44 protein-coding genes, 1 tRNA gene, 1 rRNA gene and 2 pseudogenes are annotated in these 51,174 nt (G+C 70.1%); 20 read left to right on the top strand and 28 right to left on the bottom strand.

All coding sequences use genetic code 11. From position 1 onward, the window contains the following. From D5S19_RS21420 to dnaE, 3 genes are all read right to left on the bottom strand, one after another. Window positions 1-104 (bottom strand): 16S ribosomal RNA (locus tag D5S19_RS21420); the annotation flags it as partial. Window positions 105-538: 434 nt separating this feature from the next. Beyond that, window positions 539-1,729 (bottom strand): low temperature requirement protein A, encoded by a 1,191-nt coding sequence (locus tag D5S19_RS21415; RefSeq protein WP_120025144.1) that lies wholly within the window; start codon window positions 1,727-1,729, stop codon window positions 539-541. Between the two features lie 477 nt (window positions 1,730-2,206). Then, on the bottom strand, window positions 2,207-5,794 hold the full coding sequence (gene dnaE, locus D5S19_RS21410; RefSeq protein WP_120025143.1) for a DNA polymerase III subunit alpha: 3,588 nt from the start codon (window positions 5,792-5,794) through the stop codon (window positions 2,207-2,209). A 312-nt stretch (window positions 5,795-6,106) separates the two neighbouring features. Between dnaE and D5S19_RS21405 the strand changes: the two genes are divergently transcribed. Genes D5S19_RS21405 through D5S19_RS21395 form a run of 4 tightly spaced genes read left to right on the top strand, consistent with a single transcriptional unit; the run spans window position 6,107 to window position 9,567 of the window. Next, a complete protein-coding gene (locus D5S19_RS21405; RefSeq protein ID WP_120025150.1) occupies window positions 6,107-6,784 on the top strand; it encodes a FadR/GntR family transcriptional regulator in 678 nt (225 codons plus the stop codon). Beyond that, window positions 6,781-6,936 carry a hypothetical protein gene (locus D5S19_RS32070; RefSeq protein WP_158605583.1) on the top strand — a complete coding sequence of 52 codons (156 nt, stop codon included), beginning with the start codon at window positions 6,781-6,783 and terminating at the stop codon, window positions 6,934-6,936. Before D5S19_RS21405 ends, D5S19_RS32070 begins: the two co-directional genes overlap by 4 nt. After that, on the top strand, window positions 6,933-7,895 hold the full coding sequence (locus D5S19_RS21400; RefSeq protein ID WP_120025142.1) for an asparaginase: 963 nt from the start codon (window positions 6,933-6,935) through the stop codon (window positions 7,893-7,895). Before D5S19_RS32070 ends, D5S19_RS21400 begins: the two co-directional genes overlap by 4 nt. 46 nt (window positions 7,896-7,941) lie before the next feature. Continuing rightward, complete coding sequence (locus tag D5S19_RS21395) at window positions 7,942-9,567, top strand: CocE/NonD family hydrolase (RefSeq protein WP_120025149.1); 1,626 nt, start codon at window positions 7,942-7,944, stop codon at window positions 9,565-9,567. A gap of 75 nt (window positions 9,568-9,642) precedes the next feature. Here D5S19_RS21395 and D5S19_RS34330 read toward each other — a convergent pair whose 3' ends face one another. Both D5S19_RS34330 and D5S19_RS21385 read right to left on the bottom strand, forming a co-directional pair. Beyond that, window positions 9,643-10,029, bottom strand: coding sequence for a metallophosphoesterase family protein (locus D5S19_RS34330; protein WP_120025141.1), 387 nt, complete (start codon window positions 10,027-10,029; stop codon window positions 9,643-9,645). Between the two features lie 267 nt (window positions 10,030-10,296). Further along, the gene (locus D5S19_RS21385) at window positions 10,297-10,914 is read right to left on the bottom strand and encodes a GntR family transcriptional regulator (RefSeq protein ID WP_120025140.1); all 618 of its coding nucleotides are present in this window, start codon (window positions 10,912-10,914) and stop codon (window positions 10,297-10,299) included. Window positions 10,915-10,958: 44 nt separating this feature from the next. Here D5S19_RS21385 and D5S19_RS21380 point away from each other — a divergent pair, with 44 nt between their 5' ends. Further along, window positions 10,959-12,146, top strand: coding sequence for an aminotransferase class V-fold PLP-dependent enzyme (locus D5S19_RS21380; RefSeq protein WP_120025139.1), 1,188 nt, complete (start codon window positions 10,959-10,961; stop codon window positions 12,144-12,146). A gap of 510 nt (window positions 12,147-12,656) precedes the next feature. On the opposite strand, the gene D5S19_RS21375 is transcribed toward D5S19_RS21380, so the two are convergent. The 3 genes from D5S19_RS21375 to D5S19_RS21365 all read right to left on the bottom strand — a co-directional run bounded on the left by D5S19_RS21375 (window position 12,657) and on the right by D5S19_RS21365 (window position 13,736). Further along, a tRNA-Val gene (locus tag D5S19_RS21375) sits at window positions 12,657-12,728 on the bottom strand. A 38-nt stretch (window positions 12,729-12,766) separates the two neighbouring features. Then, a complete protein-coding gene (locus D5S19_RS21370; RefSeq protein WP_120025138.1) occupies window positions 12,767-13,228 on the bottom strand; it encodes a peroxiredoxin in 462 nt (153 codons plus the stop codon). A 76-nt stretch (window positions 13,229-13,304) separates the two neighbouring features. Further along, window positions 13,305-13,736 carry a DUF3052 domain-containing protein gene (locus D5S19_RS21365; RefSeq protein ID WP_120025137.1) on the bottom strand — a complete coding sequence of 144 codons (432 nt, stop codon included), beginning with the start codon at window positions 13,734-13,736 and terminating at the stop codon, window positions 13,305-13,307. A 352-nt stretch (window positions 13,737-14,088) separates the two neighbouring features. Here D5S19_RS21365 and aceE point away from each other — a divergent pair, with 352 nt between their 5' ends. From aceE to D5S19_RS21350, 3 genes are all read left to right on the top strand, one after another. Beyond that, on the top strand, window positions 14,089-16,884 hold the full coding sequence (gene aceE, locus D5S19_RS21360; RefSeq protein ID WP_120025136.1) for a pyruvate dehydrogenase (acetyl-transferring), homodimeric type: 2,796 nt from the start codon (window positions 14,089-14,091) through the stop codon (window positions 16,882-16,884). A gap of 103 nt (window positions 16,885-16,987) precedes the next feature. Then, entirely contained in the window at window positions 16,988-18,199 is a 1,212-nt protein-coding gene (locus D5S19_RS21355; protein WP_120025135.1) for an alpha-hydroxy acid oxidase, read from the top strand. Between the two features lie 101 nt (window positions 18,200-18,300). Continuing rightward, window positions 18,301-18,552 (top strand): hypothetical protein, encoded by a 252-nt coding sequence (locus D5S19_RS21350; RefSeq protein ID WP_098510645.1) that lies wholly within the window; start codon window positions 18,301-18,303, stop codon window positions 18,550-18,552. Between the two features lie 45 nt (window positions 18,553-18,597). On the opposite strand, the gene D5S19_RS21345 is transcribed toward D5S19_RS21350, so the two are convergent. The 4 genes and pseudogenes from D5S19_RS21345 to D5S19_RS21330 all read right to left on the bottom strand — a co-directional run bounded on the left by D5S19_RS21345 (window position 18,598) and on the right by D5S19_RS21330 (window position 23,344). After that, window positions 18,598-19,248 carry a nicotinamide mononucleotide transporter family protein gene (locus D5S19_RS21345; protein WP_120025134.1) on the bottom strand — a complete coding sequence of 217 codons (651 nt, stop codon included), beginning with the start codon at window positions 19,246-19,248 and terminating at the stop codon, window positions 18,598-18,600. Window positions 19,249-19,547: 299 nt separating this feature from the next. Beyond that, a pseudogene (locus D5S19_RS33260) lies at window positions 19,548-20,224 on the bottom strand (mechanosensitive ion channel family protein); the annotation flags it as partial. A gap of 872 nt (window positions 20,225-21,096) precedes the next feature. Continuing rightward, complete coding sequence (locus D5S19_RS21335; protein ID WP_120025133.1) at window positions 21,097-22,311, bottom strand: ABC transporter permease; 1,215 nt, start codon at window positions 22,309-22,311, stop codon at window positions 21,097-21,099. A gap of 112 nt (window positions 22,312-22,423) precedes the next feature. Beyond that, window positions 22,424-23,344: an ABC transporter ATP-binding protein gene (locus tag D5S19_RS21330; protein ID WP_120025132.1), complete on the bottom strand. Its 921-nt coding sequence runs from the start codon at window positions 23,342-23,344 to the stop codon at window positions 22,424-22,426. Window positions 23,345-23,481: 137 nt separating this feature from the next. Between D5S19_RS21330 and D5S19_RS21325 the strand changes: the two genes are divergently transcribed. The 5 genes from D5S19_RS21325 (at window position 23,482) to D5S19_RS21305 (ending at window position 28,376) form a co-directional block, all read left to right on the top strand. Next, a complete protein-coding gene (locus tag D5S19_RS21325; RefSeq protein WP_120025131.1) occupies window positions 23,482-24,696 on the top strand; it encodes a PucR family transcriptional regulator in 1,215 nt (404 codons plus the stop codon). 158 nt (window positions 24,697-24,854) lie between these two features. Next, on the top strand, window positions 24,855-25,766 hold the full coding sequence (locus tag D5S19_RS21320; RefSeq protein ID WP_120025130.1) for an ACP S-malonyltransferase: 912 nt from the start codon (window positions 24,855-24,857) through the stop codon (window positions 25,764-25,766). Beyond that, window positions 25,763-26,746 (top strand): beta-ketoacyl-ACP synthase 3, encoded by a 984-nt coding sequence (locus D5S19_RS21315; RefSeq protein ID WP_120025129.1) that lies wholly within the window; start codon window positions 25,763-25,765, stop codon window positions 26,744-26,746. The genes D5S19_RS21320 and D5S19_RS21315 overlap by 4 nt, the downstream gene beginning before the upstream one ends. A 72-nt stretch (window positions 26,747-26,818) precedes the next feature. Beyond that, on the top strand, window positions 26,819-27,064 hold the full coding sequence (locus tag D5S19_RS21310; protein ID WP_120025128.1) for an acyl carrier protein: 246 nt from the start codon (window positions 26,819-26,821) through the stop codon (window positions 27,062-27,064). Between the two features lie 61 nt (window positions 27,065-27,125). After that, window positions 27,126-28,376: a beta-ketoacyl-[acyl-carrier-protein] synthase family protein gene (locus tag D5S19_RS21305; RefSeq protein WP_120025127.1), complete on the top strand. Its 1,251-nt coding sequence runs from the start codon at window positions 27,126-27,128 to the stop codon at window positions 28,374-28,376. A gap of 68 nt (window positions 28,377-28,444) precedes the next feature. Here D5S19_RS21305 and D5S19_RS21300 read toward each other — a convergent pair whose 3' ends face one another. Beyond that, on the bottom strand, window positions 28,445-29,059 hold the full coding sequence (locus D5S19_RS21300) for a hypothetical protein (RefSeq protein WP_233574070.1): 615 nt from the start codon (window positions 29,057-29,059) through the stop codon (window positions 28,445-28,447). Between the two features lie 24 nt (window positions 29,060-29,083). Then, window positions 29,084-29,587, bottom strand: coding sequence for a DUF3145 domain-containing protein (locus tag D5S19_RS21295; RefSeq protein WP_098510655.1), 504 nt, complete (start codon window positions 29,585-29,587; stop codon window positions 29,084-29,086). Window positions 29,588-29,845: 258 nt separating this feature from the next. On the opposite strand from D5S19_RS21295, the gene D5S19_RS21290 reads away from it, so the two are divergent. Beyond that, window positions 29,846-31,996, top strand: coding sequence for a hypothetical protein (locus D5S19_RS21290; RefSeq protein ID WP_120025126.1), 2,151 nt, complete (start codon window positions 29,846-29,848; stop codon window positions 31,994-31,996). Between the two features lie 5 nt (window positions 31,997-32,001). Here the strand turns inward: D5S19_RS21290 and D5S19_RS21285 are convergent, their stop codons facing one another. From D5S19_RS21285 to D5S19_RS21260, 6 genes are all read right to left on the bottom strand, one after another. Next, window positions 32,002-33,396, bottom strand: a complete 1,395-nt coding sequence (locus D5S19_RS21285; RefSeq protein WP_199730614.1) for a dihydrolipoyl dehydrogenase family protein — start codon at window positions 33,394-33,396, stop codon at window positions 32,002-32,004. 100 nt (window positions 33,397-33,496) lie between these two features. After that, entirely contained in the window at window positions 33,497-34,228 is a 732-nt protein-coding gene (locus D5S19_RS21280) for a lipoate--protein ligase family protein (protein ID WP_120025125.1), read from the bottom strand. Next, on the bottom strand, window positions 34,225-35,616 hold the full coding sequence (locus tag D5S19_RS21275; protein WP_120025124.1) for an NAD(P)(+) transhydrogenase (Re/Si-specific) subunit beta: 1,392 nt from the start codon (window positions 35,614-35,616) through the stop codon (window positions 34,225-34,227). The genes D5S19_RS21280 and D5S19_RS21275 overlap by 4 nt, the downstream gene beginning before the upstream one ends. Window positions 35,617-35,689: 73 nt before the next feature. Beyond that, window positions 35,690-35,995, bottom strand: coding sequence for an NAD(P) transhydrogenase subunit alpha (locus D5S19_RS21270; protein WP_120025146.1), 306 nt, complete (start codon window positions 35,993-35,995; stop codon window positions 35,690-35,692). A 2-nt stretch (window positions 35,996-35,997) separates the two neighbouring features. Further along, entirely contained in the window at window positions 35,998-37,104 is a 1,107-nt protein-coding gene (locus tag D5S19_RS21265) for a Re/Si-specific NAD(P)(+) transhydrogenase subunit alpha (protein WP_120025123.1), read from the bottom strand. A gap of 76 nt (window positions 37,105-37,180) precedes the next feature. Next, complete coding sequence (locus D5S19_RS21260; RefSeq protein WP_199730613.1) at window positions 37,181-37,555, bottom strand: hypothetical protein; 375 nt, start codon at window positions 37,553-37,555, stop codon at window positions 37,181-37,183. A gap of 26 nt (window positions 37,556-37,581) precedes the next feature. Here D5S19_RS21260 and D5S19_RS21255 point away from each other — a divergent pair. From D5S19_RS21255 to D5S19_RS21240, 4 genes and pseudogenes are all read left to right on the top strand, one after another. After that, window positions 37,582-37,974, top strand: a pseudogene (locus D5S19_RS21255) (response regulator transcription factor); the annotation flags it as partial. 17 nt (window positions 37,975-37,991) lie between these two features. Further along, entirely contained in the window at window positions 37,992-38,402 is a 411-nt protein-coding gene (locus D5S19_RS21250; protein WP_120025121.1) for a secondary thiamine-phosphate synthase enzyme YjbQ, read from the top strand. A 26-nt stretch (window positions 38,403-38,428) separates the two neighbouring features. Continuing rightward, entirely contained in the window at window positions 38,429-39,130 is a 702-nt protein-coding gene (locus D5S19_RS21245; RefSeq protein ID WP_233574069.1) for an HAD family hydrolase, read from the top strand. Between the two features lie 205 nt (window positions 39,131-39,335). Continuing rightward, the gene (locus D5S19_RS21240) at window positions 39,336-41,525 is read left to right on the top strand and encodes a bifunctional lysylphosphatidylglycerol flippase/synthetase MprF (RefSeq protein ID WP_120025120.1); all 2,190 of its coding nucleotides are present in this window, start codon (window positions 39,336-39,338) and stop codon (window positions 41,523-41,525) included. A 265-nt stretch (window positions 41,526-41,790) separates the two neighbouring features. Here D5S19_RS21240 and D5S19_RS21235 read toward each other — a convergent pair whose 3' ends face one another. After that, window positions 41,791-43,539, bottom strand: coding sequence for a proline--tRNA ligase (locus tag D5S19_RS21235; RefSeq protein ID WP_120025119.1), 1,749 nt, complete (start codon window positions 43,537-43,539; stop codon window positions 41,791-41,793). Window positions 43,540-43,666: 127 nt separating this feature from the next. Between D5S19_RS21235 and D5S19_RS21230 the strand changes: the two genes are divergently transcribed. Beyond that, the gene (locus D5S19_RS21230; protein ID WP_120025118.1) at window positions 43,667-44,023 is read left to right on the top strand and encodes a VOC family protein; all 357 of its coding nucleotides are present in this window, start codon (window positions 43,667-43,669) and stop codon (window positions 44,021-44,023) included. A 737-nt stretch (window positions 44,024-44,760) separates the two neighbouring features. On the opposite strand, the gene D5S19_RS21220 is transcribed toward D5S19_RS21230, so the two are convergent. The 5 genes from D5S19_RS21220 to D5S19_RS21200 all read right to left on the bottom strand — a co-directional run bounded on the left by D5S19_RS21220 (window position 44,761) and on the right by D5S19_RS21200 (window position 48,244). Continuing rightward, on the bottom strand, window positions 44,761-45,540 hold the full coding sequence (locus D5S19_RS21220; RefSeq protein WP_120025116.1) for an ESX secretion-associated protein EspG: 780 nt from the start codon (window positions 45,538-45,540) through the stop codon (window positions 44,761-44,763). 3 nt (window positions 45,541-45,543) lie between these two features. Next, window positions 45,544-46,839, bottom strand: coding sequence for a hypothetical protein (locus D5S19_RS21215; protein WP_120025115.1), 1,296 nt, complete (start codon window positions 46,837-46,839; stop codon window positions 45,544-45,546). Beyond that, the gene (locus tag D5S19_RS21210) at window positions 46,839-47,399 is read right to left on the bottom strand and encodes a DUF3558 domain-containing protein (protein WP_120025114.1); all 561 of its coding nucleotides are present in this window, start codon (window positions 47,397-47,399) and stop codon (window positions 46,839-46,841) included. The genes D5S19_RS21215 and D5S19_RS21210 overlap by 1 nt, the downstream gene beginning before the upstream one ends. A 44-nt stretch (window positions 47,400-47,443) precedes the next feature. Next, window positions 47,444-47,776, bottom strand: coding sequence for a hypothetical protein (locus tag D5S19_RS31795; RefSeq protein WP_147397479.1), 333 nt, complete (start codon window positions 47,774-47,776; stop codon window positions 47,444-47,446). 267 nt (window positions 47,777-48,043) lie between these two features. After that, window positions 48,044-48,244, bottom strand: a complete 201-nt coding sequence (locus D5S19_RS21200) for an N-acetyltransferase (protein WP_120025112.1) — start codon at window positions 48,242-48,244, stop codon at window positions 48,044-48,046. Between the two features lie 37 nt (window positions 48,245-48,281). On the opposite strand from D5S19_RS21200, the gene yaaA reads away from it, so the two are divergent. Further along, the gene (yaaA, locus tag D5S19_RS21195) at window positions 48,282-49,025 is read left to right on the top strand and encodes a peroxide stress protein YaaA (protein ID WP_120025111.1); all 744 of its coding nucleotides are present in this window, start codon (window positions 48,282-48,284) and stop codon (window positions 49,023-49,025) included. Between the two features lie 7 nt (window positions 49,026-49,032). Here the strand turns inward: yaaA and D5S19_RS21190 are convergent, their stop codons facing one another. Both D5S19_RS21190 and D5S19_RS21185 read right to left on the bottom strand, forming a co-directional pair. After that, window positions 49,033-50,121: an NAD(P)/FAD-dependent oxidoreductase gene (locus D5S19_RS21190; RefSeq protein ID WP_120025110.1), complete on the bottom strand. Its 1,089-nt coding sequence runs from the start codon at window positions 50,119-50,121 to the stop codon at window positions 49,033-49,035. Window positions 50,122-50,126: 5 nt separating this feature from the next. Continuing rightward, window positions 50,127-50,891, bottom strand: coding sequence for an NAD(P)-binding protein (locus D5S19_RS21185; RefSeq protein WP_267901139.1), 765 nt, complete (start codon window positions 50,889-50,891; stop codon window positions 50,127-50,129). Between the last annotated feature and the right edge of the window lie 283 nt (window positions 50,892-51,174).

Below are 51,174 nucleotides of genomic sequence, written 5' to 3'. Positions count from 1 at the left end.
CCGTTCGCCACTCATCCACACCCGAAGATGCTTCAGCGTTCGACTTGCATGTGTTAAGCACGCCGCCAGCGTTCGTCCTGAGCCAGGATCAAACTCTCCAACAATGAATGAGTCAATCCAGACTACATAATGTAACCTCAAAGGAAACCCCGACGAGGGGTTTCAAAACATAAAAGCTCTACTGGCTTAGTTCACTAGCACACTGTTGAGTTCTCAAGCAACACACCCACAACCAACCCGCAAGCGAGCCGATCATCAGCGTTGTTTCAAGCTATTTTCCCCCGAGCCATACCAGCTCGCACTGCGAAGCTCAAGGCTTCATCGGCGACTGGTTCAGCTCCGGAGGTTTGGGACCACCCACTCTACCACCAGTGTGGGAGCTTGGTTCGTGACCCCGGCGGCCGCCCGGTCTCCCTGGCGACGAAGAGAAGATTACATGCCCCGCAATAGCCCGCGAACAGGGGGGTCCCTTTTTTCGCGCCAAGCCCCTGACCTGCCTCGATCCGGCGCACTCAGCCAGATCGAGGCGAACAGGCCTTCAGGCGGCCCGCCGCTCCCCGTGTGTGGCCACCACCGTCACGGCCACGAGTCCCGCGGCGAGGACGGCCGTCAGGTGGATCGGGGCCGGGCCGAACGACGCGCCCAGGATCAGCAGGGCGGCGACCGGGAAGCCGACGGCGATCGGGCGGCATTCGTTCGTCGGACCGATGTGCAGGAGCCAGACGCTCAGCAGGAAAACCGCGACCGGGACGGTCACGGCCAGCGCGGTCGCGGTGCCGCCCAATTCGGTGTGGTGACCGGCGAAGTCCACGGCCAGTTCCAGGCCGCTGCCCACGGCGGCGGCCGAGCCGAAGATCAGGTAGTGGCCGTATCCCCAGCTCAACGCGGTACGGAGGGAATCACCACGGGTCAGGCGGGCGTGGCCGGGGCGGTCGAAGTACAGCCACCACATCGAGAACACGAGCACCAGCCCGGCCACGGCCAGCGAGACGAGATCGCCGGTGTGCGCGCCCGCGGCGAAGCCTTCCTTCACCGCGTTCGTCGCACTCAGCACGGTTTCGCCGAGCACGATCAGTGTGAACAGGCCATAGCGTTCGGCGATGTGGTGCGGGTGCCAGGTCGTGCCGGCGCGGCTTTCGGCCAGCAGCGGTACGGCGAACTCCAGCAGGACGAGTACGAGGAAGGTGGCCAGGGCCAGTGACTCGGGCAACGCGAGCCGGGCGATCCACAACACCTGTACGACTGTGATCCCGATGGCGTACGCGTACGCCGTCTTCGCCGTCTCAGGGGACTGACGTGCCGCGCGCAGCCACTGCACGACCGCGGCGAGCCGAAGCAGCACGTACCCGGCGACGACCACGTCGTAGTTCCCGTCGAAGGCGCGGTCGACTCCGGCGGCGACAGTGAGGCCCCCTGCGATCTGTACCAACGTCGCGAGGCGGTACGGCACGTCGTCGGTGTCGAAGGCCGAAGCAAACCAGCTGAAGCTCAGCCAGCCCCACCAGACGGCGAAGAAGACCATCGCGAAGCTGAGTACGCCGTGTCCGACGTGACCTTCGCCGAGCGCGTGGTGCAGCTGGGCCGCGGCCTGCCCGACGGCGACCACGAAACACAGGTCGAACAGCAGCTCCAGCGGTGTGGAGGCACGATGTTCCTCCTGCCGGTCCCGCGGCCGCATCGGCCGATACCACGGCCGGGTCCGCCCGGCCGGCGACGCTTCGTGGGCCATCCGTGCTCCCCGTTTCGGCTCGATTCCGGCCCATCCCAGCATGCCCGGGTCACCGAGGCGAACGGAAAACCGAAGCGAACGGAAAAGGCGGGCCCGGTTCCCCCTCTACCAGGCCCGCCCCTGCCTTCACCGCACTCGATCGCCCCCCAGGGCGCTCCCGGCGGTCGCCGTACGGTCCCCCGCGGACGCCGACGATCTCTGCCCGGGAGGTGACCTCGGGTGTCCACTCCCCGTTGTTACGGACTCCCTCGGCCTTCCCGGCCGGTCGACCCATCCCCGGTCGACCGATCGAATTGCCACTGTAGGTAGCGAAAGTGTCGTTCTGAAGGCCCCATAAGGTGTACTCGGTTGCTCTGAGTAGCGCCAGGGCTGGTTACGGGCTATCACTCGGATGGAGCATCACCTGGTGGCGGAAAGTAGTTCACCGATAGTACTCGGCGAGAGTGATCGACTCACCTGGCGTCCGGGGCCGTGACCTCAGCTGTTCGCGGTGATCCCGCGGATGCCCTTCAGCTCGCCGATGAGCATCGAACTGACCTTCACCGGGTAGTCGTATAGCGCGAAGACGGTCTGGTTCTTGCCGACGAGCTTGAGGTGCACCGGGGTCTCGCCCTTGTGGGCGAGCAGCGTGGACTTCAGCTCGCTGACCACGGACTGGTCGATCTTCTCCGCCGCGGCCAGCAGCACGAGCGGGGGGTCTTCGCCGCCGCTGCCGACAGCGGACAGGTCCAGCGGCACCAGACCGCCCCCGAACACCGACATCTTGTCCTCACGCCAGTTCACCCGGCCCTTGACCAGCACCGCGTTGTCCTCCACCAGATCCGCAGCGAACATCGAGTACGCCTTCGCGAAGAACAACACCTCCAACGCCGCATCCATGTCCTCCACCGTGCAGATCGCCCACGGCTCCCCGTTCTTGTTCACCCGCCGCTCCAGCGACGTCACCAAACCCGAGATCACGACCTCGCCCTCCCGCGGCGGATCCGCCAGCAACGCCGCGATCGACCGCGGCGCATGCTTGCGCAGAATCCGCTCCGCCCCGTCCAGCGGATGCGCCGACACATACAACCCCAGCATCTCCCGCTCATACGCCAGCAACTGCTTGCGCGGGTACTCCTCCTCACCGAACTTCAGATGCGCCAGCGGAGACGCCGACGGCGCCGCCTCCCCCGCACCGTCCTCCCCACCGAACGAACCGAACAGATCGAACTGCCCCATCGCCTCCTGCCGCTTCAGCGGCACCACCGCCTCCACCGCATCCTCATGCACCTGCACCATCGACAACCGCGTGTACCCCATCGAGTCGAACGCACCGGCCTTGATCAACGACTCCAGCACCCGCTTGTTACACGCCACCAGCTCCGACTTGTCCAGGAAATCAACGAACGACGAGTACTTTCCCTTCCCCTCCCGCGTCGCGATCACCGACTCCACCACGTTCGCCCCGACATTCCGGACCGCACCCAGCCCGAACCGGATGTCACCCCCGACTGCCGCGAACCGCAACGCCGACTCGTTCACATCCGGCGGCAACACCCGGATCCCCAACCGCCGGCACTCCGACAGATAGATCGCCGACTTGTCCTTGTTGTCCCCCACCGACGTCAGCAACGCCGCCATGTACTCCGCCGTGTAGTTCGCCTTCAGATACGCGGTCCAGTACGCGATCAGGCCGTACGCGGCCGCGTGCGACTTGTTGAACGCGTACCCGGCGAACGGCAGAATCGTGTCCCACAGCGCCTTGACCGCCTCGGACGAGAACCCGCCCGGCACCAGCGCGCTGGCCCGCATCCCCTCTTCGAAGCCCTCGTACTCCTTCTCCAGGACTTCCTTCTTCTTCTTGCCCATCGCGCGCCGCAGCGTGTCCGCTCGGCCCATCGTGTAGTCCGCGACCTTCTGCGCGATCTGCATGATCTGCTCTTGGTACACGATCAGCCCGTAGGTCTCGGCCAGGATCTCCCGCAGCGGTTCCTCCAGCTGCGGGTGGATCGGCTTGACCTCCTGCCGGTTGTTCTTCCGGTCGGCGTAGTCGTTGTGCGCGTTCATGCCCATCGGGCCGGGCCGGTACAGCGCGAGCACCGCGACGATGTCCTCGAACCCGGTGGGCTGCATCCGGCGCAGCAGATCGCGCATGGCGCCACCGTCGAGCTGGAACACGCCGAGTGTGTCCCCCCGGCCGAGCAGCCGGTACGCCTCGGGATCGTCGAAGCCGAGGCGGTCGAGGTCGATCTCCTCGCCGCGGTTGGCCTTGATGTTGGCCAGCGCGTCGCCGATGACGGTCAGGTTGCGCAGGCCCAGGAAGTCCATCTTCAGCAGGCCGATGTTCTCGCACGACGGGTAGTCCCAGCCGGTGATGATCGACCCGTCGTCGCGCTGCCACACCGGGATCGCGTCGGTGAGCGGCTCGCTGGACATGATCACCGCGCAGGCGTGCACGCCGGCGTTGCGGATCAGGCCTTCCAGGCCGCGGGCGGTGTCGAAGATCGTCTTGCACTCTTCGTCGGTCTCCACCAGCGTGCGGACCTCGGCGGCCTCGGCGTAGCGCTCGTGCTTCGAGTCGACGATGCCCGACAGCGGGATGTCCTTGGCCATGATCGGCGGCGGGAGCGCTTTCGAGATCTTGTCCGCGATCGAGTAGCCGGGCTGGCCGAAGTGGACCCGGGCGGAATCCTTGATCGCCGCCTTGGTTTTAATCGTGCCGAAGGTGATCACCTGTGCGACCCGGTCCGCGCCGTACTTCTCCGTGGCGTAACGGATCATCTCGCCGCGGCGGCGGTCGTCGAAGTCGATGTCGATGTCGGGCATGGACATCCGTTCCGGGTTCAGGAACCGCTCGAACAGCAGCTTCTGAGGAATCGGGTCCAGGTTCGTGATGCCCAGCGCGAACGCCACCAGCGCGCCGGCCGCCGACCCCCGGCCGGGACCGACCAGGATGCCGACCTCACGGGCGTGCTGGATGAGGTCGGCCACGATCAGGAAGTAGGCCGGGAAGCCCTTCTGCTCGATCACGCCGAGTTCGTAGTCGCACCGGTCCTCGTAGCCGTCCGGGACGCCCTCGGGGAACCGCCACTTCAGGCCCTCGGCGACCTGGTGGCGCAGCCAGGAGGCCTCGTCGTGCCCGTCCGGCACGTCGAACACCGGCATCCGGTCCTTGTGCGCGTACACATCCCCATACGACTGCACCCGCTCCGCGATCAGCAACGTCGAATCCGCCGCGCCCGGGACCTCCGTGTCCCAATACGCCCGCATCTCCTCCGCCGACTTCAGGAAATACCCGTCCCCGTCGAACTTGAACCGCGTCGGATCATTCAGCGTCTTCCCCGCCTGCACACACAACAACGCCGAATGCGTATCCGCCTGATCCTTCGTCACATAATGCGAATCATTCGTCGCCAACGGCCGCAAATCCAGCAACCGCCCGACCTCCAGCAAACCCTCCCGCACCGACCGCTCGATCGGCAGCCCGTGATCCATCAACTCCAGAAAGAAATTATCCGCCCCGAAAATATCCTTGTAATCCGACGCCGCCTGAATCGCGGCCTCCCGCTGCCCCAGCCGCAACCGCGTCTGCACCTCACCCGAAGGACACCCCGTCGTCGCGATGATCCCCGCCGCGTTCTCCGCGATCAGCTCCCGATCCATCCGCGGCTTCCGGTAATATCCCTGCGTCGACGCCAGCGACGACAACTTGAACAGATTCCGCAGCCCCGCCGCGTTCTCCGCGAGCATCGTCATATGCGTATACGCACCACCACCGGAGACGTCACCACCCTCACCGAACTCGTCCGACCCCCGCTGGCTCGCCTGCCCCCAGAACACCGGCTTCTTGTGAAACCGGCTCTCCGGCGCCACATACGCCTCAATACCGATAATCGGCTTCACACCATGCTTCTGCGCCGTCTGATAAAACTCATCCGACCCGTACATGTTCCCATGATCGGTCATCCCCACCGCCGACATCCCCAACCGGGACGCCTCCCCGAAGAGCGCCCCGATCTTCGCCGCACCATCCAACATCGAATACTCGGTGTGCACGTGCAAGTGGACGAAAGAATCGTTCGACACCGGCGAAAACCTCCCCTAAGCGGACGGAATCCAGGCTCCTGCGGCGGCGCGGCCCGGGGCTGCCACCCTAGTCCCGCGCATCCGCCGCGGCGGGAACGGCCCCGGGGCGATGGCCGTCGCCTGGCATCCTCCCTCGCGCACCGCTTTCCGGCGAGGTGCCCCGCCGGGCCGGGCGGCGAAAATCCTGCGTGCGGGCGGGACGTGTGGGGAAGGACACGGCGCTTGACTCCGGCCGGACGGGGACCGCACGATCGCGGGGTGAACCTGTCCGACAGCCGGATGGCCGGACCGCTCCCGCGGCGGATCAGCGCCATGGAGGCGGTGCTGACCCACCTGCGCGAGGCCATCGAGCGCGGCGACCTCACGGCCGGCGACCGGCTGCCGTCCGAGGCCCAGCTGAGCCGGGAGTACCAGGTCAGCCGGTCGGTCGTGCGGGAGGCGCTGCGCGGGCTGCAGGCGCTCGGGCTGACCGTCTCGCGGACCGGGCGAGGCACCTTCGTCACTGCGAGCGGCCCGCCGGAGAACCCCACGTTCGGAGGCTATTCGGCGCAGCACCTGCTTGAGGCGCGCCGCCACGTCGAGGTCCCGGTCGCCGGATACGCCGCGCTCCGGCGCAGCGACGAGGAGCTGGCGCGCCTGACCGGGTTGGCCGACCGGATGGACGCCGAGACCGGCGAGGCCGCGTGGGTGGCGCTGGATTCGCAGTTCCACGTCGCGATCGCGCGGGCCTCCGGCAACCCGGTGTTCGCGAAGGTGATCGAAGAGATCCGCGACGCACTCGCCCGGCAGTCTGCGTTCCTGAACCGGCTCGGCGACCGGCGGAGGGCTTCGAACGACGAGCACCGGCGGATCGTCGCCGCGATCACCGAGCGTGCCGAATCCGTTGCGGTGGCGGAGATGGCCACGCACCTCGACCATGTCGAGCAGACGTTGATCACGATCGTGCGGCCCGCCCGCGAGACCGACGCAGAAACGAGACCGACCGCGTGACCGAACAAACCCTGCCCTCCACCAGTACCGACGAAGCGGGAGGGACGGCCGGCGCGCGCGAGTTCATCAGCGAGAAAGGCGCGTACGTCGCCGGCTGGTTCTTCGTACGCAAGCGGATCGGCATGAGCGCGTTCGAGCGGGCCGAGTCATGACCCCGGCCCACCGCGCACCGCGCCACGTGCCCTTGGTCCACCTGCTACGCGACGGCATGGTCGAAGGCGTGCACCACGGTTCGGTGGTGGTACTGGCACAGGACGGTTCGACCGTGTTCGAGGCAGGCGATCCGGACGTCGCGATGTACCCGCGTTCCACCGCGAAACCGTTACAGGCCACCGCGATGGCCCGGCTGGGGCTGAGGCTCGGCGCGTCCGGGTTCGCCATCGCCGCGGCCAGCCACTCCGGCGAGCCGATGCATCTTGCCGCGGCAGCGGAGACGCTGGCCGGCCACGGGCTGGACGAGGACGCGCTGGGCAACCCCGGCGATCTCCCGTTCGACCCGGTCGAACGGGACGCCTGGGTGGCCGCGGACCGCAAGCCTTCGCGGCTCGCGCACAACTGCTCCGGCAAGCATGCGGCGATGCTCGCGACCTGTCGGGAACGGGGCTGGGACCTCGCGGGTTACCTCGACCCCGGACATCCGCTGCAGCAGGCGATCCGCGAGACCGTCGAAGACCTCACCGGGGACGCCGTGGCGCGAGTGGCCGTGGACGGGTGCGGCGCGCCGCTGTTCGCGGTGTCGCTGCGCGGCTTGGCCCGAGCGGCGGCGCGGATCGCCACCGCCCCGGCGGACAGCCCCGAAAGGCTTGTCGCGGAAGCGATTCGGCAGCAGCCCGAGCTGGTCGCCGGTACCCGCCGCGACGTCACCGGCTTGATGCGGGCAGTGCCGGGGCTGATCGCGAAGGACGGTTTCGAGGCCGTCCAGCTCGCCGCGCTGCCCGACGGCACGTCGATCGCGGTGAAGATCGCCGACGGTGGCGACCGTGCCCGCAAGGCCGTGCTGGCCGCCGCGCTGGCGTACGCGGGCGTCCGCGAAGAGGTGCTCGCGCCGTACCGGGATCCCTGCTTGCAAGTGATCACCGGACTCGCCACCCCGCACGCCGTGGAGGGGTAGCTTCGGAAAGGTCCGTGGAAGGAAAGGCTGGCGTGTGCTGAAGAGAATCATCGACCGGGTCACTGACCGTTTTCTCGGCCTGCCGGTGGCCGAAGGACCGGCGCCGGTCCTCGTCAAGGGCCTGCGCATCCCGATGCCGGACGGCGTGCACCTGATCGCCGACCGGTACGTCCCGGCCGGGATGCACTCCGGGCCGGTGGTCCTGATCCGCACGCCCTACGGCCGCGGCATGCCCATCGGCAAGCTGCTCGGCGAGACCTTCGCCCGGCACGGCCTGCAGGTGGTGGTGCAGAGCGTCCGCGGCACCTTCGGTTCCGAGGGCGAGTTCCGGCCGTTCCACACTGAGCGGGAGGACGGCCTCGCCACCGCCGAATGGCTGCGCGCGCAGCCCTGGTGCGACGGCAGGCTCGGCACGGCGGGGCCGAGTTACCTCGGGCACACGCAGTGGGCGATCGGCCCGTACCTGGACCCGCCGCTGGAGGCCATGTGCCTGGCCGTCACCAGCTCGGAGTTCGCGACCATGTTCTACCCGGGCGGCGGGTTCGCCACGGACAACCTGGTCTCCTGGACCGCGACCATCAGCCGGCAGGAGGAGCGGTTCGCCGGGCTGCCGAACCCGCGGCAGCAGCGCCGCACCCGGCAGGCGATGGCGCATCTGCCGATGAGCGGCGCGGACGTCGCCTCGGTCGGCCGCCAGGTGCAGTTCTTGCAGGACGTGGCCGCGCATGCGGAACCTGGTGACGACTACTGGGCGATCTGCGATCACACCGACCAGGTCGCCGGGCTGACCGTGCCGGTCACCATGTCCACCGGCTGGTACGACCTGTTCATCCGGCGGCAGCTGCTGGACTTCCGGCTCCTGCAGGACGCCGGACGCGGCCCGCGGATCACCGTCGGCCCGTGGGCGCACAGCGACCTGGGCGGGATCCGGGCGCTGATGCAGGATCAGATCTCGTTCCTCACCGCGCAGTTCAGCGGCAACCACACCGAATTGCAGCGCGCGCCGGTACGGATCTTCTTGCAGCAGGCCGGTTCCTGGCTCGACTTCGACCATTGGCCGCCGCCGGCCACCGCGACACCGATGCACCTGCGTCCGGTCGGCGGGCTGGGCGAGGCGGTGACCGGGACTGCTGCGCCGACCCCGTTCACCTACGACCCGGCGGATCCGACCCCGGCGGTCGGTGGCCCGCTGCTGACCGGCGACACCAAGCAGAAGGACAATTCCGCGGTCGAAGCCCGGGACGACGTACTGGTGTTCACCGGCGAGCCACTCGCCGCGGACCTCGACGTGATCGGCGACGTGTCGGCGACCGTCCACGTACGCACCGAACTCGGCGACGCCGACGTGTACGTGCGGCTGTGCGACGTCGACACCGCCGGGGTCTCGCGCAACGTCACCGACGGGATCCTGCGGCTGCGGCCAGGCGTGCCGGCGGCCGATGAGGACGGCATCGTCCGCGTCGAGGTGGAGCTGGACCCGACCGCGTACCGCTTCCGCCGCGGCCACCGTCTGCGCGTGCAGGTGGCCGGTGGCGCGTTCCCGCGGTTCGCCCGCAACCACGGCACCGGCGAGCCGGTCACTTCGGCCGTCTCGGGCAAGCCGAACCGGTTCGAGGTGTTCCACGACGAAACCCGGCCCTCACAGGTGATGCTGCCGATCTTCACCCCGTGACCGCCCGCTGATGGGTGGTGAGCCGCCCGTCGTCGTGCAGTACGTGCAGCAGCAGTTCCGGTGGGTGGCCGCGAGTCACCGGGCCGCCCTCGGCCCAGTCCCGATCGGAGCCGGGTTCGCCCGGCAGCAACGAGCCGGAGACCACGCCGGGAGCGGGATTCCGGCGAAGGTCGTGGCAGCGCCGGTATGCACGTGCCCGCACAACAACGCGGTCACCGTGGGATGCCGCCGCAGCACCTCGGCGAGCCGGTCCTCGCCGGTCTGACGGATCCGGTCGACCGGCGGCACACCCACTTCCACCGGCGGAAGGTGGCAGGCGACCAGTGCCGGTCCGTCGTGGCCGGAGAGCACGGCGTCGAGCCAGCTCAGCGTTTCGTCGGCAAGGTATCCGACGCCGCGACCGGGGATCGTCGAGTCGCAGGCGGCGATCAGTACGCCGCCTGCTTCGACCGCCGTGTTCACCGGCTTGTCCCCGGCGTGCCCGCCGAGCAGCGCCTCGCGAAACGGGCCGCGCGCGTCGTGATTGCCCCACCGGCGCCGTGTGCTGGAGCAGCTCCGCCGCGCGCCGGTATTCCGCGAGCAGCCCGTGGTCGGTGAGGTCGCCGGTGACGACCACCGCGGTCAGCGGGACCTCGCGCAGGTGTCCGAGCACGGCGGCCGCGCGGGCGTCGGCGCGTTCCCCACCGTCGAGGTGGAGGTCGGACAGATGCGCGAAAATCCGCATTGCGGTCAGCTCCTTTCCAGCAGCGCCAAGGCTTTCACCCAGTTCCGCACGAGCAGCGCGGACGCCGTGGGCAGGTCGCCCGCGCGCAAGGCCTCGGCGATCCCCCGATGTTCACCGATGCTTTCCGCGACCCGCGAAGGCCCACTGAGGTACCGCGACTCGTAGCGTTTCAGCAGCGGTTTCGTCTGCTCGATCAAGCGCAGCAGGTGTGGGTTGCCGCAGCGGGACAGCAGCAGCGCGTGCCATCGATTGTCCATTTCGGACAGTTCCGGTCCGGTGCCCGCCTCGGCCATCTCCTCGGCCAGCCGGTCCAGTGCGTCCGCCACAGTGGCCAGTTCCAGTGGCGGGCTCCAGCGCAGCGCGAGTGCTTCCAGCTCCGCGATCAGCGGGTACAGCCGGCGCGCCTCCTCCGGGTCGAGCGGCGCGACCAGGAAGCCCCGGCCCGGCGCGGCCACCAGCAGCCCGCGGTCGGCGAGCCCGATCAGCGCCTCCCGCAGCGGGGTGCGGCTGACCCCCAGCTCCCGGGCGAGATGCACCTCGTTGATCCGGTCGGCGAGCCGGCCGTCGAGCACCCGGGCGGTGATCTCGTCGAGCAGATCGCCCCGCAGTGGACGTTTCGTCATGCTCCAGTATTGCATGCAGTAATGTCGTACTGTATTCAGTTCGCATGACCCTCCCTCCGTTCGACGTCACCCGTGCCCGAGCCGACACCCCCGGCTGCGCCGGTGTCACGCACTTCGACAACGCCGGCTCCGCCCTCCCTCCGGCACAGGTCACCGACACGGTCGTGGACTATCTGCGCGATGAGGCGCTACGCGGGGGCTACGAAGCCGAAGCCGCCGCAGCCGATCGGATCGAGGCCGTCTACACGTCGGTCGCCCGGCTGCTCAACGCCGCGCCGGACGACATCGCGCTGACCGACAACGCGACCCGCTCGTGGCAGGCGGTGTTCTACGCACTGTCGTTCGGCGCAGGTGACCGGATCCTCACCTCCCGGGCCGAATACGCCAGCAACGCCATCGCCTACCTGCAGATCGCCCGCCGGACCGGCGCCGTCGTGGAAGTGGTGGACGACGACGAGACCGGCCAGCTGGACGTGGCCGATCTCCGTCGCCGGGTGGACTCGCGGGTGAAGCTGATCGCGGTGAGCCACGTGCCGACGCAGGGCGGACTGGTGAACCCGGCCGAGGAGATCGGGGCCGTGGCCCGCGAGGCGGACATCCCGTTCCTGCTCGACGCCTGCCAGTCCGCCGGGCAGCTCGACCTCGACGTGACCCGGCTCGGCTGCGACGCACTGAGCGCTACCGGCCGCAAGTACCTTCGCGGCCCGCGCGGCACCGGATTCCTGTACGTGCACCCGCGGCTACGCGACCGGCTGGAGCCGGCGACGCTCGACCTGCACTCGGCAACCTGGACTTCACCCACCGAGTACGTGGTCGACCCGACCGCGAAACGCTTCGAGGTGTGGGAACGCGATTTCGCCGCCGTACTCGGCCTGGGCGCCGCAGTGGACTACGCGCTCGACTGGGGCCTGCCCGCAATCGAACGCCGCGTCGCCGCCCTTGCCGCGACCATGCGGGAACGACTCGGCGAACTCGACGGGGTCACCGTCCACGACGCCGGTACGCGCCGATGCGGACTGGTCACCTTCAGCCTGTCCGGCATGGCGTCCTCGGCGGTCAAGCACCGGCTGGCCAAGGCGGGCATCAACACGAGCGTCTCGAACGCGACCTCCGCCCAGTTCGACTTCACCGCCCGGCACCTGCCGAGCCTCGTCCGTGCCTCGGTGCACTACTACAACTCCACCGACGAGATCGACCGGCTGATCGCGGAGGTCGCGGCCCTCGCCCGCTGACGCCACCCGATCGACGCAGTATCTGCGGCGGCCGCCGCCACCTCCTGTGCCACGTACTCCCGTGGAATGCTGCGGCCGGGCCTGTCGAGGGGGCAGGCCCGGCGGGCAGGAAGCGAAAGGCCTCCCGGGCCGGCGTGGGGAACGCAGCTCCGGGAGGCCTTTCGGGTATTCCGGGGGTTCCCGGGACACGGAGTTTCGGGCGGCTCGGCCGATCCGGAGATCACCCGTTTGCCGCACTCCGCGATGTATTCACGGCCGATCCGGGCGCCTCTTGATCATGATCACCCGCACCTGGGGGTGCGCCGGCCGGGCTTGTCGAGGGGGCAGGCCCGGCCAGCGCGCAGGTGGTCCGCTCGCCGCGGATCAACGCCGCCGAGACCGGCCGCAGGGCTCTCGCCCACATTCACCCGGCCATTCACGACGGACCGGCGCGGCAGGTCCACCAGCGGCAGGTCCACAAACACGAACCCCCATCCGGCGAGTACTTCACCGTATGGGGGTTCATCCGGGTGGGCGCAGCAGGGATCGAACCTGCGACCGCTCGGGTGTAAACCGAGTGCTCTCCCGCTGAGCTATGCGCCCGGTCCGGCCGGTCCCCGCGGGGCCCGGCCGGGAGGTCCTCAGGCCAGTGCGGCCACGGCCTTCTTCCACGCCGCCTGGTCGCGGGCCTCGCCCGGCTGGTTGACCTCGGCGAAGCGGACGACACCGGTGGTGTCGATCAGGAAGGTGCCACGCACGGCCAGGCCCGCCTGGTCGTTGAACACGCCGTACTTCCGCGCCACCTCGCCGTGCGGCCAGAAGTCCGAGAGCAGCGGGAACTGGTAGTTCTCCTGCTCGGCCCACACCTTGAGGGAGAACCCCGCGTCGCACGAGACGCCGAGCACCTGGACGCCCTTAGTGTCATAGTCGCTGAACTCGTCGCGCAACTGGCACAGCTCACCGGTGCAGATCCCGCTGAACGCGAACGGGAAGAACACCAGCAGCACCGGCTTGTCGCCCTGGAACTGCGACAGGGTGACCGGCTGCTTGTTGTAGTCGTTGAGCGTGAAGTCCGGGGCCTGCGAACCGACCTCGACGGTCATACCGGCGATTCCTCTCCGAGCGCGAACGTGCCTGCCCGGCCACCCTATCGTGCGCGGTGGGCGGCGGGGCAGGCGCTCAGCGCTGCTTGGCCTTCGAGGACTTCGGCGACACCAGCCTGCTGCCGAGCCAATCCCCCACGCTGATGTTGGCGGTCTGGGCGAGCCCCACCTGGGGGACCGCCTCGGCGATCTCACTCGGCTCGACGTGCCCGGGCTGGCCGGTCTTGGGCGTCAGCACCCAGATCACCCCGTTCTCGTCCAGCGGACCGCGGGCGTCGACCAGAGCATCGCCCAGATCACCGTCCCCGTCGCGCCACCAGAGCAGGACCACGTCGATGACCTCGTCGGCGTCCTCGTCGAGGAGCTCCGCCCCGATCGTGTCCTCGATCGCCGCGCGGATGTCGTCGTCGACATCCTCGTCCCAGCCGATCTCCTGGACCACCATGTCCGGCTTGATGCCAAGCCTCTCGGCGACGCTGGCGTTGCCTGCGTCTCCCGCGGCGACCACTGCTTCCACTCCTCCAACTACGACGGAGCGCGGCGGGGGAACCGCCGCACTCGGATACACGGTTGCCGATAGCGAACACTGGTGCGGCGCTGTGCGCAACCGTCCACACCGGATCTTTCGCAAGTCGTGTCGCAGCACAGCGCCCCGGACCCCCGCTGAACCACCCTCCGGAGTGCCCTCCTTTAGGGTGGGAGGAGAGAAACGCGCGCGTGATACACCGCACGTGGGGAGTGGGGTACCCGGGGCGACTCTTGTTACCGAACAGTAGCGGTGACGGGCGCCGGTCCGGGGACGACGATGGAAGTCGGCGAGCACTCCCGCCCACCAGCACGACCAGCTACAAGGAGACCCCTTGGCCCCGCAGAACGACGGCGCCTCCGGCAAGGAGACCCCGGCTCGCGTACGCGTCATCCGTGACGGACTCGCGGCGCACCTGCCCGACATCGATCCGGAGGAGACCGCCGAGTGGCTGGACTCCTTCGACGAAGCGCTGGCCCGGGGTGGCCGGCAGCGCGCCCGTTACCTGATGCTCCGGATCCTGGAGCGGGCCCGGGAGCGCAACGTAGGGGTCCCGGCACTGACGTCGACCGACTACGTCAACACCATCCCCACCGAGAACGAGCCCTGGTTCCCCGGCGACGAGGAGATCGAGCGCCGCTACCGCCGCTACATCCGGTGGAACGCGGCGATCATGGTGCACCGGGCGCAGCGGCCGGGCGTCGGCGTGGGCGGGCACATCTCCACCTACGCCTCCTCCGCCGCGCTGTACGAGGTGGGGTTCAACCACTTCTTCCGCGGCAAGGACCACTCCGGCGGCGGCGACCAGGTCTACTTCCAGGGCCACGCCTCCCCCGGCATGTATGCCCGCGCGTTCCTCGAAGGACGGCTGTCCGAGCAGCAGCTCGACGGGTTCCGCCAGGAGTACAGCCACGCCGGTGAGGGCGGCGGCCTGCCCTCCTACCCGCACCCGCGGCTGATGCCGGAGTTCTGGGAGAACCCGACGGTCTCCATGGGCCTGGGCCCGATGAACGCGATCTACCAAGCGCGGTTCAACCGCTACCTGCGCGACCGCGGCCTCAAGGACACCTCCGACCAGCACGTGTGGGCCTTCCTCGGCGACGGCGAGATGGACGAGCCGGAATCGCGCGGGCTGATCCACGTGGCCGCGGGCGAGGGCCTGGACAACCTGACCTTCGTGATCAACTGCAACCTGCAGCGCCTGGACGGGCCGGTGCGCGGGAACGGCAAGATCATCCAGGAGCTGGAGTCCTACTTCCGCGGCGCGGGCTGGAACGTGATCAAGGTCATCTGGGGCCGGGAGTGGGACGCGCTGCTCTCCGCCGACCGCGACGGCGCGCTGGTCAACCTGATGAACGTGACCCCGGACGGCGACTACCAGACCTACAAGGCCAACGACGGCGCTTTCGTCCGCGAGCACTTCTTCGGCCGCGACCCGCGGACGAAGGAGCTGGTCAAGGACCTCTCCGACGCCGACGTCTGGAACCTCAAGCGCGGCGGGCACGACTACCGCAAGGTGTACGCGGCGTACAAGGCGGCGATGGAGCACCACGGCCAGCCGACGGTGATCCTGGCGCACACCATCAAGGGCTACGGCCTCGGCCCGTCGTTCGAGGGCCGCAACGCCACGCACCAGATGAAGAAGCTCACACTCGACGACCTGAAGCTGTTCCGGGACGCGCAGCGGATCCCGATCAGCGACGAGGAGCTGGAGCGCGACCCGAAGCTGCCGCCGTACTACCACCCTGGCCCGGATTCGCCGGAGATCCAGTACCTGATCGGCCGCCGCCGCGCGCTCGGCGGGTACCTGCCCGAGCGCCGGCCGAAGGCGGCCAAGGCACTGGTGCTGCCCGGCGACAAGATCTACGAGGGCATCCGCAAGGGCTCGGGCAAGCAGGAGGTCGCCACCACGATGGCGTTCGTCCGGCTGGTCCGCGAGCTGGCCAAGGACTCCGAGATCGGCAAGCGCGTGGTGCCGATCATCCCGGACGAGGCACGCACCTTCGGGCTGGACTCGATGTTCCCCACAGCCAAGATCTACAACCCGCACGGCCAGACCTACACCTCGGTCGACGCGAGCCTGATGCTGGCCTACAAGGAGTCGGAGAAGGGCCAGCTGCTGCACGAGGGCATCAACGAGGCCGGCTCCACCGCGTCGTTCACCGCCGTCGGCACGTCCTACGCCACACACGGCGAGCCGATGATCCCGATCTACATCTTCTACTCGATGTTCGGGTTCCAGCGCACCGGCGACGGCCTGTACGCGGCGGCGGACCAGATGGCCCGCGGGTTCGTGCTCGGCGCCACCGCCGGGCGCACCACGCTGACCGGTGAGGGCCTGCAGCACGCGGACGGGCACTCGCTGCTGCTGGCCGCGACGAACCCGGCCGTGGTGGCCTATGACCCGGCCTACTCGTTCGAGATCGCGCACATCGTCAAGGACGGCCTGCGCCGGATGTACGGCGACACCGGGCCGGACGGCAACGGCGAGAACGTGTTCTATTACATGACCATCTACAACGAGCCGTACCAGCAGCCGGCCGAGCCGGAGAACCTCGACGTGGACGGTCTGCTCAGGGGCCTGTACCGCTACGCCGAGGCCCCCGCGGGCGACGGCCCGGAGGTGCAGATCCTGGTCTCCGGCGTGACCATGCCGGACGCGCTGAAGGCGCAGCGGCTGCTGGCCGAGGATTGGGGCGTGCGGGCCGCGGTGTGGTCGGCCACGTCGTGGGGCGAGCTGCGCCGCGAGGCGGTCGCGGCCGACCACGACAACCTGCTGTACCCGGGCGACTCGCCGCGCGTGCCGTACGTCACGCGGAAGCTGTCCGGGGCGGCCGGGCCGGTCGTGGCGGTGTCGGACTGGATGCGCGCGGTGCCGGACATGATCCGCCCGTGGGTGCCCACCGACATGCTCACGCTCGGCACGGACGGATTCGGCTTCTCCGACACCCGCCCGGCTGCGCGGCGTAAGTTCCTGGTGGACGCCGAGTCGATCACCGTCGGCGCGCTGTCCGCGCTCGCCGCGCGCGGGGAGTTCGACCGGGCTCGGGTCGCCGACGCCGCCCACCGCTACCGGATCGACGATGTCACGGCCGCCGGGCCGCAGACCTCGGACTCCGGCAGCGCGTAACACCAGCGAGAATGCTGTGAAGGGTCCCTTCACGGACGCTGAGTCCGTGAAGGGACCCTTCACAGCCATCGCGAAACGGTGACCTGAGGAAGGGTGATCGAGCGTGCCCCAGCGCCGCCTGCCCCGGCCGAGCGAGCTCAAGCAGATCCTGCGGCCGAAGCCGATCGTGCTCGACCCGACGGACCGGCGGCTGGGCGCCGCGCACACGATCGCCGACCTGCGCACGGCCGCGCGCAAACGCACCCCGCGGGCGGCGTTCGACTACGCCGACGGCGCGGCCGAGCTGGAGGACAGCCTCCTGCGGGCACGGCAGGCCTACCGGCGCGTGGAATTCCATCCGAACGTGCTGCGCGGAGTGTCCGATGTGGACACCAGCACGGAGATCCTCGGCGAGCGCGCGGAGCTGCCGTTCGCCTTCGCCCCCACCGGGTTCACGCGGATGATGCAGCACGAGGGCGAGTGCGCGGTGGGCCGGGTGGCCCAGCGCAACGGCATCCCGATGAGCCTGTCGACCATGGCCACCGCCTCGATCGAGGACCTCGCCGCGGCCGCGCCGCACGCGCGCAAGTGGTTCCAGCTCTATGTCTGGCGAGACCACGGCGCGGGCGAGGACCTGATGAACCGGGCTTGGGACAGCGGCTACGACACGCTGCTGCTGACCGTCGACACGCCCGTCGCCGGCGCCCGGATGCGCGACGTGCGCAACGGTCTCACCATTCCCCCGGCGCTGACCCTGAAGACCTTCGCCGACGGCGCGCTGCACCCCGCCTGGTGGTTCAACCTGCTCACCACCGAACCGCTCAGTTTCGCTTCGCTGAGCCATTTCGACGGCACCGTCGCGGAGCTGCTGGAGAAGCTGTTCGATCCGACGCTGGACTACGGCGACCTCGACTGGGTCCGCCGCACCTGGCCGGGAAAGCTCGTGGTCAAGGGCGTGCAGAACGTGGACGACGCCCGCGAGATGGTGCGCCACGGCGCGGACGGGATCGTGCTGTCCAACCACGGCGGCCGTCAGCTCGACCGCGCGCCGACGCCGATCGAGCTGCTGCCCGCGGTCCTCGACGCCGTCGAAGGCGCCGCCGAGGTCTGGGTGGACACCGGCATTCTCTCCGGCGGCGACATCGTGGCCGCGCTCGCCCGCGGGGCGGACGCGGTGCTGATCGGCCGCGCCTTCCTGTATGGCCTCATGGCGGGCGGCGAACGCGGCGTACAGCGTTGCGTGGACATCCTGCGTACGGAGCTGATCCGTACGATGCAGCTGCTCGGCGTCCGCCGGATTCAGGATCTGCGCCCTTCGCACGCGACGCTTCGCTGACCTGCGACGACCTAGGCCATTAGAGGGAACCCGGCAGCGTTCCCGTATCCAGTGATGTTCATCACGTCTCTTACCCGACGGTACGACGAAGGGGGAACGCGATGATCACCGAGCTGAGCGGCCGGGCACTCGCGATGCTGCGCGCGGTCGCGGCCGGGCGCGCCGAGCTGACCTGCAGCTGTGAGCCCGATCTGCGGGTGGACGGCCTGCCCTGCTGCGACCAGCCGGCGGCACACGCACTCGCGCGGGATGGCCTGATCCGCGCACACGACGCGGTCGGGGCCGGGCAGTGGACCCGGGCCGAGCTGACCGACGACGGCCTGCTGGCACTCGGCCTGCCGCGCGCCTGCTGAATTCTGCTGATCGTTGCCGGACGGAAAAGCCTTGCCCGGCAACGATCAGTGTCCAGCACGGTCGGCCGCCGTGGTGACCTGCTCCGGTGCGCGGACCCGCCGGGCCGACCGGCTCCAGCTGATCCAGCCGTGCACGACCAGCCCGGTGAAGACGAGGTAGATGGCGGCCGAGAAGTACAACCCGGAGCTGATCTGCAGGGGCACGCCGATCGCGTCGACCACCAGCCAGACACCCCAGAACTCGACCAGCCCGACGCCCTGCGCGGCGAACGCGACCAGCGTGCCGACGAAGATCGCGGCGTCCGGCCACGGCGCCCACGAGGCGTCGAGCGCCTGGAGCGCGAGCGCCAACGCGACCGTGCCCACGGCCAACGCGGCCAGCATCGCGGCCCGCTCGGTCCACCGGCCCGTGCGCACGACCACGCCGTAAACCGGATCACTGCGCCGGTGCCAGGCCCACCAGCCGTAGAGCGAGATGAGCAGGATGGCGATCTGCCGGCCGGCCAGCCCGCCGAGGTGCGCGGAAGCGTGGACCGAGAACAGCAGCACGGTCGCCGCGACCTGCACCGGCCAGGTCCAGAGCGTGCGCCGCTCGGCAAGGAACACCACGGCCAGCGCGAACAGCTGACCGGCCAGCTCCGCGATCGAGATCCACTGGCCCAGCACGGTCACCCCGTGGTGCAGCAGGAAATCCACGTCCGCCCCTTCCGTCCTGGGGACGCCAACATCCTGCCCGGCAAGACCATTCCCGCGAAACCGTGCGGTGACAGGCATTCCCGCCTCGCGGGACGGCCGGAGGTCCTGCACCCGCCCTGGCACCGGACCTCCGCCGGGTCACCGCCCGTCGGGATTGAATCCGGATGGCGATGTGGGCGGCTCCTCCGTACGCCCGCCTGCTTCGCCCAGGCCGGAACTCTGCGGGTACGCCGCGGCCGGGGCCTCATGGGCACCCGCTTTTGCCGACGCGGCAACCGGTTCACGGCCTCGCCGCGGGCACCGTCACCGGAGCCGATCTGGCCCTGCAGAGCGCCAAGCCAGCCGCCCCAGCGTTCCTGCGCGGGCTTGATCAGGCCGCCGCCGAAGCCGACGACCAGCACGCCGGCGACGGTGGCGAGCACCGCGATCATCAGCACCGGCCCGGTCACCGTGGTCGCGATGTTCACCTGGCCCAGCGCGGCGATGATGCCGAACGCCATGATCAGCCAGTAAGCGATCGTGGCGAGCAGCCGACCGGCGGGGGGCCGCCAGCGCCGAGGCGGCCATGTCCCGCACCACCTTTGGCGATCGCCGCGGCCACCACGATCGGCACCAGCGCCACCAGGATCCGCGGCAGGAACGCGATGATGTCGTTGAGCAGCGAACTGACCGGATTCGACGAACCGAACACGCCGAACGCCAGCTGCAACGCGATCAGCAGAATGAAGGAGTAGACGAGTTTGACCAGCAGCAGGCCCGGATCGGCATTCGCCTGCCGCAGCATTCCGGTCAGCCCGGTCTTCTCCACCATCCGCCCGAAACCGAGCTTTCCGAGAACGATCTCGAGCGCCTTGGACACGGCTTTCGCGATCAGCCAGCCGATCAGCAGGATGATCAGAAAACCCACGAGTCTCGGGACGAACGTGGCGACCAGATTCCAGGCCTGCCCGAGTCCGTCCTTCGGTTGCTGACCCACGTCGGCTCCCTTCGCCGTGTTTCGGCCGTGGACGCACAAGAGGTACCCAGCCGGAGGAAGTGCTGTGCGCCACGATCGAGTGAGACGACTGGCGCGAGAAGATCAATCACCGCCATACTTGTCCTACCGGTGGGGACCGGGGAGACGAGGCCGTCCGGCGCGGCGAAAACCGCAAGCGCCGGGCGGCCTCGAGCATTTCCGCACAGAAATTCGCCGGGATATCGCTTTCGCGGACCGGCGCACGGACTCGCTTTTCCGCTCCGACCGGCGCCGATGTGCCGACGGTCGGACCCGCGATCTGCGCCGAACGGAGCACGAATGTGCTCCGGCGGCGAGGACAAATGGTGGATTCGGCCGGGCACGGCCCGGTCAATCGGTCATTTCAGACATTCCCTGGTCCGGGCAGACGCGGACCGGGGAGCAGGACGGGATGCCGGGAATCGTCACGGATACCGGACATCCGGCGCCCAGATCAAACGAGCGCCGGCGCCGACCGAACGGCGGATACCGAACGTCCCGTACCCGGACCAAGTGAGCGGGCACCGGCGCCGACCGGACGGCGGATACCGAAGGTCCCGTACCCGGACCAAGTGAGCGGGCACCGGCGCCGACCGGACGGCGGATACCGAACGTCCGGTGCCCAGACCAAGCGAGCAGCCCCGGAGCCGGGCAACGCGGATACCGAACATCCGTGCCGGCCCGCATCCGGAACCGGCCACCACCGCAACCGAGCGAAACCGTGCGCGGCGGCCACCCGGACCCCCACCACCGAATCAGTCCTCCGGGACGCCGGACCGAGACACCGCACCGAAACCCCCGGACACAGGCCGGCCACCCCGCAGCAGCGAAGTGGCCGGTCCGGGTAAGGCGCGTCAGGCGGCGCGCAGGGCGTCGCGGAGTTTGACCTTCGCGCCGGTGCGCATCACCGCGTTGCGGTAAATGCGCGCGGCCAGCCAGATCAGCGCCGGGATCAGCAGCACCACCAGGCCCACCGACACCACCGCTTCCCACACCGGCACGCCGCCCATCGACAACCGCATCGGCATCAGGGTCGGGGCGAAGACCGGGATCACCGACAGCACCTCGGCGAGACGGCTCGACGGATCCGAGGGCAGCACCGAGATCCCCACCACGTAGCCGGCGATCATCAGCAGCAGCGCGGGCATCGTGGCCCCGCCGACGTCCTCCTGCCGGGACACGAGCGCGCCCAGCGCGGCGAACACGACCGCGTACATGAAGAACCCGAGCAGATACCAGACGACGAGCCACACCACCGTCCCGACGGCGGCGGACACCGAGATCGTCAACACCCCCAGGCCCAGGCCGGCGGCCAGGCCGACCACCCCGATCGCGAGCATCTGGATCAGCCCCACCACACCGATCCCGAGCACCTTCCCGGCCATCAGCTGCCACGGCTTGACGGTGGACAGCAGCAGCTCGACCACCCGGGAGGTCTTCTCCTCCACCACCCCCTGCGACACCATCTGGCCGTTGAGCATCAGCGAGAAGTAGATCAGGATGCCCGCGACGATGCCGAGGATCAACTGCTGGCTGTCGTAGTCGTAGGGCTTCTCCAGCGGCGGCAGTTCGTCGATCGCCGCACTCGCCATCGCCCGCTGCACCACGGCCGGATCCTGGTGCAGCGAACGGATCGACTGCTCCAGCGCGACCTGCCGGGCCAGCACACCGAGGGTGTTCGCCAGCTTGGCGTCCAGCGTCTTCTTGACCTGGACGTGCACCTGCCGCGCATCCTGCACCAGCAACGCGTCGAGCGAGCCGTCGCGCAGCTTCGCCACGCCGGTCGCCTGGTCGGGCACCTGCTCGGTGGCGACCTTCTGATCGAGCGACTTCGCGGTCTCGACCAGCGGCGCGGACAGCGGGGCCGCGGCGGGCACGTAGCCCACCGTCGCGTCCGCGGAGCCGCCTCCGCTGATCAGTTTGAACACCACGGCCACCGCGACCACCATCAGCAGCAGGACCAGCGTGGTGATCCGGTAGGCCTTCGACCGCACACGGGTACTGATCTCCCGCGAGGCCACCAGCCCCACCGCGGACACCGGGCTCATCCGGACATCGGGCGCACTCATGCCGCCTCCCAAACGGACTCGGCAAGCCGCGACTGTGACACCACATCGGCCAGGCATGGTGTCCATGATTCGGACCTGCAAGCAGTCCTCATGCCGCCGCTTGACAAAAACATTAGGCAGCCTCCTGGTGCCCGCTCACCACGGAGCGGAACAGATCGGTCAGCGACGGCTGTTTCCGGGTGAACTCCCGCACCGGGCCGGTGTCCAGCGCGACCCGCAACACGGCCTGGTCGTCGCCGCCCTCACCCAGTTCGAGTTCGGTCACGTCGCCTTCGCGGCCGAGCACCCGTACCCCGGGCAACGCGGTCGCCCAGTCCGGCGGCGCGGCCGGCGCGTCCACCAGCAGCCGGATCGCCCCGCCCGCGACGGAACGCAGCTCCGGCACCGAACCGCAGGCCTCCATCCGGCCATTGCGGACGATGCCGATCCGGTCACACAGCCGTTCCACGAGATCCAGCTGGTGACTGGAGAAGACCACCGGCACGCCCTCGGCCGCCTTCTCCCGCAGCACCCCGCTCATCACGTCCACCGCCACCGGGTCGAGACCGGAGAACGGTTCGTCCAGCACCAAGATCCGCGGCTCGTGCACCAGCGCCGCGGCCAGCTGCACGCGCTGCTGGTTGCCGAGGCTGAGCTTCTCCACCTCGTCGTCGCGGCGCGCGGCCACGCCGAGCCGTTCGGTCCACTTCCCGGCGGACGCCTTCGCCTCACCCGCGGCCATCCCGTGCAGCCGGGCCAGGTAGGTCAGCTGCTCCCCCACCTTCATCTTCGGGTACAGGCCGCGCTCCTCCGGCATGTACCCGATGTGCCGGCGGGTCTCGTGCGTGATCCGCTCCCCCGCATAGCGCACCTCGCCGGCGTCGGCGCTCAGCACGCCGAGGGCGATCCGCATGGTGGTCGTCTTGCCCGCGCCGTTGCTGCCCACGAAGCCGAACAGCTCGCCGGGCCGCACGTCGAACGTCATCTGCTGCAGCGCCACCACGGCGCCGTACTTCTTGGAGATCCCGTCGATCTCCAATCCGGGCTCTGCCATCGCCCTCCCCTTCACTCGGCCTGGAGCAGTGCACTCCGCCCCAGGTCGAGATCGTAGGGTTGTTCCGGCCCGCCCGCCCGCATTCCGCGATTGTGCGTCCGCCGCCGAAAGGTGCGGCCCCGTAGGATCGGGCCGACATGGCTGAGACGAACGGCGGGCGCCAGGTGCCCAAGCACCACGGGCTGTCCGCGAAGACCCTGCGCAGGCTGGAGCATGCGTCCGGACGGCTGGCGAGCGCCAGCGTCGCGGCCATGGAGCAGCGGCTGGTGTGGTTCGGCAGGCTGTCCGCCGACCAGCGCGCCAGCGTCCTGCTCATCACGCAGACCGGCGCCTCCGGGTTCGTCCGCTGGCTGCGTGATTCCAAAGAGGCCCTGAAGCTGACCACCGAGGCGTTCCGCGACGCGCCCGCCGAGCTGTCCCGCTGGATCAGCCTGCGCCAGGCGGTCGGCATGGTCCGGCTGGCGATCGAGGTGTTCGAGGAGGAACTCCCGGCCTTCGCCGCGAACGAGACCGAACGCGCCGCGCTGATCGAGGGGATCCTGCGCTACGGCCGGGAAATCGCGTTCGCCGCGGCCAATTCCTACGCCGCCGCGGCGGAAGCCCGCGGTGCCTGGGACGCCCGGCTGGAGGCACTCGTCGTGGACGGCATCGTCCGCGGGGACGACGAGGAGGCGGTGCTGTCCCGCGCCGCCGCGCTGGGCTGGGATCCGGCGGGAGTGGCGACCGTGCTGGTGGGCAATCCGCCGTCGGAGGACGCGCCCACGGTGGTGTTCGAGGTGCGCGCCCGCGCCGCCCGGGTCGGCCGTCCGGTGTTGCTGTCGGTCCAGGGTTCCCGGCTGGTGCTGGTGATCGGCGGGACCACCGAGGGCGGGCCGAAGGAGCGCGAGATCCTTACCCGGATGTCCACTGTGTTCGCCGACGGACCCGTGGTGGCCGGCCCGACCGTGCCCACCCTCGCCGAAGCGCACCACAGCGCGGCCGAAGCGCTGTCCGGGCTGCGGGCGGTGGTCGGCTGGCCCGGCGCGCCCCGTCCGGTGCGGTCCGCCGAGCTGCTGCCCGAACGCGCCCTCTCCGGCGACCCCGGCGCGGAACGCCTGCTCGTGGACCAGATCGCCCGGCCCTTGGAGGAGGCGGGCGCGGCGCTGCAGCGCACCGTGGAGACCTATCTGGACAACGGCGGTGTCCTGGAACGCTGCGCGCAGGCGTTGTTCGTGCACCCCAACACCGTCCGCTACCGGCTCCGCAAGGCCGCCGACGTGACCGGCCGCAACCCCACCGACCCGCGCGACGCGCTGGTCCTGCGGATCGCGCTGACGGTCGGGCGATTGGCCCGCAGCCGCGGGCTGTGGTGACCGACTTCACGGCGAGCGCTGGTTGAATCCCACAAGGCAAATGAGCTAAGGACCAGGATCCCTCCCGGGTCTTTGGAGGTATCCTCCAATAACCTCGCACGGACTTGGTGACCGCCCGCATCTGAAGGCCCGGCCACTCCCGTGGTCTCATAGACACCGTGACAGCTGCAGTCCTCTCACCCGGCCAGGGTTCCCAGGCCCCCGGCATGCTCACTCCGTGGCTCGAACTCGACGACGCCCGCGCGCGCGTCGGGCAGTGGTCCGACCGCGCCGGGCTCGACCTGCTCCGGCTCGGCACGGAAGCCGGCGCCGAGGAGATCCAGGACACCGCGGTCGCGCAGCCGCTGATCGTCGCGCTTTCCCTGCTCACCGCGCAGTACCTGCCACTGCCCGACGGCGCGCCGGTGGCCGGGCACTCCGTGGGCGAACTGGCCGCCGCCGCGATCGCCGGGGTGCTCTCCCCGGCCGACGCGGTCGCGCTGGCCGCGGTCCGCGGCGCCGAGATGGCCAAGGCCTGCGCGCTCGAACCGACCTCGATGGCCGCGGTGATGCTCGGCGATCCGGACGAGGTCACCGCCTGGCTCGAAGGACAGGACCTGATCGCGGCCAACCGCAACGGCGCGGGCCAGATCGTGGCCTCCGGCGCGGCCGCGGCGATCGAGCGGATCGTCGCCGAACCCCTTGCCGGCACGAAGATCCGTGCCCTCAAGGTGGCGGGAGCCTTCCACACGCCGTACATGGCGCCCGCGGAAGACGCCCTGCGCGAGCACGCCGCCGGCCTCACCCCGGCCGACCCGGTGCGCCCGCTGCTGTCCAATGCCGACGGTGAGGTCGTCACCAGTGGCGCGGAGTACCTGCGGCGGCTGGTCGCCCAGGTGACCCGCCCGGTCCGCTGGGACCTGACCATGGCCGGGCTCGCCGCGCTCGGCGTGACCCGCACCGTCGAACTCGCGCCCGCAGGCACCCTGACCGGACTGGTCAAGCGGCAGCTCAAGGGCGTGGTCACCACTACCACCGCGCTGAAGTCGCCGGCCGAGTTGGCCGCGCTGCGCGAGGAGGACGCCCTGTGACCGACCGTCCCCGCCTGCGCCAGACCACCGGCCCGGCCGCCACCCGGATCCTCGGCTTCGGCAGCCACCAGCCGGACCGGGTCGTCACCAACGACGACCTGTCGCAGTTCATGGACACCAACGACCAGTGGATCCGCGAACGGGTCGGCATCATCGAGCGCCGGTTCGGGGAGAAGGACGAGACGCTGGTCGACTACGCGGTCGCCGCGGGTGCCGCCGCGCTCGCCGACGCCGGGGTCGAGCCGTCCGAAGTGGACACGGTGATCGTGCCCAACTGCACCATGCCCTCGCCGATCCCGAACGGCGCGGGCCAGATCGCCGCGCGGCTGGGCATCCCGGAGCCCGGCGCGTTCGACCTGAACGCGGCCTGCGCCGGATTCTGCTACGGCCTCGGCCTCGCCTCGGACCTGGTGCGCGGCGGGTCCGCGCGCAAGGTGCTGGTGATCGGCTCGGAGAAGCTCACCGATTCGATCGACCCGACCGACCGCGCGAACGCGATCATCTTCGCCGACGGCGCGGGCGCGGCGGTGGTCGGCGCGGCCGACGAACCCGCCATCGGACCGGTGGTGTGGGGCAGCGCGGGCGATCTCGCCGACCTGATCTACATGCGCGAGCACCGCTACATCTACCAGGAGGGCCAGTCGGTCTTCCGCTGGGCGACCACGCAGATCGCGCCGATCGCGATGCGCGCGCTGGAAGCCGCCGGGCTGCGGCCCGCCGATGTGGACGTGCTCGTGCCGCATCAGGCGAACCTGCGCATCGTCGAATCGATCGCGAAGAAGCTGCGGGCCAAGGGCGCCCGCGAGGACCTGGTGGTCGCCGACGACATCAGGTACTCGGGCAACACCTCGTCCGCCTCGATCCCGATGGCACTGGACCACATGCGCAAGGCGGGCACCGTGCACCCCGGCGACGTGGTGCTGGCGGTCGGCTTCGGGGCCGGGCTGTCCTATGCCGGGCAGGTCTTCGTCCTGCCCTGAGTGGATACTTCCCCCGCGGGCGCCGTGCCCGCGGGGTGGACCTCTGGAAGAACCGAGAAGGGAACAACACCGATGGCTGAGAACGCTGCGATCCTCGAGGGCCTCGCCGAGATCGTCGAAGAGGTCGCCGGGGTCGCTCAGGACGACGTCACCGCCGAGAAGTCCTTCGTGGACGATCTCGACATCGACTCGCTGTCCATGGTCGAGATCGCCGTGCAGGCCGAGGACCGCTTCGGCGTCAAGATCCCGGACGACGAGCTGGCCAACCTCAAGACCGTGGGCGACGCGGTGAACTACGTGGCCGCCAACGCGAAGTAAGACCCTCTTCGCACCCGGGCCGGGACGTCCCGGCCCGGTGCCGACTTCGGGGAGATTCTCCATGAGCAACATCGACGTCGTGATCACCGGTATGGGGGCCACCACCCCGCTGGGCGGGGACGTCGCGTCCACCTGGGACGGCCTGCTGGCCGGCCGCAGCGGGATCCGCACCCTTCAGGCCGACTGGGTCGAGGAGCTGGATCTGCCGGTGCGGATCGGGGCCACGCTCGCGGTCGAGCCCACCGAGATCCTGCCGCGCGTGCAGGCCCGCAGGCTCGACCGCTGCGAGCAGGTCGCCCTGATCGCGGCCCGGCAGGCCTGGTCGGACGCCGGATTCGCGCCGCAGACCGACGAGCACACCGACGTCGAGCCGGAGCGCCTCGGCGTGTCCCTCGGCACCGGTGTCGGCGGCCCGGTCACCCTGCTGAACCAGAACGATCTGCTGCGCAAGCACGGTCTGCGCAAGGTATCGCCGCTGACCGTGCCGATGCTGATGCCCAATGGGCCGGCCGCGCACGTCAGCATCGACGTCAAGGCCCGCGCCGGCGTGCATTCGCCCGCTTCGGCCTGTGCCTCCGGTGCCGAGGGCATCGCGACCGGCTTCGAGATGATCCGGTCCGGGCGGGCCGACGTGGTCGTGGCCGGCGGCGCCGAGGCGTGCATCCACCCGATCACCCTCGGTGGCTTCGCACAGGCGCGCACGGTGTCCACCCGCAACGACGACCCGGCGGCCGCGTCCCGGCCGTTCGACGTCAGCCGGGACGGCTTCGTGCTCGGCGAGGGCTCGGGCGTCGTGGTGCTCGAACGCGCCGACCGGGCACGGGCCCGTGGCGCGCGGATCTACGCCAGGCTGGCCGGCTACGGGATCACCTCGGACGCCTACCACATCACCGGCAACCACCCGGACGGCATCGGGCAGATCGCGGCGATGCGCGCGGCGATGACGATGGCCGGGCTCTCCCCCGCCGACATCGGCCACGTGAACGCGCACGCGACGTCCACTGTGGTCGGTGACATCGGCGAGGCGGCCGCGATCCGGACCGCGATCGGCGACCACCCGGTGGTCACCGCCCCGAAGGGCGCGCTCGGCCACCTGGTCGGCGGGGCCGGTGCGGTCGAGGGCATCACCACGGTGCTGGCCCTGGCCGAGGGCGTGGTGCCGGCCACCCTGAACCTGACGGAACTCGATCCGAAGGTGCAGCTCGACGTGGTCGCCGGCGAGAACCGCAAGGTCGAGCTGACCGCGGCGATCAGCAACTCGTTCGGATTCGGCGGGCACAACACCGCGCTGCTGTTCACCCCGGCGTCCTGAAGCCGGCCCGGTACCACGAAAAAGGGGCGGCCCTTCCACGATGGGAGGGTCGCCCTTTTTCGCGTGGGTCAGCAGCGTTCGCGCTCGACGCCGGAGCCGGAGCCGGAGCCGGAGCCGGACTGCACGATGTCGATCCGGTATCCCCCGCCTTCGATCCGCATCGGCAGCTCGAGCCGCCAGCGGATGCACGGGTACTGGAAGTTCGCGGGCGCTTCGTCGATCGACTGGGTACTGGTGAATCCGACGAGCACGCTCAGCGAGTTGTCCGCCGCCTCTTCGATCCGGTAGACCAGGATGCTGCCGTCCTTGGTGGACCGGAACTCGGTGTGCCACGCGCTCTGCGAGGTGTTCTGGATCCGGGCCGTGGTGACCGTCTGGCGCCACATCGCGTAGTTCTTCGCGTTCAGCGCGTCGAAGTAGGTCTGCAGCACCGCGAGCACGGCCTGGCCGGCCGGATGGCCCGCCACGTCCGGGGTGATCTCGACCCGCCCCGAGCCGGGCTCGCTGCGCGAATCGTGCGAAGTGGACGATGGCACGGTGATCGGCATGACGCCGGACTGCACGTCGTCCGCGCTGGTGTGGTACAGCTCCCGGGCGACCAGCCCGCCGGCGACGGTCACCGACAGCACCACGACGAGCACGGGGATCAGCCATCGCTGGCGGGACGGCGATTGGGCGCTCACCCGCGTGAGGGTACCGCGCCCGGATCACCCCACCTGGTGCAGCCAGGTGACCGGGGCGCCGTCGCCCGCGTGCCGGTAGGGCTCGAGCGCCTCGTCCCAGGCCGCGGCGAGCAGCTCGTCCAGCTTGTGCGCCAGCGATTCACCCCCGCGGGTCATGGTGACGAGCGCGCGCAGCTGGTCCTCGCCGACCACGATGTCGCCGTTCGCGCTGGTCCGCCCGTGCCACAGGCCGAGTCCGGGCGCGAAGCAGAAGCGCTCGCCGTCGACGCCGGCGCTGGGTTCCTCGGTGACTTCAAAGCGCAGCATGGGCCAGGCCTTGAGCGCGGCGACCAGCTTGCCGCCGGTGCCCGCGGGCGCGCGCCAGCTGCATTCGGCACGCAGCTGGCCGGGACTGGCCGGCTGTGCCGTCCACTTCAGCTCGGCGCGGGCCCCCAGGGTGCCCGAAATAGCCCACTCGACGTGCGGACATACCGCAGACGGCGACGAGTGGACGTACACCACGCCTCGGGTGTTGCCACGGGTGCTCACTGCTGACCTCCGCTTGTTCGACGAGGGACGTCTTCCCCTACGACCTCTCGAACTGCGCAGGCGCCCGGCCACCGCGGTTACCCCGACTGTGTAGCACATTCTGCACCCCGGCAGTGGCGTTTGGCCACACGAACCCCACAAGTCGCAGGGGAACCCCCATTGAGGTGAGGCACGCCGACGCGCGCTCGCGTACCACGTTCCAGGCGGCCCGCCGCGCTAGCGTGAGGCACCGAAATGGACTGGTGAGGAGGGGATCCGGTGCGACTGGTCCGACTGGGACAGCAGCCCTCACGGGTCGCCGAGGACGTCCGGGCCGCGCTCGCCTCCCTCGGCCGGGGGAGCACCGTGATCGGCGGCGTCGCGTTGATCGGCGCCCGACCGGCGGACGAGCGTGCGGTCGAGGCGGTGGTACTGCTGCCCACCGGCGTGCTGATCGTGATCGGGGTCGACCTGCCCGATCCCGCGCTGCGCCTGGAAGCACCGCTCAGCGGCCCGTGGAAGGCCGACGGCTGGCCACTGGTGCACGGCGACGACGCGATCAACCCGGCCACCGAGGCACTCGACCTCTCCCAGGACTGCGAACGCCGGATCGCGGAACTGGGCGGCGGCCCGGTCGGCACGATCCTCGCGGTCGGCCCGTACGTGGAGACCGTCGAGCAGCCCCCCGGCGATCTGGCCGGCCCGGTCCGCGTCCTGCACCCGAGCCCGACGACCATGCTCGCCGCGACGGTCTCGCTGGCCACCGCCCGCCACCCGCGCTCGGTGGACCAGGTACGGGCGCTGCTCGCCGCGCTCGCCCCCGGCCTCCCGGACCTGTCCGACGAAGCCCTGCTGGGCGAGGGTTTCGTCCGTTTCTCCGACGACACTCCGGCTCCCGCGGAGATGCTCGGCACGGTGCCGGGACCTGCTGCCTCGCCGGAGTCCGGACGGGGTGCGAACGGCGCTGTCCTTGCCGCTGCCGGCGGAGCTGCCGTTGCCGGTGCCGTCGGAGGAGCTGCTGCGTCGGGTGCCGTTTCCGGGGCTGTCGGGCGGGATTCCGCCGAGGGGTCCGGCCGAGCTGCGACCGCGTGGACTTCCCGGCGGATCGTCACCGAGGAGGAGGGCACGGCTGCCGGAACTACGGTCGGTGTGCCCGCGGTGACGGGGAATGCTGCTCCGGAGGCGGCGGTCGTACCCGGCCAGGGTGGCGCCGGGATGTCGGAGACGGCTGCTGCGGCGGAAACCTCCGTTGGGGAAACGTCTGTGGCGGAAGCCTCCGGCCAAGCGGCGGTTGCGGAGCCGGCGGTTTCTCCGGTCGCGGATGATCCGGTTTCCCCGGCGGAGCCTGGCGGAGAAGCTCGGGGGACGGTCGCTTCCCCGGCCGAGACCGTCGTTCCGAAGGGTGTGGGCGGCTCTGCTGGTCCGGGCGCTCTCGCGAACCCCGGCAGCCCAGCAGGACCCGCCACTTCCGGCGACTCTGGGGCCGGACCGTGGCCCGGCCAGTCCGGCGACTCCGGGGATTCCAGCCGCCCCAGCGATTCCCGTGGCTCCGACGATCCCGGCGACGCCGAGGCGCACAAGCCCCGCGTGGCCCCGGCGCCGCCGGTGGCTCCGGCGACCTGGCCGGAGCCGGGCGAGGAAGACGACCTGGCCGTGGCGTCCGAGACTCCGGTCGAGCCGGGGGGACGGATCAACGGGAAGACGCCGTTCCCGGCCATCCAGCATGGGGATGACGAGAGTGCCCGGCCGACGTCGTCGGTCGCGCTGGAGGAAGCGGAGGCAATGCCGCCGCCGGACGAGCCCAGGACGACCAAGACGAGCCGGTGGGTGCCGCTTGGGGCGATCGCGCTGCTGGTAGTGCTCGCGGTGGCCGCGGTGGTCGTCGCGACCAGCGGGGGCAGCAGCGGGGAGACGGCCGCGCCGCCGCCCGTCAGTAGTGCGCAGCCGGTGCGCACCGCTGCTCCGGTCACCAGTGCGCCGCCGAGCAGTGTGGTGCCCAGCCTGAGTTTCGACGCGCGGGCGAACAGCGCCGATCAGCGCTGTGCCTCGCACGCGTTCGGGGACGTGCAGGGCAGTCTCCAGCAGACGAGTTGCTCAGGCGTTCGCCGTGCCAGTTTCACCGCCGAGGTGGACGGCCGGGCCGCCGCGGTCACCGTCGCCGTGGTCGAGTTCCCGAGTGCCGCGCAGGCCGCGCACTTCAAGGAGATCGCGGACAACCCGGGCGGCGGCGGGATCCTCGACGTGGCCGCCGAGACCGGCACATGGCGCGGCGACGTCCCGCGGTTCGAGAACGCCGCCTACGTCAGCCGGATCGAGGGCACGGGGGTTCGCCTGGTGCAGGCGGTCTGGATGCCGGGGCCGTCCACTTCGGACGATCCCGGCCTGGTCCGCGCGGCGAAGGGCGCGCTGGAGCTGCCGCTGACCTCCTGAGCGGCTCAGAGCCCGTACGCCTCCAGCAGCCGCAGCCACACCTCGCTGATCGTGGGGAACGCCGGTACCGCATGCCACAACCGGTCCAGCGGAACCTCGCCGACCACGGCGATGGTCGCCGAGTGCAGCAGCTCCGAGACGTCCTGCCCGACGAAGGTCACGCCGAGCACCACGCCGCGTTCGGTGTCCACCACCATCCGGGCCTTGCCCGCGTACCCGTCGGCGTGCAGCGAAGAGCCCGCGACCGCGATGTCGATGTCCACGACCCGGTCGGCGGAGCCTTCGCGTGCCTCCGTCAGCCCGACCGAGGTCACCTCCGGATCGGTGAACACCACCTGTGGCACGGCATGGTGGTCGGCAGTGGCGCTGTACCGGCTCCACGGCTCGGTGGGGACTTCCGCACCGCGTGCCCGCGCGGCCACGGTGTCACCGGCGACGCGCGCGCCGTACTTGCCCTGGTGGGTCAGCAGCGCGCGGCCGGTCACGTCGCCCGCCGCATAGAGCCAGCCACCGTCCACTGCGGACACCCGGCCGCTTTCGTCCACCGCCAGCGGGCCGCTGGCAGGCAGGCCGAGCACGTCCAGGCCGACCTCGCCGGTGGCCGGTGCCCGCCCAGTGGCGACCAGCAGCTCGTCCACCACGAGTTCCGTGCCGTCGACCAGCGTCAACGCGGTGCCACCGTCCACAACGGACACCTCGCGCAGCCCGGACGAGGCATGTACCCGCACCCCGGCCTCCCGTAGCCCGTCGAGCAGCAGGTCACCGGCGAAGTCCGGCAGCTTCGGCAGCGGCCGCGGGCCGGTGATCACCAGGTCCACACGCGCGCCGAGCCGTGCCCACGCCTGCGCCATCTCGACGCCGACCACGCCACCACCGAGCACGCCGAGCCGCGCGGGTACCTCGGACGCCGACGTCGCCTCGCGTGAACCCCACGGCCGGATCGCGTCCAGCCCGGGAATCGGCGGCAGCCGCGGGACGCTGCCGGTGCACACGATCACCGCGTGCCGCGCGATGAGCACCTGATCGTCGCCGACGGTGACCTCGCGTTCGCCGGTGACGCGCCCGTGCCCGCGGATCGGTTCGATGCCCGCGCCACGCGCCCACTCGACCTGCCCGGTGTCGTCACCCTTGCCGGTGAACCAGTCGCGGCGCGCGAGCACGCGGGCCGCGTCCAGCTCGTCCCCGATCGGCACGCCGGGCATCCGCTTGGCCGCGGCGAGCAGATTCCCCGGGCGCAGCAACGCCTTGCTCGGGATACACGCCCAGTAGGAGCACTCCCCGCCGAACCGCTCGTGTTCGACCAGCGCCACCTTCAGCCCGCCCCTCGCGGCCCGCTCGGCGGCCACCTCACCCACCGGGCCCGCACCGATCACCACGACGTCGAAAGTCAGTTCCGCCATACGCCCAGGGCACACCACCGGAGTGGATCACGCAAGCGCACCACCGAACGTACGGCTGTGAAGGGACCCTTCACAGCCTCTGATTCCGTGAAGGGACCCTTCACGGACCGAGCTGCCGGCCGTCGGAATGCCAAGGCGGGTGGTGGTAGCGCGTGCTCAGCAAAGTGCGGTGCCGGGCGAGTTCGGCGGAGGTGGGTGGACGAGGGGTGAGCGGGCCGAGCAGCTCGGCGGCGACGGTGCGGACGACCGTTTCGACCTGGCCGTGCGGCAATCGGACGCCGTGATCCGCCAGGGACGCGACCTTGCTGCGGTGCGAGTCGAGGGGTTTCGGATCCGGCGGCGGACCGGTGAGGTAGGCGCCGACGCGCGCCGCGTCCGTGTCGACGAGCAGCGTCGAGTGCGCGAGCAGGCCTTCCTTCGTGCGGAAAACCGCGAACCCGCACAGCTTCGCCTCGCCGACGAACACGCCCCGATCACCGAGCCGCGGCAGCAGCCCGAGCCACTCGACCACACCGGTCATCAGCCTGCCGAGCATCTCCATCGGCCGATCCGCGGGGCCGGGCAGCACGAGCGTCACGTTGAGGTTGCCGGGATCGTGGAACACCGTGCCGCCGCCACTGGCGCGGCGCAGCACCGGCACCCCGTCACGGAGGCAGTCGGCCACCCGGACCTCCCGGGCGATCTTCTGCCCGCGCCCGACCACGACGCACACCGGATTGCGCCACAGCCACAGCAACGGCGCTGCCGGAGCCTCCCGCAACAACGCCTCGTCGAAGGCGAGATTCTCGGCCGGACCCGCGAACTCGGCCCGCACATCCGACCCACCGCTCATAGGGTTTTGAGTTCCTCCACGATCTCGCCCACCGACGATTTCGCGTCGCCGAAGAGCATGCTGGTCTTCGGATCGTAGAACAGCTCGTTGTCGATTCCGGCGAAGCCCGAACTCATCCCGCGCTTGAGCACGATCACCGAGCGGCTCTCGCTGACCTTCAGGATCGGCATCCCGTAGATCGGCGAACCCGGATCGGTCTGCGCGGCCGGGTTCGTCACGTCGTTCGCGCCGATCACGAGCGCGACGTCGGTCTGCGCGAATTCGGAGTTGATCTCGTCCATCTCACGCAGTTGCTCATACGGCACGTCGGCCTCGGCGAGCAGCACGTTCATGTGTCCCGGCATCCGGCCGGCCACCGGGTGGATCGCGTAGGCGACCTCGATGCCCTTGCTCTCCAGCAGTTTCGCCATCTCGCGCACTGCGTGCTGCGCCTGTGCCACGGCCATCCCGTACCCGGGCACCACGACGACCTTGCTCGCGTAGGCCATCTGGATCGCGGTGTCCGCGGCGCTCGTGCTGCGCACCGGCCGGACCTCACCGGAGCCGGACCCGCCGCTCGTGACCGCGGTGCCACCGCCGAATCCGCCGGCCACGATCGCCGGAATCGACCGGTTCATCGCTTTCGCCATCAGGTTGGTCAGGATCGAACCGGACGCGCCGACGATCATGCCCGCGACGATCAGCGCGGTGTTCGACAGCGCCAGCCCCATCGCCGCCGCGGAAAGCCCGGTGAACGCGTTCAGCAGCGAGATCACCACCGGCATGTCCGCACCGCCGATCGGCAGCACCACCAGCACGCCCAGCAGCGCGGCCGTGACCAGCAGCCCGATCATCAGCACCTCGCCGTCCCCGCCCGCGGCGATCACCACCGCACAGGCCAGCGCCGCCAGCAGCACCAGCACGTTCAACGGCTGCTGCAGCCTGCCGAGGGTGACCGGGCGGCCGGTGATCAGCTCCTGCAGCTTGCCGAACGCGATGTTCGAGCCCCAGAACGAGATCGAACCGATCAGCGCGGCGAACAACGAGGCGATCGCGACATACCGCGGCTCGTGCGCATACGCGCCGGTGTCGCGGAATTCGACCCACGCGATGAGCGCGACCGCACCGCCGCCGACACCGTTGAACAGCGCCACCATCTGCGGCATCGCGGTCATCTTCACCTTGCGCGCGGACGGCACGCCCACCAGCGCACCGATCGCGACGCCGAGCACGATCAGCGGCCAGTTGCCCATACCCGGGGTGAGCAGCGTGGCGATCACCGCGATTCCCATACCCGTGGCGGCGATCCAGTTGCCGCGCACCGCGGTACGCGGACCGGTCAGCCCCATCAGGCCGTAGATGAACAACGCGAACGCGACGATGTAGAGAACGGCGACAAGCTGCGTCACTTGCCCGCCTCCTGTGTCTTGCGGGACACCCGCACCCGGTCGGCATCACGAGCAAGCTGACGCGATCGTGTGCTCATGACGCCTCCTCATCCGCACCCGGCTGCGGCTTCTTTCCTTTGAACATCGCCAGCATCCGGTCCGTGACAAGGAATCCACCGACCACGTTGATCGTGCCGAAGGCGATCGCGATCACCAGCAGCACCTTGTTCAGCACCCCGTCCACGCCGAGGCCGAGCACGATCAGGCCGCCGAGCAGCACGATGCCGTGGATCGCGTTGGTCCCCGACATCAACGGCGTGTGCAAGGTGTTCGGCACCTTCGAGATCACCGCGAAGCCCACGAAACCCGCGAGCACGAGCACGGCCAGGTTCTCCACCAGGGTCACGACTCGCTCCCTTCCCGGCCGGCCACGCAGGCACCGGCGACGACCTCGTCGGAGAAGTCCAGCCGCAGCTCACCCTCCTTGGTCACGAGCAGCTCCAGCAGCTCGGTCACGTTGCGCGCGTACAGCTCGCTCGCGTGCGCGGGCATTCCGGCGGGCAGATTGAGCGGCGCACTGACCGTGACGCCGTACACCACCACGTCTTCGCCCGGACGGCTCAGCGCGCAGTTCCCACCGGATTCCCCGGCCAGGTCGAGCACCACTCCCCCGGCGGGCATGCCCCGCACCGCTTCCTCGGTGACCAGCGTCGGCGCTTTGCGTCCAGGCACCAGCGCGGTGGTGACCACGACGTCGAACTTCGTGATCGCCTCCGTGAGCCGACGTTGCTGCTCCGCGCGTTCCTCCTCGGTCAGCTCCCGGGCGTAGCCGCCTTCACCGACCGCCTCGATACCGAGGTCGAGGAACTGCGCGCCGAGCGAACGGACCTGTTCGCCGACTTCGGGCCGCACGTCGTAGCCGGTGGTCTGAGCGCCCAGCCGTTTCGCCGTGGCCAGTGCTTGCAGCCCGGCCACCCCGGCGCCGAGCACCAGCACCTTCGCCGGGGGCACCGTGCCCGCCGCGGTGGTGAGCATCGGGAAGAACCGGGTCAGCTTCTCCGCCGCCAGGAGCACCGCCCGGTAACCGGCGACGCTGCTCTGCGAGGACAGCGCGTCCATCGCCTGCGCACGGGAGATCCGCGGCACCGCTTCCATCGCGAACGCCCGGATGCCGGCTTTCTCCAGTGCGGCAATACCTTCCGGATCGCCGCGGGGATCGAGAAATCCGATCAGCACGGCGCCACGCTTGAGCTTCGCGATTTCCTCGGCGGTCGGCGTGGCGACCTTGACCACAACGTCCGCCTGCCAGGGATCTCCCAGCTCGGCACCGGCCTCGGTGTACGCGTCGTCGGTCAGCTGCGCGCCCGCGCCCGCCCCTCGCTCGACGATCGTGGTCAGGTCGCGTTGCGCGAGCCTCGGCACCAGCTTCGGCACGAGCGCGACCCGGCGTTCGCCGGGCCGGGACTCGGTGACCACGCCGACCGTGAGCCGGCTTCCGTCTTCCGCCACGCGACCTCCTCGACAGTGAGGATCATCGGACGTGCCAGGTCTACCACGCGCCGGGCAGCCGCCCTAGTCATCGCGATCAGGTTGACCTGGCCGGCGGCGGCCAATACGGCACCCCGAGCAGGATCATCCGGAGCCGCTTCTGGGCCATCTGCAGGATCCGCTCGTCCGCGCCGGTGTCCCCGGGCCGGGTGTCCAGCAGCTCCGCGACAGTGCCGAGCATGGCCGTGACGATCAGGTCGGCGAGCAGCCGCAGGTCCTCGGTGGGCCAGTCGCGCAGGTACTCGAACCGGGCCAGGTCGACGGCCAGATCACCGGCGAACATCCGCAGTTCCACCGCGATCGCCCGGGGCACCGGGCCGGTCCCCGCGTAACGCTCCCGCGTGACGAACCGGAAGTGCGCCTCGTGCGCGCGCACTTGCCGGTGCAGCGTGTGCACCGAGGCGCGGATCATGCGTTCCCCGGCCAGAGAGCGGGGTGTACGTCGAGACGAACTACGCCAGGCAGCTGCTGGCCGGCGACACGGGCGCGGTCGGCTACCTGCTCAAGGACCGGGTGGCCGAGGTGTCGGACTTCCTCACCGCGCCGGACCGGGTCGCGGCGGGCGAGACGGTGCTCGACCCGGAGGTGGTGCGCCAGCTGTTCGCGGGCACCGGCCGGACGGGCTCGCTCGCCCGGCTGACCCCGCGGGAACGCGAGATCCTGGGCCTGATGGCGCAGGGCCGGTCGAACTCGGCGATCGCGACCGAGACCTTCCTGTCCGCCGGATCGGTCGAGAAATACGTCACGAGCATTTTCGGCAAGCTCCGCCTGCTGCCCTCCGAGGGGCACAACCGGCGGGTGCTCGCTGTGCTCCGTTACCTCGATTCCTGAGCCCTACGCTGAAGCCCATGTACTCCACCGAGATCGAGGTACGCACCGGCCACAGTGCGGTGGTGCACGACCTGACCCGCGAGACCGAAGCGTTCCTGCGCGACGCCGACGCCACCGACGGCCTCCTGCACGTGTGGGTACCGCACGCCACCGCCGGGCTCGCCGTACTGGAGACCGGCGCGGGCAGCGACGACGACCTGCTCGCCGCCCTCGACGAGCTGCTCCCCCGCGACGACCGCTGGCAGCACCGGCACGGCAGCGCCGGGCATGGCCGTGACCACGTGCTGCCCGCGCTGATCCCGCCGTACGCAAGCGTGCCGGTCCTGGGCGGGGTGCTGATGCTGGGCACCTGGCAATCGGTGTGCTTGGTGGACACGAACGTCGACAATCCGGTGCGCCGGGTGCGCTTCAGCTTCCTCGCCGGGTGAGCGCCGCGTCGGTACCATCGTCGGGCGTGACGACGCGCGCGCACCGGCTGGTGCTCTGGGACATCGACCACACGCTCGTGGACTACACCGGACTCGGCAGCGTCTGGTACGCCGCCGCGCTCGCCGGCGCGACCGGAGTACAGATGCACTCCCGGCCCCACTACGGCGGGCACACCGAGCTGGCGATCAGCACGGAAATCCTGACCCTGCACGGCATCGAGGCCGACGAAGCGACGATCCGGCGGCTCTGGCGCGAGCTGATCGCCGCGGCCGGCCGCGACGCGGACACGCTGGCCGGAAAGGGCCGGGCGCTCGACGGAGCAGCGACCGCGCTCGCCGAGTTCGGCGCCCACGACGGGATCGTGCAGACCCTGGTCACCGGCAACCTGCCGGAGATCTCCCGGCACAAACTCGCCGCGTTCGGTCTCGACACGCATCTGGATCTGGAGATCGGCGGCTACGGCTCGCTGTCCGCGCACCGCTCGGACCTCGTCCCGCACGCCGTCTCCGCCGCCGCGGACAAGCACGGCACGAAGTTCGCCCCGGAGGCCGTGGTCGTCATCGGGGACACCCCGGACGACGTCCGCGCCGCGCTGGACCACGGCGCGACCGCGGTGGCCGTGGCGACCGGCGGCCACCCCGCCGCCGAACTCGCGGACGCCGGGGCGCACACGGTACTGCCCGATTTGACCGATCTCGCCGCCGTCCGCGCGGCGGTACTCGGCTGATCGCCGGAGGGCAACCCCTGTTCCGCACCTCCGCGACCCGCTCTGCCCGGGTACGACCGGCATTCGCGCAGGTGAGAGCGAACTGGGTCATCGATCGTCACCCTTGTGGCCAGACCGGGGTCCTCCCCCGGTAGCACACCCTTAGGGGAAGATGTCGCCCCGTCGATGGATGCCTCGATCGCGCGACCAGTACAGACTATGGATCATGACCACCGCAACGCCGGCCGGGAAGACCGCCGACGGTGCCGGTACGAGGGGACACGAGCGAGCGCTCGGCAGGTTCGCCGTGCTGTGGCACCGGCTACCGTTCACCACTGTCGTGGTGCTCGCGATGCTGATCGTGGGCTTCGCCAGTGGTTCGTTCTGGCAAGCCGCCGAGCACCAGGGCGCCTTCCCGTACTACGCCTACGGGCTGCCGTCGATGGAGAACGGCCGCTGGTGGACGATGGTGACCGGGCCGTTCTTCGCGTTGCGGCCGTTGTTCTACCTCCCGATGACGGGCACCTTCGCGCTGCTGGCCGGGATCGCCGAATGGAAGCTGGGCACCCGGCGGGCGATGGCGGTCACCATCGGCGGCCAGGTGGTCTCCACCCTCGCCGCCCTGCAGTTCCTCGAACTGTGCCGGAACTCCGGCTGGGAGTGGGCGGACCGCATCGCGACCACCCTCGACGTCGGGTTCTCCGGCGGGACGCTGGCCGCGATCGCGGTGGCGAGCGCGACCCTGCGCCATCCGTGGCGGCTGCGGCTGCGTGCCGGGCTGTGCGTGTACGCCGGGGTGGCCATCATGTTCGTCGGCAACCTCGCCGACCTGGTGCACTTCTTCGCCCTCATCGTCGGTCTCCCGCTCGGCCACCGGCTGGCCGGGCCGAACCGGGCGAAGGACGTCCGCAAGACCAGCGCGCGCGAATGGCGGTTCCTCGCCTGCGCCGGGCTGGTGCTGCTCACCGTCGCCGAGATCGTGATGTGGCTGCTGCCCGACGACGGCCCGTTCGGTTCCGCGGACGAGGTCTCCCTGTCCGGGCTGGAAGTGCTGGCGTTGTGCCTGGTCGTGGTGCCGATGCTGAACGGGTTGCGCCGCGGTTCACGGTTCGCCTGGCTGTGCTCGGTCGTGCTCAGCGCCGCCGCGGTGGGGCAGGTGGTCGTGGTCGGCGCCGTGGTGGTGGTCACCAGGGTGTTCCACGCGGACTTCGACGACCACGGGCTCGCGCTGTTCTTCGTGGACAATCTCCTGTGGACATTCGAGCTGGTGCTGCTGCTGTCCGCGAGCAAGGCCTTCCGGACGCCCTCGCGGCGCCGCTGCCGCAAGCTGTTCCGGCCCGGCCCGGACCCGGCGTTCGCCCGGCTGCTGCTGGGGCGCAACGGCGGCAGCACCCTCTCGTGGATGACCACTTGGCCGCACAACTCCTACTTCGTCGCCTCCGACGGCGCGTCCTACCTGGCCTACCAGCGGCATGCCGGTGCCGCCGTGGCGCTCGGCGATCCGGTCGCCCCGGACGGCTCCGGGGAACGCACGCTGCGGGAGTTCGCCACGATGTGCGAGAACACCGGGCTGGTGCCGTGCGTGTTCTCCGCGACGGCCTCGGCGGTCGCGGTGACCAGGGAGCTGGGCTGGCAGCACGTGCAGGTCGCCGAAGACACCCTGGTGGACCTGGAGAACCTGCAGTTCCGCGGCAAGGCCTGGCAGGACGTGCGCACCGCGCTGAACCGGGCGAAGAAGGACGGGATCGAGTTCCGCCTGGTGCGGCTGGCCGAGCAGCCGCCGGAGATCCGCGACCAGGTGCGGGAGCTGTCGAAGGAGTGGATCGGCGAGAAGGGCCTGCCGGAAATGGGCTTCACCCTCGGCGGGGTGGACGAGGCGATGGACCCGGCCACCCGGGTCGGGCTGGCCGTGGACGCCGAGGGCGTCGTGCACGGGGTGACCTCGTGGCTACCGGTGCACACCGGCGCGGGCACCGTCGGCGGCTGGACCCTCGACGTGATGCGCCGCCGCGGCGACGGGTTCCGCCCGGCGATGGAGTTCGTGATCGCCTCGGCCTGCCTCGCCTTCCGCGAGGAGGGCGCCCGGTTCGTGTCGCTGTCCGGGGCGCCGCTGGTCCGCAGCCGGGAGCGCACGCAGAGCCGGGCAGTGGACCGGATGCTCGACAAGCTGAGCACACTGATGGAGCCGTACTACGGATTCCGCTCGCTGCACGCGTTCAAGGCGAAGTTCCAGCCGCGGCACGAACCGCTGTACCTGGCTTTCCGTGATGAAGCGGATCTGCCCCGGATCGGCCTCGCGCTCGGCCGGGCGTACCTGCCCAACGCCGGACTGAAGGACTTCGCCAAGCTCGCCCTGCGCCGTCAGCGGACCGGCGGCGGCGTCGAGGACCACTCTGCCGCGGGGATTCCGCAGTAGCCGCGCCGGCTTCGGCAGTGCTCGGGCGGGGTTCACCACCGGCCGGGAGGTGGATCCCACGCGGGCGGGCAGGACTCAGGCAGGTTCGCCACCAGCTCCGAGGCGATCCCACGTCGGTAGGCACAGCTCAGGGTGAAGCTCGGGCGGTCTGCCGCCGACTCGGCGGGTCCCCAGGCGGGCAGGTCACGGCGCCCACCGGCGGACCCGCACAAACCAGCGTTGCCGCACCCGCCTGAGCAGGTGCGGCAACGAAAACTGCTCCGGATCAGGCGCGGACCAGCTTCGTCAGGTGGCCGACCACCGCGTCGACCGCGATTTCCTCGCGTTCGCCGCTGCGGCGGTCCTTCACCTCGACCAGCCCGTTCGCCAGGCCCCGGCCGACCACCAGGATCGTCGGCACGCCGACCAGCTCCGCGTCCGCGAACTTCACGCCCGGCGTGGACTTGCGGTCGTCCAGCAGCACTTCGAGACCGGCGTCGTCGAGTTCCGCGGCGAGCTTCTCCGCCCCGGCGCGCACCGTGTCGTCCTTGCCCGCGATGACCACGTGCACGTCGAACGGAGACACCTCGCGCGGCCAGATCAGGCCCGCGCCGTCGTGGTTCTGCTCGGCGAGCACACCGACCAGCCGGGACACCCCGACGCCGTAGGACCCCATGGTGATCCGGACCGGCTTGGAGTCCGGGCCGAGCGCGTCGACCTCGAACGCGTCGGTGTACTTGCGGCCGAGCTGGAAGATGTGCCCGATCTCGATCCCGCGCGCGGCAACCAGCGTGCCCTGGCCGTCCGGCGAGGCGTCGCCTTCGCGGACCTCGGCGGCCTCGATCGTGCCGTCCGGGGTGAAATCGCGGCCCACGACCAGATCGAGCACGTGGTGATCGGGCTGGTCGGCGCCGGTCAGCCAGGCCGTGCCCTCGACCACGCGGGGATCGACGAGGTAGCGGATCCCGTTCTCCTGCAACGACTTCGGCCCGATGTAACCCTTGACGAGGAAGCGGTTCTTCGCGAAGTCCGCCTCGTCGATCAGCTCGACCTCGGCCGGTTCGAGCGCGGCTTCCAGCCGTTTGAAGTCCACCTCACGGTCGCCGGGCACGCCGACACCGAGCAGCTCCCACTCCTTCGCGCCCGGCCGGCGGATCTTCACCAGGACGTTCTTGAGCGTGTCCGCGGCGGTGAACTCGCGGCCGAGCCCGGCAGCGTTGAAGAACGCGACGAGCGTTTCGATGGTCGGCGTGTCCGGGGTGTGGTGCACCTGCGCCTCGGGCAGCCCGTCCAGCGGACGCGCGGGCGGCACGGGCGTGACCACGGCCTCGACGTTCGCCGCGTAACCCGATCCCGTGCTGCGTACGTAAGTGTCCTCACCGGTCTCGGCGACCGCGAGGAACTCCTCCGACGCCGACCCGCCCATCGCGCCCGACGTGGCGGCGACGATCACGTACTCCAGGCCGAGCCGGTCGAACAGCTTGATGTACGCACCACGGTGCGCCTGGTAGGACCGCTCCAGGCCCTCGTCGTCAAGGTCGAAGGAGTAGGAGTCCTTCATGACGAACTCGCGGCCGCGCAGGATGCCCGCACGGGGCCGGGCCTCGTCCCGGTACTTCGTCTGGACTTGGTACAGGATCACCGGGAAGTCCTTGTACGAGGTGTATTCACCCTTCACGGTGAGCGCGAACAGCTCCTCGTGCGTGGGGCCGAGCAGGTAGTCGGCGCCGCGGCGGTCCTTGAGCCGGAAGAGGTTGTCGCCGTACTCGGTCCAGCGGTTGGTGGCCTCGTACGGTTCGCGGGGCAGCAGCGCGGGGAACTGGAGCTCCTGCGCGCCGATCGCGTTCATCTCCTCGCGCACCACCTGCTCGATGCGCCGCAGCACCCGCAGCCCGAGCGGGAGCCACGAGTAACCGCCCGGGGCGACCCGGCGGACGTAGCCGGCGCGGACCAGCAGCTTGTGGCTGGGTACCTCGGCGTCCGCCGGATCCTCGCGCAACGTGCGGAGGAACAACGACGACATCCTGGTGATCACTGCGGACTCCCTGCACTGAGCGGTGCTCTAGACGTTTGGCACAGAGTAGTCAACCCCCCGGCCGCGACGCATGCGGGTTATCCGCGGCTGCCGGTTTCTGTCGGTCCCCGGAGCTAGCCTGCCGGGCATGACACTCGAACTGCGCATGATCACCGTCGACTGCGCCGACCCGCGTGCGCTGGCAGCCTTCTGGACCGCGGCGCTGGACGTACGTGTGGCCGCCGACTACGGCGGGTTCCTGATGCTCGAACAACCGCCCTCGGGCGGGCCGGTCCTCGGGTTCCAGCAGGTCCCCGAACCTCGCACGGGGAAGAACCGGCTGCACGCCGATTTCACCGCCTCCGACCGCGCGGCCGAGGTGCAGCGCCTCGTCAGCCTGGGCGCCACGGAACTGGACCAGCACTCCTTCCCCGGCTTCGCCTGGACCGTCCTGGCCGACCCGGAAGGCAACGAGTTCTGCGTCGCGGAGCACGGCGCCCATTGAGCGGCGAACCCACAGCCAGCAGTCCGAAACCAGTGATCATGACCCACACCGAACCCGGTCAGCCCTGACCCGGCCCGATGCCACTGCGCGGCCGGATCGCGCTGGTCACCGGGGTCAGCCGCCGCGCAGGAATCGGCTATGCCATTGCCCGGCGGCCGGCCGCCTCAGGCGCCGGCCTGGTCCTGCATCACCACAGCGAGCAACCCCGGGGCGCGGACCCTGAGGGGCCGGAGAGCATCGCGACGGACGTGACCGGGACCTTGGGCGACCCCGACACCCGCGTCCACCACACCGGACTCGACCTTGCCGAGTCCGACGCGCCCCAGACGCTGATCAACACCGCCGTCGACGCGTTTCAGGCACATCGACATCCTCGTCCGCTACCACGCCCGCGGCGGAGGCGACGGCCAACTGGGCGTCCTGGACGCGGCCATGCTCGACGCCCACTGGGCGGTCAACACCCGACCGACAATCCTGCTCACCCAAGCCTTCGCCGCCCAGCACGACGACCGCCCCGGCGGGCGAGTCATCTGAAGTCGCCTACGCCGCCAGCAAAGGCGCGTTAGCCTCCATCACCCGCACCCTGGCCGACCATCTCGCGGACCGCGCCATTCACCGTCAACCCCGGCCCCGTCGATACCGGCTACGCCCCGTCCGACATACACGAAGCCGTGCGCCAGCGCTTCCCGCAGGGACGGTGGGGCGTTCCGGACGACCCCGCCCGGCTCACCCGGGCTCTACTCAAGCGCGCCCGAGGCAGCAACGAGCGCAGCAGCCAGGCGGGCACGATGACCGGGCCGGAGAGTGACCTGCGGTGCGCCGTCCGGGCCGTCGGTCACGAAGCTCAGCACACGGCCCCGGCCGACCAGATCGATGGCGGACAGCGGCGCGCTGCGCGCACGTTCCCCGGTCCGGGCGCGGATCGCGATGTAGAGCTGGTGGATCGCGGCTCGCTCGGCGCGCATCAACAGGCGCAACTCATCTGCCTGGTCGGAGAGCTCGGCGAGCGGGTCGTCCGCCCCGAAGTCATGACCGGCGTCGTCGTAGTGCGCCTTCGGCACGGACAACGACCGGATCCGAGCCGCGGGGTAGGTGGGCAGCGCGTCCACCAGGCTTTCGATCACCTTCGCCGGCCGGATGGGGTCCAGCTGGATCACCTCGTGATCGGTGATCAGCCGGATGGCGTCCCGTCCGGAATCCGCGGTCAGGGACGCCCCGCTCTCGTGCTCGCCGGCGTAGTGGCAGTTGCTCCAGGCGTACGCCTCACGCCGGGCCGCGGCGAGAACCGCCAGCGTGGCCCGATAGCGCGGCGCGAGCAGGCCGTCCGCGTCGGCCAGACCGAGGCGGGCAAGCACCCCCAGCGCCCGTTCCCGCAGCGCGGCAGTGGCTTCGCCGGTCCGATAGGTCTGGTCCGGGTCGACGACAGCCGGGAGCGCGCCGAGCCCGGCCAGCTCCCAGGACACCAGAAACACCGGCCGGGTCAGCCGCACCGGCCGTTCGATGACGTTGCCCGGCATGGGTCAGCCCCCGATCGTCGGGGGCGTGGCCGGCAGCCCGGTCCGCGGATCCACCAGCCGCTCGCCGTCGTCGTCGGTCAGGCCGAGCACGGAATCGTCGTCCACGCCGTACTTGCGCTGGTGTTCCTTGTCGTCCTCACCCTTGCCGCCGGCCGGCGGCACACCACCAACGACTCCCCCGCCACGCGCACCGGCGAGCCCACGACCCGCACCACGCATGCTCCCTTCCGCGCCGACACCCGATCCCGCACCACCGCCCGGTCCACCAGACCGCCCACGGCCAGCCGATCCGCCGGGCCTGCCCGGTCCAGGCGACGTGCCACCCTCGAATCCGCCGGACCACGACGAATCGCCCCCGGAGCCAGTCGCCGAACCGGGCACCGGCAGTGCAGGCGTCGAACCGGACCGCTGCTCGGGTAGCAGCGGCGGCGGTACAGCGCCCGCCGTTCGCATATCGCCACCACCGGACGGATCACCCACCTCAGCCGACGGTCGGTGACCACCCGAAGACGCGGGCTCCTGCGGCCGAGCGAAACCTTTCGACTCCGAGCCCTCGACCGGTGGCGGGGGCGTATCCGCGACACCACCCACACCGGTCGGCTCCGGCTGGACATACGAATGATTGCCCGGCCCGCTATGCGGCTTGTGCGGCGAAGGGGAAGGCCCTGGGGCTTGCGCAGCAAGCTTGATCTGGCCGTCAAAAGCAGTCAACTGGCCGTAATCGTTCTTCAAACCCTGACCACTGGCCTGCGCCTGCTTCGCATAACCGTGGTAGCGATCCAGATTCTCCTGCGCAATCCTGTTGTAGGTAGTGATCTGCTCTTCGGTGTCGGTGTCCCACGGCGTCGCGGTATCGAAGAAGTTCTTGTGCGGCGGCGTTTTCGGCATCGCCTGCAACGCGGACTTCATCTGGTCGAACCCGTGCGCCAGATCCGCCAGGTTCCGTGAATTGCCGACATAGGTCTCCCCCGCCACAGCAGAAGCATCGCCCAACGGCCGGATCCTCCCCCGCGCCGCCTCTGCCCCGTTTCCCGACCATACCGATTCCAGACCAGTACTCAGCCGCTGCACATCAGCACTGACCTCATCATGATCCTTTGCGATCTGATCCAGCGAAGTTGCGCCTTGATGCCATTCCACAGCACCCTTGCTGGCCAGAATTATCTCCACCAGCTCCGGCGCCGGAACGGCCTGATCGCCGGTATTTCCGTGCCACACGTTCGAAGCCCATTGCTCGACCTCGTTGAATTGCTCGTTCAACCATTGCACACCATCGCCGACCCAGTCGAACATGCTCATCACGAACCCGCCTTCTGCCGCAGGTTGGTGGCGACCATGCCGGCCACCCGCGCCGCCAGTTCGCACGGGTCCGCATGCGCCTCCTTCCTGGCACGACTCAAGATCAGCCCCGCATCGAACGAGACGTTGTCGGCAATCCCGACGCTCACCGTGCAGATGTCACCCAGCTTGCTTTCTTTGCTGACATATCCCACGGCCGGAAAGCCCTGAATCAGCGGAAACACCCGCCACACCGAGGTTTGCGGCTTGGCGTTCCGGTAGACCGCGCTGAGCCCTTGGTGATCCTGTGTCACGTAGCTGACCGAGACGCTGGCGTCAGCGTGCCAATCGCAGCTTGGGCCGAGGCCGTCTATGGAATCCGGTTTACCTTGGGGCACGGTGCCGAGGATCTGGGCAAGCTGGTCCGAGGTCAGCGCACTCTGACAGGGGTCGCCGGAGAGCACGGACGCCGGGAGCGGGTGATCGACTTTGGGGGCACCACTGTGCGGCACATTCGTACTTGCCGAGGACGCCGGAGCACTCGCAGGTACGGCGGCCGGTTTCGCGGAACAACCTCCCACCGCAAGAACAGCCCCGGCCAAGGCAATCAATGCTCGGGGCGCCCTCACGCGAACCCCTTGCCTTCACCCGGCGCCACATTCTCGACGTCGACCCTTGCCTGATTGTCCGACGACTCGGTAATCCCGAGTGCCTGCTCCAGCCGCAATACCAGCTCATTCGCATAGTTATACGCAAGTTCGATCTGCGCTCTGCCCGCCCCGAGCACACCACTATTGTGGTCTTCACCCACCATGTGCCTGTTGTAACTGTTTCCATTTGGCTCGTCAGCCGGCGGATTCATCCGAAGCGTTGTTTCTGCCTTCCGACGCATATCCCTATATTTGTCGCGAACACGCCTGGCCACGACGAGCATGCTCCGCGCCTCGTCGACGGACATCGCGAACCCCGGCCCCGCACCCCCACCGGACGCTCCCCCACCTCCCGGCCGGTCGGTGATCGCGAAGCCGAGTCCTTCGAGCCACGTCGGCCCGGACGCAGGTTGAGACACGGAATTCCCCCTCCGGCTACACCCGTTGGCGCCGGCGGAGCAACTCACCCGAAAACACTCCGCCCCTGACTCAGGGTAGCGGACATTTCACCGAAAGGTACCTTCTTATGGCGGAACCACCCCCGGGCACTTGGTCCCAACGCCCACGACGCTCCGTCAGTTCAACGGCAGTACGTAGCTATACGTGCTCTCCGCGACCTGGAACCCACACCGCTCGTACACCGACAGCGCCCCGTGGTCGTTCTCCACGTCCACGCTCAGCGCGGAGCGCTCGAAACCGGCCTCGGGGGAGCGCGCCGGCGTCGGTGAGCGTGAGGGGGCGCCAGGTGAGGTCCACACCAAGAGGGTAGGAACCACCCCCGCACCCCGATCGCCCGGCGGCTACGCTCCGGGAGTGCTGGTGCTCCTCCCCCCTTCCGAGACCAAGGCCGACGGCGGCAAAGGTGCTCCGCTCGATCTCGGCGCGCTGTCCTTCCCCGAGCTGAACCCGGTGCGCGCCAAGCTCACCGACGCGCTGGTCGAGCTGGCCGGCGACGTTCCGGCCAGCCTCTCCACGCTCGGTATCTCCGCCCGACAGGCCGACGAGGTCACCCGCAACGCGCAGCTGTGCACCTCCCCCACGATGCCCGCGCTGCGCCGCTACACCGGCGTGCTCTACGACGCGCTCGATGTGCGCGGTTTCACCCGCGCCGGGCTCGCCAAGGCCCAGCGGCGGCTCGCCGTCACCTCAGCCCTGTTCGGGGTGGTCTCGGCGACCGACCCGATTCCGGCCTACCGGCTCTCCGGCGGGAACACCGTGCCCGCACTGGGTACCGTGCGCGGGCTGTGGAAACCGGTGCTGGAGCCGGTGCTGCGCGAGGTCGAAGGCCTGGTGATCGACCTGCGGTCGGGCACCTACGCGGCCTTCGCGAAACTGCGCCCGGACGCGGTCACGGTGCGCGTGGTCACCGAGGACGCGCGGGGCAACCGCACCACCGTCAGCCATTTCAACAAGGCGTACAAGGGAAAACTGGCCGCCGTGCTCGCCACCTCCCGCAGCGAACCGTCCACTGTGGAGCAGTTGCTCCGGGTCGTGTCGAACGCGGGCCTGACCGTGGAGCGCACCGGCGAGCACGCGCTGGAGCTGCTCACCGGCTGAGCCCGCGTCAGGCGAACCGAGCCGGGGCGCACGGGGCGAGCAGGTCCGCCGGCACGTCCTCACCCAGAACGAGGTCCGCGACCAGCTTCCCGGCGTAGGGCGCCAGCGTCAGCCCGGCCGGGCCGAAGCCGGTGGCCAGGAACAGCCCGGACGCCACCTGGCCGAGCAGCGGCAGCGTGTCCGGCGTCGCCGGGCGGAAGCCCACGCGGGTCTCCGCGAGGCTCGCATCGGCCAGCCCGGGAGCGACGGCGAGCGCCTCGTCCAGGATCTCCCGCTGACCGGCGACGGTCACCCGGTGGTCGAAACCCGAGCCGGTTTCGCGGGTGGCGCCCGCGACCACCCGGCCGCCGGGGAACGCAAGCAGGTAGTGACCGCTCTGCGGCAGGACGACCGGCCACGCCGCGGTATCGGTGCCCGGCAGGTCGAAGTGGCTGATCTGCCCCCGTTGCGGCGCCACCGGCACGGGTACACCCAACGGCTCGGCGACGTCGGCCGACCACGCTCCGGCAGCCAGCACGACCGCGTCGCCGTCCAGCTCGTCCGCCCCCGCGCGTACCCGCAACCCGGGTTGCAACGAAGCGCCCGCCTGGATGAACTGCACGCCCCGGTCGATCGCAGCGGAGATCAGCGCACGGCGCAGCACCCGGCCATCCACCCGGCCGGCGCCGGTCAAGTGCACTGCCGCGAGGTCCGGCGCCAGCGGCGGAAACAGCTCGCGTACCTGCGCCGGATCAAGGCGCTGCGAAGTGCCCGCTTCCGGCGCGTCCGCGATCCGGGCGGCGATCCGCTCCTGCTCGGCGGCGAGTTCGCGCTCGTCCGCTGAAACGACGAGCCCGCCGACCACCTCATACGACGGCTCGTGCCCGAGTTCCCGCAGCTCAGCCGCGAGCTGCGGGTAATAGCGGCCGGCCGCGGCAGCGAGCGGGTACACCGCGTCGTCCCACCGCGAGGTCCACGGGCTGACGATCCCGGCCCCCGCGTCCGTGGCCACGCCCGGCAGCTCCGCGTCCACCACCACGACATCCGCCCCGCGCACGGCCAGGTGGTAGGCCGTCGCAGCACCACCCATCCCGCTACCGATCACGATCACACGCATGTCCCTCACCCTGCCCGTCCGGCGCCGAAACGTCGACCGAGCACGGCCATCGCGGCGTTATGTCCCGGAATTCCGCTCACTCCGCCGCCCCGCATCGCGCCGGCACCGCAGAGCAGCACGCGCTCGTGGGCCGTCTCGACACCCCAGGTCCCGGCTTCGCCGTACGGCCAGGACAGATCCCGGTGGAAGATGTGCCCTCGGGGCAGGCCCAGCTCGGTCTCCAGATCCAGCGGTGTCTTCGCTTTCCACGCACGGGTTGCCGTCCGCGTGCCGGCCGCTCGAAGAACGTCTCCCATGCCTCGTCGTCGCCAATCCGCGATCGCAGCTCCGTACGGGAAGGCAATGGCTCGGTGAGACTGTCGAAAGTCACCGCGGCGACCCGTCCGGCCAGCGCGTAGAACCTTTGCCAGGCCTCGAAGTCCTTTGTGGACCCTGTGACCGTACGGAACGACTCGGCGGTGCGCGCCTCGGCCGCGGTGTCGACAAGGAGACCTGTTCCGTCGACCGGGCGTGTACGAGGACATCCGGCGCCGCCGCAGCCGAACGTCCAGCCCGAGGTCCGCGATGATCCGCCGGGGCAGCAGGCCGACCAGGTAGGAATAGCGGGACAACCGCACGTCGACCCCCGCGAACGGGCGTGCGGACACCGCCGCGCCACCGATCCCGCCGCGCCGTTCGAGCACCAGCACCGACCGTCCGGCCCCGGCCAGATAGGCCGCCGCGACCAGCCCGTTGTGCCCGCCGCCCACGATCACCGCGTCGTAGTCCATGCGCGCAAGCCTAGAAGCCCACGGCCCCGGATAAATCGGTTGCGCCGCCGTCCCACCGCGCGGCACGCTGGGCACCGATCGGCAGGGTGCCGGGGTGAGGAGGTGCGTCATGGAGCTTGTCCGGGCGTTTTCCTGCCCGCTTCCGCCCGTCCTGCCCGGCTAGCCGGGTGTTTCGCACATGAGTGATGGTGGGCGGACCCGGGAACTCCGGATTTGTTGATCATGGCGGTTGGGTGGGGTCGACCGCAAGGAGGTCGAGTAGCCGGGCTTGGATCGGGGTCGG

The organism is Amycolatopsis panacis (genome assembly GCF_003600245.1).
GTDB lineage: Bacteria > Actinomycetota > Actinomycetes > Mycobacteriales > Pseudonocardiaceae > Amycolatopsis > Amycolatopsis sulphurea.
This window is presented reverse-complemented; position numbering and strand designations above follow the sequence as displayed.

Bases quoted from the DNA above. Each gene is read 5' to 3' on its own strand.
- D5S19_RS21415 (WP_120025144.1), bottom strand. From the start codon at position 1,729: ATGGCCCACGAAGCGTCGCCGGCCGGGCGGACCCGGCCGTGGTATCGG.
- D5S19_RS21405 (WP_120025150.1), top strand. From the start codon at position 6,107: ATGGAGGCGGTGCTGACCCACCTGCGCGAGGCCATCGAGCGCGGCGAC.
- D5S19_RS21400 (WP_120025142.1), top strand. From the start codon at position 6,933: ATGACCCCGGCCCACCGCGCACCGCGCCACGTGCCCTTGGTCCACCTG.
- D5S19_RS21385 (WP_120025140.1), bottom strand. From the start codon at position 10,914: ATGACGAAACGTCCACTGCGGGGCGATCTGCTCGACGAGATCACCGCC.
- D5S19_RS21380 (WP_120025139.1), top strand. From the start codon at position 10,959: ATGACCCTCCCTCCGTTCGACGTCACCCGTGCCCGAGCCGACACCCCC.
- D5S19_RS21370 (WP_120025138.1), bottom strand. From the start codon at position 13,228: ATGACCGTCGAGGTCGGTTCGCAGGCCCCGGACTTCACGCTCAACGAC.
- D5S19_RS21350 (WP_098510645.1), top strand. From the start codon at position 18,301: ATGATCACCGAGCTGAGCGGCCGGGCACTCGCGATGCTGCGCGCGGTC.
- D5S19_RS21335 (WP_120025133.1), bottom strand. From the start codon at position 22,311: ATGAGTGCGCCCGATGTCCGGATGAGCCCGGTGTCCGCGGTGGGGCTG.
- D5S19_RS21330 (WP_120025132.1), bottom strand. From the start codon at position 23,344: ATGGCAGAGCCCGGATTGGAGATCGACGGGATCTCCAAGAAGTACGGC.
- D5S19_RS21325 (WP_120025131.1), top strand. From the start codon at position 23,482: ATGGCTGAGACGAACGGCGGGCGCCAGGTGCCCAAGCACCACGGGCTG.
- D5S19_RS21310 (WP_120025128.1), top strand. From the start codon at position 26,819: ATGGCTGAGAACGCTGCGATCCTCGAGGGCCTCGCCGAGATCGTCGAA.
- D5S19_RS21305 (WP_120025127.1), top strand. From the start codon at position 27,126: ATGAGCAACATCGACGTCGTGATCACCGGTATGGGGGCCACCACCCCG.
- D5S19_RS21285 (WP_199730614.1), bottom strand. From the start codon at position 33,396: ATGGCGGAACTGACTTTCGACGTCGTGGTGATCGGTGCGGGCCCGGTG.
- D5S19_RS21280 (WP_120025125.1), bottom strand. From the start codon at position 34,228: ATGAGCGGTGGGTCGGATGTGCGGGCCGAGTTCGCGGGTCCGGCCGAG.
- D5S19_RS21260 (WP_199730613.1), bottom strand. From the start codon at position 37,555: ATGATCCGCGCCTCGGTGCACACGCTGCACCGGCAAGTGCGCGCGCAC.
- D5S19_RS21250 (WP_120025121.1), top strand. From the start codon at position 37,992: ATGTACTCCACCGAGATCGAGGTACGCACCGGCCACAGTGCGGTGGTG.
- D5S19_RS21240 (WP_120025120.1), top strand. From the start codon at position 39,336: ATGACCACCGCAACGCCGGCCGGGAAGACCGCCGACGGTGCCGGTACG.
- D5S19_RS21230 (WP_120025118.1), top strand. From the start codon at position 43,667: ATGACACTCGAACTGCGCATGATCACCGTCGACTGCGCCGACCCGCGT.
- D5S19_RS21220 (WP_120025116.1), bottom strand. From the start codon at position 45,540: ATGCCGGGCAACGTCATCGAACGGCCGGTGCGGCTGACCCGGCCGGTG.
- D5S19_RS21215 (WP_120025115.1), bottom strand. From the start codon at position 46,839: ATGAGCATGTTCGACTGGGTCGGCGATGGTGTGCAATGGTTGAACGAG.
- D5S19_RS31795 (WP_147397479.1), bottom strand. From the start codon at position 47,776: ATGTCCGTCGACGAGGCGCGGAGCATGCTCGTCGTGGCCAGGCGTGTT.
- D5S19_RS21190 (WP_120025110.1), bottom strand. From the start codon at position 50,121: ATGCGTGTGATCGTGATCGGTAGCGGGATGGGTGGTGCTGCGACGGCC.
- D5S19_RS21185 (WP_267901139.1), bottom strand. From the start codon at position 50,891: ATGGACTACGACGCGGTGATCGTGGGCGGCGGGCACAACGGGCTGGTC.